Annotated in this window: 52 protein-coding genes and 2 riboswitches; of the genes, 27 read left to right on the forward strand and 25 right to left on the reverse strand. The window is 73.4% G+C overall.

Annotated elements, in window-relative coordinates; all coding sequences use genetic code 11:
• Nucleotides 1–151 precede the first annotated feature (151 nt).
• Together ABD140_RS28185 and ABD140_RS28190 are read right to left on the reverse strand one after the other, a co-directional pair.
• Nucleotides 152–1,393, reverse strand: coding sequence for an LUD domain-containing protein (locus ABD140_RS28185; protein ID WP_344244043.1), 1,242 nt, complete (start codon nt 1,391–1,393; stop codon nt 152–154).
• A 140-nt stretch (nt 1,394–1,533) separates the two neighbouring features.
• Nucleotides 1,534–2,250 carry a (Fe-S)-binding protein gene (locus ABD140_RS28190; protein ID WP_344244045.1) on the reverse strand — a complete coding sequence of 239 codons (717 nt, stop codon included), beginning with the start codon at nt 2,248–2,250 and terminating at the stop codon, nt 1,534–1,536.
• A gap of 178 nt (nt 2,251–2,428) precedes the next feature.
• On the opposite strand from ABD140_RS28190, the gene ABD140_RS28195 reads away from it, so the two are divergent.
• Entirely contained in the window at nt 2,429–2,632 is a 204-nt protein-coding gene (locus ABD140_RS28195) for a DUF5999 family protein (protein WP_344244149.1), read from the forward strand.
• Nucleotides 2,633–2,698: 66 nt separating this feature from the next.
• On the opposite strand, the gene ABD140_RS28200 is transcribed toward ABD140_RS28195, so the two are convergent.
• Nucleotides 2,699–3,292: an alpha/beta hydrolase family protein gene (locus ABD140_RS28200; protein WP_344244046.1), complete on the reverse strand. Its 594-nt coding sequence runs from the start codon at nt 3,290–3,292 to the stop codon at nt 2,699–2,701.
• Between the two features lie 110 nt (nt 3,293–3,402).
• Nucleotides 3,403–4,455, reverse strand: a complete 1,053-nt coding sequence (locus ABD140_RS28205; protein ID WP_344244047.1) for an enoyl-CoA hydratase/isomerase family protein — start codon at nt 4,453–4,455, stop codon at nt 3,403–3,405.
• A 65-nt stretch (nt 4,456–4,520) separates the two neighbouring features.
• On the opposite strand from ABD140_RS28205, the gene ABD140_RS28210 reads away from it, so the two are divergent.
• Nucleotides 4,521–5,744, forward strand: coding sequence for a CoA transferase (locus ABD140_RS28210; RefSeq protein WP_344244048.1), 1,224 nt, complete (start codon nt 4,521–4,523; stop codon nt 5,742–5,744).
• A gap of 61 nt (nt 5,745–5,805) precedes the next feature.
• Nucleotides 5,806–6,432 carry a PaaI family thioesterase gene (locus ABD140_RS28215; protein WP_344244049.1) on the forward strand — a complete coding sequence of 209 codons (627 nt, stop codon included), beginning with the start codon at nt 5,806–5,808 and terminating at the stop codon, nt 6,430–6,432.
• Nucleotides 6,433–6,438: 6 nt separating this feature from the next.
• Here the strand turns inward: ABD140_RS28215 and ABD140_RS28220 are convergent, their stop codons facing one another.
• Together ABD140_RS28220 and ABD140_RS28225 are read right to left on the reverse strand one after the other, a co-directional pair.
• Nucleotides 6,439–7,422 carry a phosphotriesterase family protein gene (locus ABD140_RS28220; RefSeq protein WP_344244050.1) on the reverse strand — a complete coding sequence of 328 codons (984 nt, stop codon included), beginning with the start codon at nt 7,420–7,422 and terminating at the stop codon, nt 6,439–6,441.
• Nucleotides 7,423–7,542: 120 nt separating this feature from the next.
• Complete coding sequence (locus ABD140_RS28225) at nt 7,543–8,166, reverse strand: TetR/AcrR family transcriptional regulator (RefSeq protein ID WP_344244051.1); 624 nt, start codon at nt 8,164–8,166, stop codon at nt 7,543–7,545.
• 102 nt (nt 8,167–8,268) lie between these two features.
• On the opposite strand from ABD140_RS28225, the gene ABD140_RS28230 reads away from it, so the two are divergent.
• Nucleotides 8,269–9,153 (forward strand): hypothetical protein, encoded by an 885-nt coding sequence (locus ABD140_RS28230; RefSeq protein ID WP_344244052.1) that lies wholly within the window; start codon nt 8,269–8,271, stop codon nt 9,151–9,153.
• Complete coding sequence (locus ABD140_RS28235; protein WP_344244053.1) at nt 9,150–10,412, forward strand: methyltransferase; 1,263 nt, start codon at nt 9,150–9,152, stop codon at nt 10,410–10,412. Before ABD140_RS28230 ends, ABD140_RS28235 begins: the two co-directional genes overlap by 4 nt.
• 7 nt (nt 10,413–10,419) lie before the next feature.
• Here ABD140_RS28235 and ABD140_RS28240 read toward each other — a convergent pair whose 3' ends face one another.
• Nucleotides 10,420–10,773, reverse strand: coding sequence for a group I truncated hemoglobin (locus ABD140_RS28240; RefSeq protein ID WP_344244054.1), 354 nt, complete (start codon nt 10,771–10,773; stop codon nt 10,420–10,422).
• A gap of 111 nt (nt 10,774–10,884) precedes the next feature.
• On the opposite strand from ABD140_RS28240, the gene ABD140_RS28245 reads away from it, so the two are divergent.
• The 3 genes from ABD140_RS28245 to ABD140_RS28255 all read left to right on the forward strand — a co-directional run bounded on the left by ABD140_RS28245 (nt 10,885) and on the right by ABD140_RS28255 (nt 13,832).
• Nucleotides 10,885–11,790 carry an exonuclease domain-containing protein gene (locus tag ABD140_RS28245; protein ID WP_344244055.1) on the forward strand — a complete coding sequence of 302 codons (906 nt, stop codon included), beginning with the start codon at nt 10,885–10,887 and terminating at the stop codon, nt 11,788–11,790.
• A gap of 78 nt (nt 11,791–11,868) precedes the next feature.
• The gene (locus tag ABD140_RS28250) at nt 11,869–13,173 is read left to right on the forward strand and encodes a sensor histidine kinase (RefSeq protein WP_344244056.1); all 1,305 of its coding nucleotides are present in this window, start codon (nt 11,869–11,871) and stop codon (nt 13,171–13,173) included.
• Nucleotides 13,143–13,832 carry a response regulator transcription factor gene (locus ABD140_RS28255; RefSeq protein ID WP_344244057.1) on the forward strand — a complete coding sequence of 230 codons (690 nt, stop codon included), beginning with the start codon at nt 13,143–13,145 and terminating at the stop codon, nt 13,830–13,832. The genes ABD140_RS28250 and ABD140_RS28255 overlap by 31 nt, the downstream gene beginning before the upstream one ends.
• Here ABD140_RS28255 and ABD140_RS28260 read toward each other — a convergent pair.
• Both ABD140_RS28260 and ABD140_RS28265 read right to left on the reverse strand, forming a co-directional pair.
• Nucleotides 13,790–14,686 carry a CPBP family intramembrane glutamic endopeptidase gene (locus tag ABD140_RS28260; RefSeq protein ID WP_344244058.1) on the reverse strand — a complete coding sequence of 299 codons (897 nt, stop codon included), beginning with the start codon at nt 14,684–14,686 and terminating at the stop codon, nt 13,790–13,792. The genes ABD140_RS28255 and ABD140_RS28260 overlap by 43 nt on opposite strands.
• Before the next feature lie 139 nt (nt 14,687–14,825).
• Nucleotides 14,826–15,638 (reverse strand): FadR/GntR family transcriptional regulator, encoded by an 813-nt coding sequence (locus tag ABD140_RS28265; RefSeq protein WP_344244059.1) that lies wholly within the window; start codon nt 15,636–15,638, stop codon nt 14,826–14,828.
• A gap of 247 nt (nt 15,639–15,885) precedes the next feature.
• Between ABD140_RS28265 and ABD140_RS28270 the strand changes: the two genes are divergently transcribed.
• The 12 genes from ABD140_RS28270 to ABD140_RS28325 all read left to right on the forward strand — a co-directional run bounded on the left by ABD140_RS28270 (nt 15,886) and on the right by ABD140_RS28325 (nt 28,036).
• On the forward strand, nt 15,886–17,538 hold the full coding sequence (locus ABD140_RS28270; RefSeq protein WP_344244060.1) for a class I adenylate-forming enzyme family protein: 1,653 nt from the start codon (nt 15,886–15,888) through the stop codon (nt 17,536–17,538).
• Nucleotides 17,535–18,320, forward strand: coding sequence for a class II aldolase/adducin family protein (locus tag ABD140_RS28275; RefSeq protein ID WP_344244061.1), 786 nt, complete (start codon nt 17,535–17,537; stop codon nt 18,318–18,320). The genes ABD140_RS28270 and ABD140_RS28275 overlap by 4 nt, the downstream gene beginning before the upstream one ends.
• Before the next feature lie 124 nt (nt 18,321–18,444).
• The gene (locus ABD140_RS28280) at nt 18,445–19,611 is read left to right on the forward strand and encodes an alpha-hydroxy acid oxidase (protein ID WP_344244062.1); all 1,167 of its coding nucleotides are present in this window, start codon (nt 18,445–18,447) and stop codon (nt 19,609–19,611) included.
• The gene (locus tag ABD140_RS28285; protein ID WP_344244063.1) at nt 19,608–20,609 is read left to right on the forward strand and encodes a D-2-hydroxyacid dehydrogenase; all 1,002 of its coding nucleotides are present in this window, start codon (nt 19,608–19,610) and stop codon (nt 20,607–20,609) included. The genes ABD140_RS28280 and ABD140_RS28285 overlap by 4 nt, the downstream gene beginning before the upstream one ends.
• A 25-nt stretch (nt 20,610–20,634) precedes the next feature.
• Nucleotides 20,635–21,150, forward strand: coding sequence for a DUF7700 domain-containing protein (locus tag ABD140_RS28290; protein ID WP_344244064.1), 516 nt, complete (start codon nt 20,635–20,637; stop codon nt 21,148–21,150).
• 290 nt (nt 21,151–21,440) lie between these two features.
• The gene (locus ABD140_RS28295) at nt 21,441–22,325 is read left to right on the forward strand and encodes a VOC family protein (RefSeq protein ID WP_344244065.1); all 885 of its coding nucleotides are present in this window, start codon (nt 21,441–21,443) and stop codon (nt 22,323–22,325) included.
• A 73-nt stretch (nt 22,326–22,398) separates the two neighbouring features.
• On the forward strand, nt 22,399–23,574 hold the full coding sequence (locus tag ABD140_RS28300; protein ID WP_344244066.1) for an acyl-CoA dehydrogenase family protein: 1,176 nt from the start codon (nt 22,399–22,401) through the stop codon (nt 23,572–23,574).
• Between the two features lie 145 nt (nt 23,575–23,719).
• On the forward strand, nt 23,720–24,706 hold the full coding sequence (locus ABD140_RS28305; protein ID WP_344244067.1) for a sugar ABC transporter substrate-binding protein: 987 nt from the start codon (nt 23,720–23,722) through the stop codon (nt 24,704–24,706).
• Nucleotides 24,707–24,715: 9 nt separating this feature from the next.
• Complete coding sequence (locus ABD140_RS28310; RefSeq protein WP_344244068.1) at nt 24,716–25,744, forward strand: ABC transporter permease; 1,029 nt, start codon at nt 24,716–24,718, stop codon at nt 25,742–25,744.
• On the forward strand, nt 25,741–26,199 hold the full coding sequence (locus ABD140_RS28315; RefSeq protein ID WP_344244070.1) for an ATP-binding cassette domain-containing protein: 459 nt from the start codon (nt 25,741–25,743) through the stop codon (nt 26,197–26,199). The genes ABD140_RS28310 and ABD140_RS28315 overlap by 4 nt, the downstream gene beginning before the upstream one ends.
• Nucleotides 26,127–27,164, forward strand: coding sequence for a sugar ABC transporter ATP-binding protein (locus ABD140_RS28320; RefSeq protein WP_344244071.1), 1,038 nt, complete (start codon nt 26,127–26,129; stop codon nt 27,162–27,164). The genes ABD140_RS28315 and ABD140_RS28320 overlap by 73 nt, the downstream gene beginning before the upstream one ends.
• A gap of 11 nt (nt 27,165–27,175) precedes the next feature.
• Nucleotides 27,176–28,036, forward strand: coding sequence for an alpha/beta fold hydrolase (locus ABD140_RS28325; protein ID WP_344244072.1), 861 nt, complete (start codon nt 27,176–27,178; stop codon nt 28,034–28,036).
• A gap of 166 nt (nt 28,037–28,202) precedes the next feature.
• On the opposite strand, the gene ABD140_RS28330 is transcribed toward ABD140_RS28325, so the two are convergent.
• The 3 genes from ABD140_RS28330 to gcvP form a co-directional block, all read right to left on the reverse strand.
• The gene (locus ABD140_RS28330) at nt 28,203–28,760 is read right to left on the reverse strand and encodes a flavin reductase family protein (protein ID WP_344244073.1); all 558 of its coding nucleotides are present in this window, start codon (nt 28,758–28,760) and stop codon (nt 28,203–28,205) included.
• Nucleotides 28,761–28,839: 79 nt separating this feature from the next.
• On the reverse strand, nt 28,840–29,622 hold the full coding sequence (locus tag ABD140_RS28335; protein ID WP_344244074.1) for a tetratricopeptide repeat protein: 783 nt from the start codon (nt 29,620–29,622) through the stop codon (nt 28,840–28,842).
• Nucleotides 29,623–29,732: 110 nt separating this feature from the next.
• On the reverse strand, nt 29,733–32,594 hold the full coding sequence (gene gcvP, locus ABD140_RS28340) for an aminomethyl-transferring glycine dehydrogenase (RefSeq protein ID WP_344244075.1): 2,862 nt from the start codon (nt 32,592–32,594) through the stop codon (nt 29,733–29,735).
• A 120-nt stretch (nt 32,595–32,714) separates the two neighbouring features.
• A riboswitch (glycine riboswitch) is annotated at nt 32,715–32,802 on the reverse strand.
• Nucleotides 32,803–32,898, reverse strand: a riboswitch (glycine riboswitch).
• 169 nt (nt 32,899–33,067) lie between these two features.
• Between gcvP and ABD140_RS28345 the strand changes: the two genes are divergently transcribed.
• Nucleotides 33,068–35,476 (forward strand): flippase-like domain-containing protein, encoded by a 2,409-nt coding sequence (locus ABD140_RS28345; protein WP_344244076.1) that lies wholly within the window; start codon nt 33,068–33,070, stop codon nt 35,474–35,476.
• A 64-nt stretch (nt 35,477–35,540) separates the two neighbouring features.
• Here ABD140_RS28345 and ABD140_RS28350 read toward each other — a convergent pair whose 3' ends face one another.
• From ABD140_RS28350 to ABD140_RS28380, 7 genes are all read right to left on the reverse strand, one after another.
• Nucleotides 35,541–36,140 carry a MerR family transcriptional regulator gene (locus ABD140_RS28350; protein ID WP_344244077.1) on the reverse strand — a complete coding sequence of 200 codons (600 nt, stop codon included), beginning with the start codon at nt 36,138–36,140 and terminating at the stop codon, nt 35,541–35,543.
• Between the two features lie 252 nt (nt 36,141–36,392).
• A complete protein-coding gene (locus tag ABD140_RS28355) occupies nt 36,393–36,863 on the reverse strand; it encodes a bifunctional nuclease family protein (protein WP_344244078.1) in 471 nt (156 codons plus the stop codon).
• 54 nt (nt 36,864–36,917) lie between these two features.
• The gene (gene ftsR, locus ABD140_RS28360; RefSeq protein ID WP_344244079.1) at nt 36,918–37,586 is read right to left on the reverse strand and encodes a transcriptional regulator FtsR; all 669 of its coding nucleotides are present in this window, start codon (nt 37,584–37,586) and stop codon (nt 36,918–36,920) included.
• Entirely contained in the window at nt 37,583–38,107 is a 525-nt protein-coding gene (locus ABD140_RS28365; RefSeq protein WP_344244080.1) for an FHA domain-containing protein, read from the reverse strand. The genes ftsR and ABD140_RS28365 overlap by 4 nt, the downstream gene beginning before the upstream one ends.
• Nucleotides 38,108–38,377: 270 nt before the next feature.
• Complete coding sequence (locus ABD140_RS28370; RefSeq protein WP_344244081.1) at nt 38,378–40,876, reverse strand: sugar phosphate nucleotidyltransferase; 2,499 nt, start codon at nt 40,874–40,876, stop codon at nt 38,378–38,380.
• On the reverse strand, nt 40,873–41,478 hold the full coding sequence (clsA, locus tag ABD140_RS28375) for a cardiolipin synthase ClsA (protein ID WP_344244082.1): 606 nt from the start codon (nt 41,476–41,478) through the stop codon (nt 40,873–40,875). The genes ABD140_RS28370 and clsA overlap by 4 nt, the downstream gene beginning before the upstream one ends.
• A gap of 100 nt (nt 41,479–41,578) precedes the next feature.
• A complete protein-coding gene (locus ABD140_RS28380) occupies nt 41,579–42,154 on the reverse strand; it encodes a hypothetical protein (protein WP_344244083.1) in 576 nt (191 codons plus the stop codon).
• Nucleotides 42,155–42,297: 143 nt separating this feature from the next.
• Between ABD140_RS28380 and ppk2 the strand changes: the two genes are divergently transcribed.
• Nucleotides 42,298–43,092 (forward strand): polyphosphate kinase 2, encoded by a 795-nt coding sequence (gene ppk2 / locus ABD140_RS28385; RefSeq protein WP_344244084.1) that lies wholly within the window; start codon nt 42,298–42,300, stop codon nt 43,090–43,092.
• Between the two features lie 4 nt (nt 43,093–43,096).
• On the opposite strand, the gene ABD140_RS28390 is transcribed toward ppk2, so the two are convergent.
• Nucleotides 43,097–44,743: a SulP family inorganic anion transporter gene (locus tag ABD140_RS28390; RefSeq protein ID WP_344244085.1), complete on the reverse strand. Its 1,647-nt coding sequence runs from the start codon at nt 44,741–44,743 to the stop codon at nt 43,097–43,099.
• A gap of 85 nt (nt 44,744–44,828) precedes the next feature.
• Between ABD140_RS28390 and ABD140_RS28395 the strand changes: the two genes are divergently transcribed.
• Both ABD140_RS28395 and ABD140_RS28400 read left to right on the forward strand, forming a co-directional pair.
• Nucleotides 44,829–46,217 (forward strand): MFS transporter, encoded by a 1,389-nt coding sequence (locus ABD140_RS28395; protein ID WP_344244086.1) that lies wholly within the window; start codon nt 44,829–44,831, stop codon nt 46,215–46,217.
• Entirely contained in the window at nt 46,214–46,768 is a 555-nt protein-coding gene (locus ABD140_RS28400; protein ID WP_344244087.1) for a TetR/AcrR family transcriptional regulator, read from the forward strand. The genes ABD140_RS28395 and ABD140_RS28400 overlap by 4 nt, the downstream gene beginning before the upstream one ends.
• Nucleotides 46,769–46,796: 28 nt before the next feature.
• Here the strand turns inward: ABD140_RS28400 and ABD140_RS28405 are convergent, their stop codons facing one another.
• The 3 genes from ABD140_RS28405 to ABD140_RS28415 all read right to left on the reverse strand — a co-directional run bounded on the left by ABD140_RS28405 (nt 46,797) and on the right by ABD140_RS28415 (nt 49,758).
• Nucleotides 46,797–48,074: a lysine N(6)-hydroxylase/L-ornithine N(5)-oxygenase family protein gene (locus ABD140_RS28405; RefSeq protein WP_344244088.1), complete on the reverse strand. Its 1,278-nt coding sequence runs from the start codon at nt 48,072–48,074 to the stop codon at nt 46,797–46,799.
• 87 nt (nt 48,075–48,161) lie between these two features.
• The gene (locus tag ABD140_RS28410; protein WP_344244089.1) at nt 48,162–49,013 is read right to left on the reverse strand and encodes an SDR family oxidoreductase; all 852 of its coding nucleotides are present in this window, start codon (nt 49,011–49,013) and stop codon (nt 48,162–48,164) included.
• A gap of 58 nt (nt 49,014–49,071) precedes the next feature.
• On the reverse strand, nt 49,072–49,758 hold the full coding sequence (locus tag ABD140_RS28415; protein ID WP_344244090.1) for a MerR family transcriptional regulator: 687 nt from the start codon (nt 49,756–49,758) through the stop codon (nt 49,072–49,074).
• Nucleotides 49,759–49,798: 40 nt separating this feature from the next.
• On the opposite strand from ABD140_RS28415, the gene ABD140_RS28420 reads away from it, so the two are divergent.
• Nucleotides 49,799–51,100 (forward strand): TIGR04013 family B12-binding domain/radical SAM domain-containing protein, encoded by a 1,302-nt coding sequence (locus tag ABD140_RS28420; RefSeq protein ID WP_344244091.1) that lies wholly within the window; start codon nt 49,799–49,801, stop codon nt 51,098–51,100.
• A 10-nt stretch (nt 51,101–51,110) separates the two neighbouring features.
• Here the strand turns inward: ABD140_RS28420 and ABD140_RS28425 are convergent, their stop codons facing one another.
• Nucleotides 51,111–51,755, reverse strand: coding sequence for a TetR/AcrR family transcriptional regulator (locus ABD140_RS28425; RefSeq protein ID WP_344244092.1), 645 nt, complete (start codon nt 51,753–51,755; stop codon nt 51,111–51,113).
• Nucleotides 51,756–51,915: 160 nt separating this feature from the next.
• On the opposite strand from ABD140_RS28425, the gene ABD140_RS28430 reads away from it, so the two are divergent.
• Nucleotides 51,916–53,448 carry a long-chain-fatty-acid--CoA ligase gene (locus tag ABD140_RS28430; protein ID WP_344244093.1) on the forward strand — a complete coding sequence of 511 codons (1,533 nt, stop codon included), beginning with the start codon at nt 51,916–51,918 and terminating at the stop codon, nt 53,446–53,448.
• A gap of 27 nt (nt 53,449–53,475) precedes the next feature.
• On the opposite strand, the gene ABD140_RS28435 is transcribed toward ABD140_RS28430, so the two are convergent.
• On the reverse strand, nt 53,476–54,276 hold the full coding sequence (locus ABD140_RS28435) for a maleylpyruvate isomerase family mycothiol-dependent enzyme (protein ID WP_344244094.1): 801 nt from the start codon (nt 54,274–54,276) through the stop codon (nt 53,476–53,478).
• Nucleotides 54,277–54,407: 131 nt separating this feature from the next.
• Here ABD140_RS28435 and ABD140_RS28440 point away from each other — a divergent pair, with 131 nt between their 5' ends.
• A complete protein-coding gene (locus ABD140_RS28440; protein WP_344244095.1) occupies nt 54,408–55,481 on the forward strand; it encodes a calcium:cation antiporter in 1,074 nt (357 codons plus the stop codon).
• Nucleotides 55,482–55,490: the final 9 nt, after the last annotated feature.

The raw sequence follows: 55,490 nt of genomic DNA on the forward strand, positions 1-55,490 counted from the left end.
GCGGCCCGCTCGGCGAACAGGTCCGCCAGCTCGCCCGGCCCGGGCCCGGCGCCGGCCGGACGGCAGGGGCGGCCGGCCGGCTCGGGGAACCCGGCGCCCCGGTCCGCGCCCAGCGCCTCGCGGACGCGGTGCAGGATCTCCTCGCGCGCGTTCACCGGCGCGCCCTCCACCAGTCGCGGAAGGCGCGGCCGGGCAGGACGGGCAGGTCCCGGGCGTCGGTCCAGCGGCCCAGCAGGAGCGGCAGGACGGGCATCCCGCGCAGCAGGCCCCCGGGCAGCAGGCCGCCCCAGCGGGTGAGCCCGGCCAGCGTCCGCTCGTACCGCCGCCGGTCGCCCATCGTCCAGGCCGCGGCGCGCATCAGGGCCAGCTCCGGCGTGGGCACCGGGCGGCGGCGCCGGGACTCCACGACCCGGGCCCGCAGGTGCACCAGGACGCCGGGGATGTCGATGCGGACGGGGCAGACGTCCGCGCACGCCCCGCACAGGGTGGAGGCGAACGGCAGCGACGCCTCGTGCGCGCCCTCGATCCCGCGCAGCTGGGGGGTGAGGATCGCGCCGATGGGGCCGGGCAGCTCCCCGTAGGGGGCGTCGCCGACCCGCCCGTAGACCGGGCACACCCGCAGGCAGGCCGAGCAGCCCACGCAGCGCAGCGCCGTGCGGCCCGTCCCGTCCGCCAGCGCGGCGGCGCGCCCGTCGTCCAGCAGCACCAGGTGGAACTCCCGAGGCCCGTCGCCGGGGGTGACGCCCGTCCACATGGCGGCGTACGGGCTCATGCGCTCCCCCGCCGAGCGGGGCAGGAGCCGCAGCAGCACCTCCAGGTCGCGCAGGTGCGGCACGACCTGCTCGATGCCCGCCACGGTGATCAGCGTCCGGGGCAGGGTGAGGCACACGCGCGCGTCCTCGTCCGGCTCGAACGCCACCACCGTGCCGGTCTCGGCCACCAGGAAGCGCGCGCCCGAGACCGCGACGTCCGCCTCCAGGAGGCGTTCGCGCGCCGACTCCCCGATCCGGTGCAGGACGGCTCCCGCGTCGGCGAGCGCACCGGCCGCGTCGATCCGGCGGGTGAGCGGCGAGGGGAGCTCCACGGCGCCGCCCCGCCCGGCGGCCGACGCCAGGCGGGTGACGATCCGGCGGGCCTCGGCGGCGTCCCGCGCCCAGTGCACCGTCCCGCCCGCCGCGACCACGGCCGCCTCCAGCGTCTCCAGCAGGGTGTCGAGATGGTGCAGGGCGCTGTCGCGCAGCGCCTCGCCCGCCAGGCGCAGCTCCTCCCAGTCGGGCAGCTCCGCCACCATCTCGGCCCTGCGCGCGCGGGAGACGTCCGCCCCGGGGGCGGGCGCGGCCAGCGCCGTCCGCGCGGCGTCGGCGAACCGCACGGGACGGGACGGCGCCGTCATCCCCGCCTCCGCGGGAGACGCCCCCCGGCCCCCCGCGGGGAGGCCGATCGATCCTCGCTTCGCCGCGGTCGGCCCCGTCCCTCCGGGGGACGACCCCCGGGCCCCCGCGGGGAGACCGGCCGATCCTCGCTTCGCTGCGGTCACCTGGCCTCCGCCTCCTCGCCCGGACCCGTCGCCGCCAGGATCTGGGCGAGGTGCACGGCGCGGACGCCCGCGCGCAGCCGCGAGAGCATGCCGCCGATGTGGGCCAGGCAGGAGTCGTCCACGGCGCACACCACCTCGGCTCCGGTGCCGCGCACGTGCCGTACCTTGTCGGCGCCCAGCGCGACCGCGGTGTCGGCGTTCTTCAGCGCGAACGCCCCGCCGAACCCGCAGCACTCACCGGCGTCCGGGAGGTCGGCGAGCTCCAGGTCGCGGACCGCGCGCAGCAGCCGCAGCGGCCTGTCGCCCAGGGCGCAGGCGCGCAGCGAGTGGCAGGTGGGCTGGTAGGCGACCCGGTGCGGGTAGCGGGCGCCGACGTCCGTCACGCCCAGCACGTCCACGAGGAACTCGGTGAGCTCGTAGACGGGCGGCGCCCCGCCGCCCGTCAGCCGCGGATGCGCCGTCCGCACCGCCGCCGCGCAGGACGCCGAGGGCGTCACGATCGTCTCGTGGCCGCCGAACACCTCGGCGAACCGCGCCGCCAGGCCCGCGGCCTCCCGGTGGTAGCCGGTGCTCCAGTGCACCTGCCCGCAGCAGGTCTGCCCGGGCTCGAAGACCACCTCGTGGCCGAGACGCTCCAGCAACCGCACGACCGCCCTGCCCGTCCGCGGGTACAGGGCGTCGTTGACACAGCTGACGAACAACGCGACGCGCACTCGTGCCCTTCCTCGTGGGGAACGCCATCGTAGGTCGCGGTGGTGCCGCCTCCAGGGAAAGGTCGTCACAACAGTCCCATCGGACTATGTCCATGAAAGGCCGAACCGTTGCACACTGGTACACGTCCAACGTGACACAAGACACAAACCCGCGAGAGTGAGAACCGGAGGCACGCCGATGTGCCCGCACCAGCCGTCCTGCCCTTCGTCCGACGACCCCGACCGCGACGCCGCCCGCACTCTGGCCAACCACCCCGAACAGGGCTGGAGCCTGCTGTGCAACGGCGTGGTGGTGTTCGACGACACCGGTGAGCTGCTGCCCGACGGCGGGATCATCGCGCCGCACCGCCCGACGGACGTGCACGCCACCTCCGCGGCCTGAGCCCGCGGATCAGGCCCGGCCAGACCTGACTAGTCAGTTCGGGTGATCTTCTCTCACCCGGTCCCGTCAGCCCCGCCAGCGCCGGAGCCACGGCTCCACGGCGACGCCCACCCGGGCGGGGTCCCTGGCCAGGTCGTGCCGTTCGCCGGGCAGCGCCACCACCGCGGCGGCGTCCGGCGCCGCGGGCATCCCGAAGGGGTCGCGGTCGCCGTTGACCACCACGACCGGCACGCCCGCCCCGCGCAGCTCGGCGGCCCTGCTCTTCTCCGGCCTGCCCGGGGGGTGCAGCGGGAACGCCAGCGCCAGGACCCCGGTCGCGCCCAGGGACGCCGCCGTCCGGCACGCCACCCGTGCCCCGTTGCTGCGCCCGCCCTGCACCAGCGGGAGGTGCGGATGACGCTCACGCAGCGCCTGGACGATCTCCGTCCAGGCCGCGTCCTGCTTGGCGGCCGCGCCCGGCGCCCGCCTGCCCGCCAGCCGGAACGGCTGCGTCACCCGCGCCACCGCCGCGCCCAGCTCCAGCGCCACCGCCCGCACCGCCAGCAGGTCGGGCGCGTCCACGCTCCCGTTCGACCCGTGCGTCAGCACCACCAGCAGCCGCGGGTCCGCCACCTCGTCGACCACGACGGCCGCGGGCCCCGCCGCGGTCTCGATCTCCATGCGGCCATGGTCCCAGCCCCCGGCGTCCGTGGCCCACCCGGGTCCGCTCCGGCGCGCCGCCCCGCGCCGGGCCCGTGCTCCGGCCGCGTGCCCGCGCCGCGGGCCGCCCCTCAGGCCAGGCGGTCGACCAGGCCCCAGGACAGGGCGGTGGGGGCGTCGAGCTCCACGGCGGTGAGGGCCAGGTAGAGGGTGCGCCAGCGGCCGATGCGGCGCGGGAGGCTGACGGTGCCGCCCGCGCCGGGGATCAGGCCCATGGCGATCTCCGGGAGGCGGAAGGTGGCGGCGGGGTCGGCGATCAGGGTGCCCGCGAAGGCGGGCAGTTCGACGCCGGCGCCGACGCACCGGCCGTGGACGCGGACGGTGAGGCGGTCGCGCAGCCGGTGCAGGGGCAGGGCCGCGCCCCCCCGGGTGCGCACGAGGTGGGCGGTGACCAGATCGGGGGTGGTGCCGAACTCGGCCAGGTCGCCTCCGGCGCAGAAGACCGGGCCCGCGCCGTCCAGCAGGACGCGGCGGACCGAAGGATCGGACTCGGCGACCGCGAGGCCCTCCACCAGGGCGTCGCGCAGGAGGCGGCCGTAGGCGTTGCGGCGTTCGGGGCGGTTGAGCGTCAGGCGCAGGGTGTCGCCCTCGCGGGCCGCCAGCACGGGCTCGGCGACCTCCGGCGGGGGCGCGACGCTGCCGCGCCCGGCCAGCCAGGAGGCGAACTCCGGGCCCGCCAGCAGGGTGGAGTAGGCGAAGGACTCCACGTCCAGCGCCTCGGCGACGGGCAGCGCGGCCGAAGCGCGCAGCACCCCGCCCAGGACGAAGGAGGCGCGGGGGTCGGCGGAGACGCCCTCCCCCAGCCCGGCCAGGGCCGCCTCCGGGTCGGCGACGCCGACGTAGGTGCGGGGCGCGGTGCGGCCGGACCGGATCAGGGTGAGGTCGAGGTGGGCAGCCAGGGCGCGGGCCGCCTCCGTCAGGCCGCGGCCCGCGTGGACGCCGACCAGCAGCCGGTCGTGGGAGCCGGCCCGCTCGACGGCCCGGGAGAGGACCGGCGCGGAGGGCGCCGAGGAGAGGTCGATCCCCATCAGGGGGTCGGCCGGCGCCGCGTCGGGACCGAGGAGGGGGGCGTGCGCGGCGCCGTCGGCCAGGTCGGCGACCGACAGCAGGAGAGGGCCGTTCATCTGTGCTCCGCCTTCGATGATCTTCCTGCTCCGCGAGTGTATCGTCGGGCCATGCGGAGCAGCCGATGACGGTGGCGGTCTGGGCGCGCAGCGGTGTGATGGCGCTGACCGGCCGCCCGGGAGGGCCGCCGCTCGTCCCGCCGGGGAGCGCCGCCGCGCGGGCCGCCGAGCTGGCGGGGCTGCTGGCGGAGTCCACCGCGCGGACCGGCCGCCCGGTGCGGGTGGACGGGCCGCGGCTGCTCGCGGAGCGCGCCGCCTATACCGGACATTCCCGGCAGGGCGCGGTCTCGGCGGGGGGAAGCTGCCGGCTGCTGCCGACCGCCGACGGCTGGGCGGCGGTCTCCTGCGCCCGGCCCGGCGATCCCGACCTGCTGGCCGCGCTGGCCTTCGCCGAGCCCGGCGAGGAGCCGTGGCCGGCGCTCGCCCGCTGGCTGGCGGCGCATCCGGGAGCGGAGCTGGCCGAGCGCGCCGCGCTGCTGGGCGTGGCGGCCGGGCCGGTCCGCCGTCCGTCCGCGCCGCAAGTGCCCTCCCCCGCCGCGCCGCGCCCGCTCGAAGGCGCGCTGGTCGTCGACTTCAGCGCTCTGTGGGCGGGTCCGCTGTGCGCCCATCTGCTGGGGCTGGCCGGAGCCCGGGTCGTGAAGGTCGAGACGCCGTCCCGGCCCGACGGGGCGCGCCGGGGGAACCGCGCCTTCTACGACCTGCTGCACTCCGGCCACCGCTCGGTGGTCCTCGACCCTGACACGCCGTCCGGGCGCCGGGCGCTGGCGGAGCTGACGGTCGCCGCCGACATCGTCATCGAGGCCTCCCGCCCGCGCGCGCTGGCCCGGTGGGGCCTGGACGCCGCGGCGGCGGTGGAGGCGGGCAAGACGTGGGTGTCCATCACCTCCCACGGCCGGACCGCCGACCGCGTCGGTTTCGGCGACGACGTGGCCGCCTGCGCCGGAGCCGTCGCCTGGGATGAGCGGGGCCCGGTGTTCTGCGGGGACGCGCTGGCCGACCCGCTGACGGGCCTGACCGCCGCGGTCCTGGCCGCCACCGCGCCCGCCGGCGGGGGCGGCGTGCTGTGGGAGGTGTCGATGACCGACGTCGTCGCCGCGACCCTCGACGCGCGACCTTCCGGGCCCGGCCCGGTCGCACGGCCCGTCCCCGGCGGCTGGGCCGTGGACACCGAACGGGGTCCCGTCCCCGTCGCGGCTCCCGCACGGCGGGGCGGGCCGGTGCCCCCCGCCCCGGAGAGCGGCGCCGACACCGAGGCGGTCCTGCGGGAACGGGGAATCCCCCTTCCCTGAAGGGAGAGATCCGGCGGACCCGGTATACGCCGCGGTCCGCCGGATCGGATATGAATTCCCCATGACTGACACCCTCGACAGGGGGGTCGCCGGCGACCCGAACTGGAACCTCGTCCCGCTGCCCGCCGACCGCGGCGGGCCGGACCTCCCCCGGCTGGCCGAGGCCGTGCGCGAGTTCCACGACCTGATGACCGGCGCGGACGCGCCCCCCGAGCTCGTCAAGGAGATGCTCCGCCAGGTCGAGCTCTTCAACACCGAGCTGCGCGGCCACCAGGTGCCCGAACACGAGCAGATCGTCGGCCGCATCGACGTGCCGGGCCGGGCCCAGACGCTGATCCCCGTCCTCCACATCGACTCCAAGGAGCCCGACTCCCTCGGCGGCCGCGTCCGGTTCGGGCGCTACTACCTGGGCCGCAACGGCGCCGTCTACGGCGGCGCCATCCCCCTGCTCTTCGACTCCCTCCTGGGCCGCGTCTCCAACGGAGGGGGCCGCAACCCCGCCCGCACGGCCTACCTGCACGTGGACTACCGGTCGGTCACCCCGATCGACGCCGACCTCCGCTTCGAGGCGCACCTCGTGCGGGAGGAGGGCCGCAAGCGCTTCATCAAGGGCTCGCTGCACCACGGCGACACCCTCTGCGCCGAGGCCGAGGGCCTCTTCATCACCCTCCGGGCCGGCCAGCGCTGATCCGGGTCAGGACCCGCCCAGGAGGCGGCGGGGGTTGTCGATGAGCATCGCGGTGACCTGCTCCTCGGTCACGCCCTTCTCCCGCAGGTAGGGCAGGACGTCCTGCTCGATGTGCAGGTAGTTCCACTGCGGCAGGAAGGGCATGACCTCGGGGTCGATCCAGTCGATGTAGCAGGCCGCGTCGTGGGAGAGGACCATGCTCCCCGCGTGGCCGCGGCGGCACATCTCCACGACGGTGTCGGCGCGCGCCTCGAAGGTGGTGTCGAGGTGGAGGCCGAAGCGGTCCATGCCGAGCAGGAACCCGGCGCCGGCGAGCTCGGCGAGGTGGTCGCAGTCGGTGGTGTCGCCGCTGTGGCCCAGCACGACCCGCCGGGGGTCGACGCCCTCCTCGTCGCACAGCAGGCGCCGGACGTCCAGGCCGGTGCGGCTGCCGGGGTGGGTGTGCACGGTGACGGGCGCGCCGGTCCGCCGGTGGGCCTCGGCGACGGCGCGCATCACCCGCGCCACGCCGGAGGTCATGCCCTCCCGGTCGATGGCGCACTTGAGCATCCCGGCCTTCACGCCCGTGCCGGCGATGCCCTCGGTGATGTCGCGGACGAACAGGTCGGCCATCGGGTCGGGCAGGTCGGTGCCCAGCGCCGCGTTCAGGCCGTGCCCCCGGTAGCGGAAGAAGGCGGGCACGTCGTTGTAGGTGTACACGCCGGTGGCGACGACGATGTTCAGCTCGGGCACCTGCTCGGCGACCCGCTGGATGCGCGGGATGTGGCGGCCCAGCCCCACCACGGTCGGGTCGATGATGGTGCGGACCCCGTGCGCGGCCAGTTCCCGCAACCGCTTCACCGCGTCGGCGATCCGCTCGTCCTCACTCCCCCACTCGTCGGGGTAGTTCTCCTGCATCTCGCCGGTGAGGACGAAGATGTGCTCGTGGACGTACGTGCGTCCCAGCTCCGCGTCGTCGACGGGGCCGAGGACGGTGTTCACCCGGGTCATCGTGCGGGGCTCTCCTTGAGGCTCGCGGCGGGCCCGCGCGCGAACCGCGCGGGTTGCCGTTCTACCACCGCGGGGCCGGATGCGCCGGTGCCGCTTCCGGCCGGGCGCGGGTCTTGACGGCTAGGTCCGCCGGGTGCGGCGCAGGGGCAGCTTCATGGTGAGGAGCCGGGCGCGCGGGGCGACCCGGGCGGCGAGGCCGAAGAGCGCCTCGGTGCGGGTGCGGTCGGCGTCCAGGTGGGTGAAGAGGTTGACGCCCAGGTAGAAGGTGATGGCGGCGTAGGCCAGGTCGCGCGGCGGCATGAGGGAGGCCAGCGGGGAGCCGCCGATGACGCGGTCGAGGGTCTGCTCGACGAAGTCGATCCAGGGCTCGGCGCGCGCGACGATCTCCTCGCGCAGCTCGGGGCGCGCGATGCTGGCCCCGACCAGCTCGGTGAACAGGGTGATGTGGCCGCCTTCGAGGTCGGTGCGGTAGATGGCGGTGGCCGCTTCGACGAGCTCCTCCAGGGTCTTCGCCCTGGCGGCGGCCTCGCGGTGCGCGGCCATGCGCTGCTGCGAGGAATGGTCGAGGGCGGCCAGCAGCAGGGGGTCGACGCCGCCGAAGTGGTAGAAGACCAGCGCCGAGTTGCAGCCCGCGGCCTTGGCGATGGTGCGGGCGCTGGTCCCCGCGTAGCCCTCGGTCCGCAGTGTGTGCGCCGCGGCCTCCACAAGGCGTTCCCTGGTCTCTTCGCTGCTCTGCCTGCTCACGTTCCTCCGGCCCCGGCTTGACGGCTCCCCACCTCTTCATCATACGGTTTAATCACTCGATTAAACCGCACGGTTAAATCGACCGATGAAGAGGAGCCCCCCATGGAGACCGATCCGAGGCGTGAACGCGGCGCCCGCAGGACGCTGCTGGGCGTCCTGGCCGCGCTGTTCGCCGCGATGCTCGTCAAGGAGGTCCTGGAGGCGGGGCGGCTGGAGCAGACCGCCCTGTTCTACGTGGGCGTCCCGGCGCTCATCGCGCTCACCGTCGTGTCCGCGGCGCGCCCGCGCAGCACGCTCGGGACGATCATGGCGACGATCACCGTGGGACTGGCGCTGGCGGGGCCGCTGCTCGACGAGGGCGTCGTCTGCCTGGTCGTCGCGGCTCCGCTGTTCTACCTGTGCGGGGGGATCGTCGGCCTGCTCGCGGACCGCTCCCGGCGCGGCAAGGGGATGCAGGCGCTGGTCGTCGTCCCGCTGCTGCTCGGGTTCGAGGGCGTGGCGGACGCACTGCCGCGTGATGGGGAGGTGACGGCCGTCCGGACCGCGCCTGCGGGGACGGACCTGGCGGAGGAGCTCGCCGCGGCGCCGGACTTCGGGCCGGTGCGCTCCCGCTTCCTGCGCCTGAAGTTCCCCCGGCCGGTGCGGGCGGAGGGCGGGGGCCTCGAGCCCGGCGCGACCCGGCACATCGTCTTCGACCCCCGCCGGTCGCTGGGGATCGGCGCCCGGCCGACCCCGAGGTCGATGGACCTCACGGTGGTGCGGAGCGAGCCCGGCCGCGCGGTCTTCGCCATCACGCAGGACACCACGCTGGCGCGCTGGCTGCGGCTCACCGAAGCGGAGTTCCGCTGGAACGAAAACCGGCTGAGCGTCACCTTGCGCTACTCCAGGACGTTCGATCCCGCCTGGTACTTCGGCCCCGTCCAGCGCTACGGCATGCGAGAGGCCGCCGCCTACCTCGCCGAGACCTTCACCGGCCCCGCGGCGTGAACGATCCCGCGCTGATCCGCGCCGCGGCCCTGTTCGTCCCGCTCCTCGCGGCCGTGGCGCTGCTCCGCCACCGGCCGCCCGATAGACGGGAGACGGCGGCGCTCATCCTCGGCGTCTCCTGGAACGTGCTGGCGCTGTCGGCGGTCAATGCCCTGGCGCTGCGTGCCGGGTGGTGGACGTTCGCCGCCAAGGGAGGGACGGTCGCGGGAGTGCCGGTCGACCTGCTCCTGGGGTGGGCCGTGCTGTGGGGAGGCGTCGCGGTGCTGGCGCTGCGCCGAGGCCTTCCGCTACCGCTGGTGACGGGGTTCGCCGTGTGGATCGACCTGGCGGTGATGCCGCTGGGCGAACCCGTCCTGGTGCTGGCGGAGTCCTGGCTCACCGGGGAGGCGGTGGCGGTGGCCGTGTCCCTGCTGCCGGGCCTCCTGCTGGCGCGCTGGACGCTCGGGGAACGCCGCCTCATGGCCCGGGTCGTGCTCCAGGCGGTACTGGCCATCGGCCTCATGGTCGCCCTGCCGGTCGCCTTGAGCCGGGTGCCGGAGCGGCCGGGAGAGGCACTCGGCACGGTGGCCCAGCTGCTGCTCGTCCCCGCGGCGCTGACCACGGCCGCCGTCCGGGAGTTCGCCTGCTCCGGCGGGGGCACTCCCCTGCCCTATGATCCGCCGGCCCGCCTGGTGACGACGGGACCCTACGCCTACGTCCGCAATCCGATGCAGCTGGGCATGACGCTCACGTACCTGCTCCTTGCCCTCCTGGACCCGGTCTTCCTCCTGGGCGCGGTCGTCGCCGTCTCCTACGGGCTGGGCCTGGCGGCCTGGCACGAAGACGCCCAGCTGCGCGACCTGCACGGCCCGGCCTGGGAGCGGTACCGCTCCCAGGTCAGGCCGTGGTTCCCGCGCCGCCGCCCCCACCCCGGCACGCCGCCCGCCGTCTTGTGGATCGCGGGCGGCTGCGACCGCTGCCATCCGGTCGCCGCCTGGGTCGGCCGCCGCTCCCCCGTCGCGCTGGCCGTCCGGGACGCCGAGGACCATCCCTCGGGCCTGCGCCGCATGACCTACGAGCGGGCCGACGGGCGCCGCGCCGAGGGCGTCGCGGCCTGGGCGCACGCCGCCGGCCACCTCTCCCTCGGCTGGGCGCTGCTCGGCTGGATCCTGCTCCTGCCCGGCCTCCGCGGCTTCGCCCAGCTGTGCGCGGACGCCTTCGGCGCGGGCCCGTCCCTGGAGCCGGCGCGGCGGGCGCGGAGCGGTCCGGCCGGCGGGTGAGGCGTTCTCAGGCGGAGACGATGTCGGCGCGGAGGGGGGCGAGGGCCGCGGCGATCTCGCCGATCGTCTCCTCGGGCACGCCCAGGGAGGCCAGGGTCGCGGCGAGGTGGGCGACGACGGCGTCGAAGTGCTCGTCCCCGATGCCGAGGTGCGCGTGGCTCGAGGCGAGGTCCCGGCCCTTGTACAGCTCGGGGCCGCCGAGCGCGGCGGCGATGAACGCCCGCTGGTGGGATTTCAGGCGGGCCACGTCGGTGCCGGTGAAGAAGCCCTCCAGCTTCGGGTCCGCCAGGACGCGCACGTAGAAGTCGTCCACCGCGGCGCCGACCGCGGCGGCGCCGCCGATCGCGTCGTAGATGCTCATCTCGTCTCCCTGCCTTCGGAGCGGTTCGGTACCCCAGGACAATAGGAAACATTCGTTATCAAGAACAGGGCCCCCGGAGAAAAGTCGGGGCGGATGGCTACCATCGGACACGTGGATGATCGACTGGTGTCCCTCGCCGGGGACTACGCACAGGACTGGGCGCTGGTCGACGTGGAGACGTCGGGACTGCGCCCCGGGCGCGACAGGGTCCTCTCGCTCGCGGTGATGACGGTCGACCGCAACTGGCGGGAGATCAAGCGCTACACCACGCTGCTGGATCCCGGCGTCGATCCCGGGCCGGTGCACATCCACGGGCTGACGCCCGAGCGGCTGCGCGGGGCGCCGACCTTCGACAAGGTGGCCTCGCGGGTCGCCGAGATGCTGCACGGGCGGGTCATGGTCGCGCACAACGCCCCGTTCGACTACGACTTCCTGGCCGGGGAGTTCGCCCGCGCCGCGGTCGTCATGCCGGTTCAGCGGCGGTTGTGCACGCTCGCCCTCAACCGAAGACTCGTCCCGCCGACCCCCGACCTCCAGCTCACCACCCTCGTCGACTACTACGGCGTGACCCGGTACCAAGCGCACGACGCGCTCGGCGACACGCTGATGCTCTCCGGCGTGCTGCGCCGCTCGCTGGAGGCGGCCTCCCGGCTCGGCGTGGAGCTGCCGTTCACCGTGTGCCCGCCGCGGAACACCTCCCGCTATCCGGTGAGCGTCCCCAAGGCGCGCTGCCCCTACCGCAACCCCGGCAAGCTGACGTCGGGGCTCGTCCAGGGCATGAAGGTCGCCTTCACCGGCGACACCGAGCTCCCCCGGCTGGAGCTGGCCACCCGCGCCGCCGCCGCGGGCCTGAACGTCATGGGCAACGTCAGCCGCCACACCAGCGTCCTGGTCGCGGGCGAGCCCTCCCCCGGCACGGGCAAGGCGGCGAAGGCGCAGGCGGCCGGGGTCCCGGTCATCGACGAGCCCACCTTCCTCCGGCTGCTCGAAGAGGTCCGTCCCGGCGAGCCCGCCTGACTCCGGGGGCCGCTCGGACCACCAGAGGTAGGGACAGCCCTACCGTCGCGGGCGCCCGCAAGCGTTAATCTGCCTTGAATGTCCGTATCCCTACCGCAGACTCCCTGGGAGGCGTGCTCCCGGCCGGGCCTCCTGCTCGGGTCGTGGCCCTGGCGGTCGGCCGCCCACCTGCTCTCCAGCGCGCTCCTGGCAGCCCCTTTCACGGCGTCGGCGCTGTTCGCGGGGGTGGAGGCGGTGCACGGACGAGGCGTCCCGCTCCTCGCGGCGGCCGTCCTGTTCGCCGCGGCCGGGCCGCTGCTCGCGGTACCGCTGGCGCGGTGGGAACGCCGGCGGCTGCGGCTGGTGGACCTCCGGCCGATCCGCTCCGGGCATCGGGTGCCGCGCGACGCGGGCCTGCGGCGCCGGCTGCGCGCCCGCTACGGCGAGGCCGCGACCTGGCGAGAGCTGGGGTACCTGGGGCTGCTGGCCGTGGCCGCTCCGGCGGGGGTCGCCGTACCCCTGCTCGTCCTGCTCTGGGCTCTCGCGGCACTCGTCGGGCTGGTGATGGTGCTGTCGGGCGAGGCCCCGGTGACCCTGCTCGTGATCGACGTCGAGACGCTCCCGGAGTCCTTCGCCCACGCGCTCGGGGGCGTGGCGGCGCTGTGCTCCCTGCCCTACCTAGTGTCCTTCCTGGCGGGCCTCCACGTGCGCGTCGCGCGGCTCCTCCTCGGCGAGGGCGCCGGCGGGAGGCTGCGGGACGAGCTGGTGGAGGTGGCGCGGTCGCGGGCCCGGCTGGTGGACGCCTTCGAGGCCGAGCGGCGGCGCATCGAACGGGACCTGCACGACGGGGCGCAGCAGAGCCTCCTCGGCCTCACTCTGCAGCTCGGACTGGCCCGCCTCGACCTTCCGCCGGGCTCGCCCGCCGCCGAACGCGTCGCGGCCGCCCACCGGCAGGCCAAGGAGCTGATGGTGGAGCTGCGGGAGCTCGTCGAGGGCATCCACCCCCGCGTCCTCACCGACCGGGGGCTGCCCGGCGCGCTCGGCGAACTCGCCGACAGGTCACCGCTGCGCGTCGCGGTCGACGCCGCGCTCCCCGGGCGCCCGCCCGCCTCCGTGGAGGCGACCGCCTACTTCGTGGCCGCCGAGGCGCTGACCAACGCGGCCAAGCACGGCGGCGGCACCCGGGCCGCCGTGCGGGCGTGGTGGCGGGACGGCCTGCTGACCGTGGAGGTCGAGGACGACGGGCGCGGCGGGGCCGACCCCTCGGCGGGAACGGGACTGACCGGCCTGGCCGACCGGGTGGCCGTGATCGACGGAAGAATGCTGCTGGCCAGCCCCTCCGGCGGGCCGACGACCCTACGCGTGGAGTTTCCTTGCACCCTGGAGCATCCCCTGTCCGAGTAGTCCTCGCCGAGGACGGCGTCCTGCTGCGCGAAGGGCTGGCCGGCCTGCTCGGCCGCTTCGGGTTCGAGGTCGCCGCGGCGGTCGGCGACGCCGAGGAGCTCATGGCCGCCGTCGCGGCGCACGGGCCCGACCTCGTCGTCACCGACATCCGCATGCCCCCGTCCCACACCGACGAGGGCCTGCGGGCCGCCGCCGCCCTGCGCCGGGAACGCCCCGGGCTGGCGGTGGTCGCGCTCAGCCAGTACGTGGAGCTGAGCTACGCCGGCGACCTCCTGGACTCGGCCGACGGGCGCCGCGTCGGCTACCTGCTCAAGGACAGGATCGTGGACGTCGAGGAGTTCGCGGCCACCCTGCGGCAGGTCGTGGAGGGCGGCACCGTCATCGACCCCAAGGTCGTCCGCCAGCTGCTGCGCCGCCGCGACGACCCGCTGTCGGTCCTGTCGCCGCGGGAGCAGGAGGTCCTCGCCCTGATCGCCGAGGGCTGCTCCAACGCGGCCGTCAGCGCCCGGCTGTTCATCTCCGAGGCGACCGTCGGCAAGCACATCGGGAACATCTTCACCAAGCTCGGGCTGCCCGAGGCCGACGACGTCCACCGCCGCGTCCAGGCCGTCCTGGCCTACCTGCGCGCCGGACGCCCCCTGCCGCCCGCCGCGGGCTGACCGGCCGGGCCCGCCTCCAGGCGGCCGGTGGCCGCCAGCCACACCACCACCGCGGCGAGCGCGACGGAGGTGATCCACATGAGCTGGACGGTGTTCGTCCGCGACTCCAGCAGATGCGCCGTCAGCAGCGAGAAGACCATGTTGTTCCCGCAGTGGGCGAGGCTGACGACCCAGATGTTCCCGCTGCGCATCCACAACCAGGCCAGGATGTACTCCTGCAGGATGAAGGAGACCGTCCAGGAGACGAGCCCGAAGGCCACGTTGCCGAACTCGATGTACCCGACGAAGGCCAGCGGGAAGTGCCAGACCGCCCAGATCAGCCCCGTCGCCAGGATCGACAGGTGTGTGCGGCCGGGGAACAGGCGCGGCCGCAGGTAACCGGTCCAGCCGAGCTCCTCGCCTCCGTACAGGGGGGTCAGGAGGAGGAGCGCCAGCGCCAGGATCAGCAGCGTGATCCAGCCCGGGACCCCGGACGCCAACGCGTCGAACTCCGCGAAGGACGGCGCCTCGACCCCCGTGGCCACCGCGACCAGCACGGCCGCGGCCACCAGCGCGAACGGGCCCGCCCAGGCGATCAGGTACCACGGCCGCGACTCGCGCAGCCGCAACGCGAGCCCCGCGTCCGCGAACCCCTCTCCCGTCACCCGGCGCCTGACGATGATCGCCGCCACGGCCGGCGCGAACGCGAAGGGCAACTGGAGCAGCGGGTTGAGGGCGGAGAGCCCGAGGAGGAAGTGGCCGGTCAGCAGCCACGCCCAGGCGGGCACGAAGGCGATCGCGAGGAAGACGGCCACGCCCCGGCCCGGCGCGGCCCCCGTCCGGGGGAGGGAATCGTTGAAGATCGGAGAGGTCATGCGCAAGATTCCACTCCCGCGCGCCCCCTCCCCACGAGACGGCAGAGGCCCATCCGCGGGTAGTGCCAGCCCTACCTCTCCGGGCCGGGCACGACGGGATCCGCGGGCGCCTACGGGGCCGGCCGGGCGGCGGCCCGCCTCACAGGGCCGTGCGCTCGATGAAGCGGGCGCGCACCGGAGTGGGGGACACCGCGCCCTGGTCCTCGTCGTTGCCCGGATAGGTCTGCGAGATTTCCAGGTGGCAGGACGCGGTACGGCGGGCGCCCTCCTCGTCGCCCTCGGCGATCTGGTCGATCAGCCTGCGGTGCTCCTCCAGCGCCTGCAGCCGCTCCTTGCGCGGGATGTTGGCGCCCTCCCCGTTCTGCGCCGCCCAGTCCGACTCGTGCGAGGACCACACCGACTCCAGCGCCCCGGCGAGGATCGCCAGGGAGTGGTTGCCGCACAGCTCGACGATCGCCTCGTGGAACATCCGGGACAGGGTGGTGACCTCCACGAGGTCGTCGACCACCTTGAGGGAGCGCTCGTGCAGCATCCGCAGCGTCGGCACCACCGCCTCGTTGCGGTCGGGGCGGCGGGCGCACGCGGCGGCGCAGGACGGCTCGACCTCGCGCAGCGCGCCGGCCACGTCGCTGATGGCCACGCGCCGCCCGGCCAGGACCAGCCCGAGGCTGTAGGCGACGTGCTCGGAGGTGGGGCGGTGCACGACGGCCCCGCCGATGGCGCCGCGCCGGACCGTCACCAGCCCCTCGGCCTCCAGGACGCGCATCGCCTCGCGCAGCGTCGGCTTGCTGACGGGGTACTGCGCCCGCAGCACCTCCTCGATGGGCAGCGCCGAGCCGTCGGCCAGGTCGCCGATGAGGATGCGCGTCCGCAGGTCGTCCGCGACCTGTTCGGCCAGCCGGGCGAAGCGAACGGGCGCGGCCCCCTGGGGGCCGTCACCGCGTGTGGACATGTTGTTCCTTCCTGGGCCCGCGAGGGCTCGGACGAATGTGGAGAGGCTACCGGGGCGGCGGTTCCTTCGCCGACGGCACACGACTCCCGAGCGGCAAATGTATAGAACATTTGCCCTTGATGGAACTCTCAGGGCCGACGATCTTGGCACTTTCCCCGGGAACCGAGGTTGACACGGGTCACATAAAACATCTAGAACATTTGACCACAGGGTCCTCGTGGCCCCGGACGAGTGGAGGGACGCCGCAGTGCCCTGGGTCAGCAGTGAAACGGCTCGCGCCTACCGGGAGGCCGGATGGTGGGCCGACGACACCGTCTTGGACGCCGTCCGCCGGAACGCCGCCGCCGAGCCGGACTCCCCCGCCTACACCTGCGACGGGCTCCGGGTCTCCTGGAGCGGGTTCCAGCTGGTCTCCCAGCAGCTGGCGCAGGTGCTGGTGGAGGCCGGCGTGCGGCCGGACGACCGCGTGGCGGTCTGCATGCGCGACTCCATCGAGCTGCACGCCTGCTTCGTCGCGGTCGAGCACGCCGCCGCCACCATCGCGGGGATCGGCGCCCGGGCCGGCCGGCGGGAGATCCGGCACCTGCTGGGCCAGGTCGGGGCCGCCCTCCTGGTCACCGGCCCGGTCCACGACGGCGCCGACGCCGCCGATCTCGTCGCCGGGCTGCGCGCCGAGGGCCTGGACCTGCGCCACCTGGTGGTGTGCCTGGACCCGGACGGCCTCACCGCCGTCCTCGACGGCGTGCCGGTGCGGCCCGGCGAACGGGCGGTCCGCGAGCTGGCCGAGCGCCGGCGCGGCCCCGACGACCTGTATCTGATCAACTCCACCTCGGGCACCACCGGGCTGCCCAAGGCCGTCCTGCACACCCAGAACCGCTGGACCTACTTCCACCGGAAGGCGGTGGCGAACGGCGCCCTCGGCCCCGGCGAGGTGATCCTGGGCGCCGTGCCCGCCCCGTTCGGCTTCGGGCTGTGGACCTCGCACATCACGCCGATCCGGCTCGGCGCGCACACCGTCCTGCTGGACCGCTTCACCCCGCGGGCGGCGCTCGAGGCGATCGAACGCGAGCGCGTCACCATGCTGTGCTGCGTCAGCACGCAGTTCATCATGATGCTGACCGACCCGGACCTGGACCGCCACGACCTGTCGTCCCTGCGCGTGGTCTTCACCGGCGGCGAGACCGTGCCCTACGAGCGCGCCCTGGAGTTCGAGCGCCGCACCGGCGCGGCGATCCTGCAGTTCTACGGCTCCAACGAGACCGGCCTGCTCAGCGGCACCACCCTGGCCGACCCGCCCGAGAGGCGCCTGCGCACCGCGGGCCGCGTCGCCCCCGAGATGCGGGTGCGCCTCTTCGACGGCGACCGCGACGTCACCGGCCAGGGGCGCGGCCAGCCCGCCTGCAAGGGCCCCGCCACCGGCATCGGCTACCTCGACGACGAGGCCGCCAACGAGAAGCTGTTCACCCCCGACGGCTGGATGCTGATGGGCGACATCTGCGAGATCGACGACGAGGGCTACCTGACCGTCGTCGGCCGGCTGTCGGACTTCGTCGTCCGGGGCGGCAAGAACATCAGCCTCCCCGTGGTCGAGAACGACGTCCTGGGCCATCCCGCCGTCGCCCACGCCGCGGCCGTCGGCATGCCCGACCCCGTCTTCGGGGAACGGGTCTGCGTCTACGTCGAACTGCGCCCCGGGGCCTCCCTCACCCTCGACGGCCTCCGCGCCCACCTCGCCGAACGCGGCGTGTCCAAGGAGCTGTACCCCGAGCGCCTCATCGCCTTGGCGGAGCTGCCGCGCTCCTCCGGCGCCAAGGTCGCCAAGGGCGAGCTCCGCGCCGACATCGCCCGCAGGATCGCCGCGGAGGCCGAGCACGCATCCCCCACGACAGGAGAACGATGATGGACAGCACGACCAAGGACGCGCCGCGCCGGGGCGGTCTGGAGGTGTGGTCGCCCTCGGCCATGCCGCCCCTGGGCGCCGACCTCACCGACGAGCAGGCGCTGGCCTGCTCCTTCCGGGTGCTGGCGCGGGAGGGCTTCGCCGAGAACATGGCCGGGCACATCACCTGGCAGCGGCCGGGCGGCACCCGCATGCTGGTCAACCCCTGGGGCCTGTGGTGGGCGGAGCTGACCGCCTCCGACGTCTGCGAGGTCGACGAGGACGCCAACGTCACCGCCGGGCGCTGGGACGTCACCCCCGCGATCCACATCCACACCGAGCTGCACCGGGCGCGCCCCGACGCGCGCGTGGTGGTGCACAACCACCCGTACCACGTGTGCGTGCTGGCGGCGCTGGGCGTCCTGCCCGAGCTGGTCCACCAGACGGGCTCGATGTACCTCGACGAGATGGTCTTCGTGCGGGAGTACGCCGGCGAGGTCGACTCCCCCCGGCTGGCCGCGGAGCTGGCCGGGCAGATCGGCTCGGCCAAGGTCGCCGTCCTGGGCAACCACGGCGTGATCGTGACCGGCACGGACCTGGTGGAGGCGACCTACCGGGCCGCCTCCTTCGACCGGGCGTGCCGGCTGGCCTACGACGTGCTGGTCACCGAGCGCGATCCGCTGCGCATGCCGCGGGGCGCGATGACCGGCATGAAGGCGTCGCTGATCGAGCGCGCCGCCGAGGTCTACTGGCGCGGCGCGGTCCGCTCGCTGATCAGGGACGAGCCCGAGGTGCTCGGCTGACCCCGGCTCTCCCTGTGAATGGGAACCGGGGATCCGATCCCCAGGTTTTTGCATTGAATGAAGCCCTTCTTCCTCCGCGATCCGGAGGTTGAGCACGGCTTCCGAGTTCTGAGAAGAGGTCGCCATGGCCATGAGCAGACGCGAGACGTCGTCCGCCGCGCGGCTGGTCTCGATCGAGGACGCGCGGCGGCGGGCCCGCCGGCGCGTGCCGCTGCCGGTCTTCGACGTGGCCGACGGGGCCGCCGAGGCCGAGGTGACGGCCCGCCGCAACCTGGCGGCCTTCGCCGACGTCCGCTGGTACCACCGTGCCGCCACCGCGGCCGGCGCCCCGGACACCGGCACCACCCTGCTCGGCCGCAGGGTGGCCTTCCCCCTGGTCACCGCGCCGTGCGGGCTGGCTGGAGCGTTCCACCCGGCGGCCGAGCCCGCCGTGGCCAGGGCCGCGGCCCGCGCCGGGGTCCCCGCCGCGATCAGCACCTGCTCCAGCGCGAGCCTGGAGGAGGTCGGCGCGCGGGGCGGCGACGGGGGCAAGTGGTTCCAGCTGTACTTCCTCGGCGGCCGGGACGGGGCCGAGTCCCTGATCGACCGTGCGGCCGGAGCCGGATACGAGGCGCTGGTGGTCACGGTGGACACCCCGGTGTCGGGGCACCGCGAGCGCGACGGCGCCCACGGCGTCTCCCTGCCCATGGACCTGAGCCCGGCCAACCTCGCGCGCCTGGCGCCGGTCGTGGCGCGGCGGCCGGGCTGGCTGTGGCGGCTGGCCCGCGACCGGCACTCCATCGAGATGGGCAACGCCGGGGCGGCGGGCGACATCGCCTCGATCTTCGCCGAGCCGCCGACCTGGGCGGACCTGGGCTGGATCCGGGAGCGCTGGAACGGCCCGCTGGTGGTCAAGGGGCTGATGACCCCGGCCGACGCCCGGCGCGCGGTCGACGCGGGCGCGGACGCCGTCGTCGTCTCCAACCACGGCGGACGGCAGCTCGACGGGCTGCCCGCCTCGCTGGAGGCGCTGCCCGCCGTCGTCGAGGCGGTCGGCGACCGGGCCGAGGTGCTGCTGGACGGCGGCGTCAGACGCGGGTCGGACATCGCCAAGGCGCTCGCCCTGGGCGCCCGCGCGGTCCTGGCCGGCCGCGCCCACCTCTACGGCCTGGCCGCGGCCGGGGAACCCGGAGTCGACCGGGTCCTGGAGCTGCTGGCCGGGGAGCTGCGGCGCACGATGACGCTGCTGGGGTGCGCCTCCGTGGCCGACCTCGGACCGCACCTCCTCGACCCCTCCGGGGAGGGGCGATGAACGCTGCGATCACCGGTGCCGCGCTGCTGTACCCGGGAAGGCTGCACGCCGACGGGGCGGAGGGCCCGGCCCTGGAGAGGCTGCGCGCCCGGCATCCGGGCGTGGAGTTCCACCGCGCCCCCTACGACGCCGAAGCCGCGCTGGCCGCCGGGTCCGCGCCGTCCGGGCTCACAGCGGAGGTCGTCGCGGCGCTCGGGCGGGCCGAGGCCGTCCTCTGCCTCGACCTGCCCGAACCGGTCCTGAAGCTGGCACCCCGGCTGCGCTGGGTCCAGAGCGCGGCCACGGGCGTGGAGCGGCTGCCGCTCGCCGCCCTGCGGGCCGCCGGGGTCGTGGTCAGCAACGCCGCGGGCACCGCCGCGCCCGAGATAGCCGAGTTCGTCCTGGCCCGCATCCTGGAGGACCGCAAACGGCTGCCCGAACTGGCGGCCCTGGCCGCCGAACGGGCCTGGCGGCCGGTCTACGGCGCCGGGCTGAGCGGGGTCCCCCTGGGCCTCGTCGGGTTCGGCGCCATCAACCGGCGCGTCGCCCGGCTGGCGGCGGCGTTCGGGATGGAGGTCCACGTCTGCCGCAGACGGGGCGGGCCGCCGCCCGAAGGCGTGCGCCGGGTCCATCCCCTCCCGGAACTGAACACCATGCTGGCGCGCTGCGAGATCGTCGTGGCGGCCCTCCCCGAGACCCCGGAGACCATCGGCATCCTCGGCCGCGAGGCCCTGGCCGCGCTGCCGCGCGGGGCGCTGCTGCTCAACGTGGGGCGGGGCTCGGCGGTGGACGAGCCCGCGCTGCTCGACGCGCTCGCGCGCGGGAGCCTGCGGGCCGCCCTCGACGTCGCCGCCCGCGAGCCGCTGCCGCCCGGCGACCCCCTGTGGGACGCGCCGGGCGTGCGGATCTCCGCCCACTGCTCCAGCGTCCCGAGCGCCGGCGTCGAGCGGGTGCTCGAGCTCTTCGGCGACGGCCTCAGCCGGTGGGAGGCCGGCGAGGCGCCGACCCACCAGATATGACCCACCCCCACGGAACGGAGCGACCATGCAACCCAGTGGCATCGAGGCCTACGTCCTCGGCCGCAGCTACGACGTCATGCCCATCCCCATGGACCCCGAGGCGTGCGTCGAGGTCCCTGCGGGACCGATCACCTTCGTGGTCGAGGCGCGGGTGCTGACCGACGAGGCGATCAACCAGAACGCGGTCGAGCGCGGCAGGCCGGACGCCACCTACGACACCGGCATCCACGACGGCGGCGCCTCGGTGCACGTGGTGGAGACCGCGACCGGGCTGGAGCACCTGCGGTTCGACTGCTTCGACAACGAACCGCACTACCACTACATCCGCAACGACGAGCAGGCCAACGTCCTGGTGCGCTTCGACGACTTCGCCGAGGGCGACCCGCACCGGTGGACGGTCGAGCGGCTGCGGCACCGGCTGCCGCACATGCTGGAGTACGCGGGCGCCTCCGAGCTGGCCGAGCAGGTCCGCGGCGCCGACCTCGAAGCGGCCGTCGCCCAGGTGGAGCAGCTGCTTCTGCGGGCCGGATCCGCGGCCTGAGCCGGTTTCCGGCCGCCTCCCGGTCGGCTCCCGAGGGATGCCGACCGGGTGGCCGCTCTGCTCTGGAACGCTCCACTCCACCGACCGTCTGAGCAGTAAAAACAAAAAATCGAATCTTCTAGAAGTTATTGACGTATTTGGTGCTCGAGACCTAGTGTCATGCCTCATCCCGAACTGTGGCCTCCGCCACAGAGGCCCCGCGGACGGACCCGTCCCGGATGCGCACCCGGGCGGAACACATCCGGGCAGAGCACCCCGTTCCACCCCCGAAGACCTGGAGGAGAACCGCCGTGAAAATCCACTCGCTGGGCTACCTCGTGATCCAGTCCACCGACCCGGCGGCCTGGCGCGACTTCGGCACCCGGATCCTGGGCCTGATGCCGGGCCGCCACGACGACGAGGGCACCCTGTGGCTGCGCGCCGACGAGCGCTGCCAGCGGCTGGTCATCGAGGGCGGTGAGGCCGACGAGGTCGCGGCGATCGGCTGGGAGCTGCGCAACGACCTGGTCCTGGAGGACCTGCTCGCCGAGTTCGACGCCGCCGGCGTGGCCTACGAGCGCGTCGAGGGCCTGGCCGCACGGCGCGGCGTGGCCGACCTCGTCCGCGTCACCGACCCGGCCGGCTACGTGCTGGAGTTCTACTGGGGCATGCAGGTCGAGCCGGCCCCGTTCGTCTCCCCCGCCGGGGTCTCGGGCTTTCGCACCGGCTCGGCGGGCCTGGGCCACGTCGTGCTCGCCGCCCACCCCTTCGCCGAGACCAACGCCTTCTACCGCCGCCGCCTGGGCTTCGGCCTGACCGACTTCGCGGACATGGGCGGCACCCCGGGCCACTTCCTGCACACCAACGAGCGCCACCACAGCCTCGCCCTCATCGGCGTCGACAGAAGCGCCTGGTTCGTCAAGGGCGGCCTGGTCCACCTCATGGTCGAGATGAAGACGATCACCGACGTCGGCATGGCGCACGCCCGGGCCGCCGCGGCGGGGTGCGAGTTCTTCGAGACCCTCGGCGAGCACGCCAACGACCGGATGTTCTCCTTCTACGTCGACTCCCCCGCCGGCTTCCCGATCGAGGTGGGCGCCGGAGCCGTCGAGATCGACCCGGACACCTGGACCTCGGTCGACATCCCCTTCCCCGACATGTGGGGCCACCAGGTCCTCGGCGTCCCCGAGCAGTGAGGGGCCGGCCCGCCCCGCCCCTCTCCCCCGCCGGCCGTCCGGCCGGCCCCCCAGCACAGACAAGGAGTCCACGATGTCCCACCCGGTGATCGAGCGCATCGAGAAGATCTCTCCCGAGGTGACCGCCCTGGCCGAGGAGGCCGAGCGGCTGGGCCGCCTGCCCGAGGAGTCGGTGCGCCTGCTCAAGGGCACCGGCATGACCCGGATGCTGCAGCCCAGGGAGTGGGGCGGCGAAGAGGCGCACCCGGCCGACTACATCGAGGCCGTCATGGCCGCCGGAGCCATGGGCTGCTCCTCGGCGGGCTGGGTCGGCGGCGTCGTCGGCCTGCACCCCTGGGAGGTCGGGGTCATGGACCCGCGCGTCCAGGAAGAGGTCTGGGGCGAGGACCGGGACACCTGGATCGCCTCCCCCTACGTGGCGCTCGGCCGCGCCAGGAAGGTCGACGGCGGCTACGTCTTCAACGGCCGCTGGACCTTCTCCTCGGGCAGCGACCACGCGGGCTGGGTGCACCTGGGCGGCCTGATCCTGGACGACAAGGGCGAGCCGGTCCCCGGCGACCACCACTTCCTGATCCCGCGCGGCGACTTCCAGATCGTCGAGGACTCCTGGGACGTCGTCGGCCTGAAGGGCACCGGCTCCAACGACATCGTCGTCGAGGACGCCTTCGTGCCGGAGTACCGGGTGCTGCAGTACTCCACCGTGGTGGACGGCACCGCCGCCGCGGCGGTCGGCAGGGGCGACAACCCGCTCTACGCCATGCCGTGGTTCTCCCTCTTCGGCAACGCGGTCACCGCCACCGTCATCGGCATCTGCGAGGGCGCGCTCGCCGCGACGCTGGACTACCAGCGCGAACGCGCCAACGTGTTCGGCACCAGGATCACCCAGGACCCCTACACCCTGCCGTCCATCGCCGAGGCGGCCTCGGAGATCCGCGCCAGCCGGGTGCAGGTCCTGGACAACGTCAACCGGATCTACGACGTGCTGGCCAAAGGCCAGGTGCCCTCGCTGGCGCTGCGGGCCGAGGCCCGCCGCGACCAGATCCGCAGCAGCTGGCGGGCCGTCGAGGCCGTCGACTCCCTCTTCTCCCGCACCGGCGGCAACGCCATCCGCGCCGACAAGCCGCTGCAGCGGCTGTGGCGCGACGCCCACGCCGGGCTCAACCACGCGGTCAACATGCCCGGTCCCTCCTACCAGGTCGCCGCGCTGTCCTTGATGGGTTTCGAGCCCGCGCCCGGCTCGCTGCTCTGACGCCCGGCGGACGACCGCCACCCCGCACGAACACCAGTGACACGGCCGGCGAGGCCGGCCGTGCTCTTCAACGCGCCTTCCGCACCACAGAGCCGGCCTGGGGGCGGCCGCTCCTTCCCACCCCGCAGTCCCACCTGGAGTACGCATGTCCGCATTCCGCGACCGCCGCCCCTTCCGGGCCGTGCTCGGCGGCGTCGCCGCCCTGGCCTTCGGTCTGTCACTGTCCGCCTGCGGCGGCTCCGACGAGGGCGCCGTCCGCATGGCGCTGTCCAACGGCTACGGCCCCAGCGGCCCCGTCGACGACTTCATCGCCGGCCTGTCCTGCTACGCCGAGCGCAACGGCCTGGGCAAGCCGCTGGTCACCCACGCCGACGGCGACGTCAACACCCAGCTCAACGACATGGACAGCATGATCGCCCGCGCGAACCAGGTCGACGGGGTCTTCGTCATCCCGGTCGACCCCGGCGCCCTCAAGCCCGCCTACGACCGGGCCGACAAGGCCGGCATCTCGGTCGTCGACCCCCTCTCTCCTGACAACAGCGGCAAGTTCCTCACCGACGCCTCCGCCCACGTGGCGCCCGACGACCTGGGCGTGCCGCAGATGATCGTGGACCACCTGACCGGGGAGTACGCGGACGCGAAGAACATCGTCGTCCTCGGCCCGCAGCCCGGCCAGGCGATGTCCGACACCCGCTCGGCCAACTTCAAGAAGGCCGCCGAGCAGGCCGGCCTGAAGGTGGTGGGCGAGATCCACCTGGAGAACATCACCACCGAGGAGGCCCAGCAGAAGATGGAGGACTTCCTCACCCAGCACCCCGAGACCCAGGCCGTCTTCTCCCAGAACGGCGCGATGGCGCGCGGCGCCGCACTCGCCGGCAAGAGCCAGGGCAAGGACCTGGTCATCACCTCGCTCGACAACGACGAGGCGACGCTCAACGCCGTCAAGGGCGGCGACATCGCCGCGGCGTTCGGCGCCGACCTCTTCTCCGTCGCGTTCAAGGCGTCCCGGCAGGTCGAGGCGATACAGCGCGGCGAGAAGGCGGAGTACCTCACGGTGCCCTACCAGAAGTACACCAAGGACGACGCCGGGATGACCGCCTCCGACGCCCGCTGCGGCGAGTACCAGGAGTAGGGGAGCGCGATGAAACTGGCGATCTCGAGCCCGGCGGGGAACCCCCAGGTCCCCCCGGCCGGGCCGGACCCGGCCTCCCGGCTGCGGACCCTGCTCCAGAGCGCGCCGCCGTGGACCGGCATCGGCGTCCTGGTCGTGGTGATGTTCGTCGGGATGTCGATCGGCAACGAGTACTTCCTGAACTACGCCAACCTCAACAACGTGCTGCGCGGCGCGGTGGTGCCGCTGCTGCTGGCCCTGGGCACCACCTTCGTCATCACCACCGGGATGATCGACCTGTCGCTGGGCTCCCTGCTGGCGCTCGACACCGTCCTCATGCTCGGGTTCATGAACGCCGGGCTTCCGGTGCCGGTGGCGGTCCTGGCCACCCTGGCGGCGTCCGCCCTGCTCGCCGGCCTGGTCAACGGCCTCCTGATCGCCAGGTTCCAGCTGTTCTTCATGGTCGTCACCCTGGGCACGATGTCGATCTTCCGGTCCGTGGCGCAGCTGGGCACGGACGGCACCTCGGTGCAGCTCTACGACCGGGCGGGCTTCGACTTCGTGCTCTGGCTCGGCGACGGGTCCGTCGGCCCGGTCTCCGTCCCGGTCGTGCTGGCCGCGATCCTGCTGGCGGCGTCCGTCCTGCTGATGAGGTTCACCACCTTCGGGCGCAACCTGCTGGCGGTCGGCGGCAACGCCGGCGCCGCGCGCCTGGCGGGCGTCCCGGTGGAGCGGGTGCAGATCCTGGCGTTCGCCCTCAACGGGCTGTTCATCGGCGTCGCGGCGGTGGTGATGGCCGGGCGCATCCAGGCGGCCTCCCCCAGCATCGGCATCGGCATGGAGCTGTCGGTCATCGCGGCGGTCCTGCTCGGCGGCTCCTCGTTCATGGGCGGCAACAGCACCTTCCTGGGCACCCTGATCGGCGTGGTGTTCGTCTCGCTGCTCGACAACGCGCTGAACCTCCTGCAGGTCCAGACGTTCTGGCAGGGGGTCGTCACCGGCGCGGTGCTCATCGTCGCCGTCGGCATCGACCGGCTCCGGGCCAGGAGCAGGACATGACGGCCGGCCGGCTCGCCATCTCCGGAGTCCGCAAGCAGTACGGCGGCACCGTGGCCCTCGACGGCTTCGCGCTCGATGTCGCGCCCGGGGAGGTCCGGGGCCTCATCGGCGAGAACGGCTCGGGCAAGAGCACCGCGATGAAGGTCCTCTCCGGCGAGGTCGCCCCGGACCTCGGCGAGGTCCGGGCCGGCGGGACGCCCCTGCCCGCGCTCGACCCGGCCTCCCGACTGAAGGCCGGTGTCGGCGTCGTCATGCAGGACCCGCACCTGTGCGACGACCTGACGGTGGCGGAGAACCTCGCGCTGGGCCGGCTCGGCCGGCGGGGCCTGGTGCGCTGGCGGAAGGTCCGCGAGGACGCGACCTGTCCCAGGACGACAAGCACATGGTCGAGGTCGCCCGGGTCCTGGCGTGGGACTGCGGTGTCATCGGGTTCGACGAGACCACGGCCTCGCTGACCGAGGACTACGTCGAGCGGCTCTTCACGATCATGCGTGAGCTCAGAGAGGGCGGCGCCGCCCAGGTGTTCATCAGCCACCGGCTCAACGAGATCATGGAGATCTGCGACTCGGTGACGGTGCTGCGCGACGGGCGGCTGGTCGGCACGGTCGCCACGGCCGAGACCAGCGAGGCCGAGCTGATCGCGATGATGGTAGGCCGCTCGGTGGCCGACCGCTACCGGCGCTCCCCCGCCTCCCTCGGCCCGACGGTCCTGCGGGCCCGCGGCCTGCGTCCGCGTCCGCTGCCGGACGCCTTCGACCTGGACCTGCGCGCCGGGGAGGTCGTCGGTATCGGCGGCCTGGTCGGCAGCGGCCGGTCGGAGGTGCTCGAGGCCCTCTACGGCACGATCGGGCGCGCCGGAGAGGTCGAGGTGAACGGCGCGTCCGTCCGCCCCGGGGACCCGCGCCGCGCCATCGCCGCGGGCATGGGCCTGGTCCCCGAGGACCGGCGGGCCCGGGGCGTGGCCATGGAGCAGTCGGTGCGCGCCAACGCCACCATGGTGCTGGACGGGGCGCGCCCGCTGTGGGCGCCGACCAGCAGAGCCGTGCAGGCCGAAGTGCTCTCGGTGCTGTACGACCAGATGAAGCTCAAGGCCGCGGACGACGAGATCCCGGTGCGCACCCTGTCGGGCGGCAACCAGCAGAAGATCGTGCTGGGTCGCTGGTTGTGGCACCGCCCGGCGGTCCTGCTGCTGGACGAGCCCACCCGGGGCATCGACGTGGGCGCCAAACGCGAGATCTACGCCCTGATCGAGAGGCTGGCCGAGGAGGGGACGGCGATCCTGCTGGTCTCCTCCGAACTGCCGGAGCTGACCGGCCTGTGCGACCGCATCCTCATGATGCGCGAGGGCAGGGTCGTCGGGGAGTTCGGCCGGGGCGCCACCGACATGGAGCTCATGACAGCGGCCGCAGGCCACCAGTGAGAGGAGAGGACATGCCCTCAGCGGGCTACGGATACCAGGAGACCTCCCGGACCGCGACGGTCGGCGGGCAGCGGATCCACTACAACGAGGCCGGCGAGGGGCCGGTCGCGATCCTTCTGCACGGCGCGGGCCCCGGCGTCTCGGGGTGGGCCAACTTCGCGGACAACCTCCCGGTCTTCGCCGGGTCCTTCCGCACCCTCATCGTCGACCAGCCCGGTTTCGGCGCCAGCGAGACGGCCGCGTACGAGGGCGACTTCTTCAGCCACAGCGCCGCCACGGTCGTCGGGCTGATGGACGAGCTGGGCATCGAGAAGGCTCATATCGTGGGCAACTCGCTGGGCGGCGGTGTCGGCACCCGCATGGCGCTCGACCACCCCGGCCGGGTGGACCGCCTGGCGCTGATGGGCCCCGGGGGCATGACCGCCCGGCTGTTCACGCCCGAGCCGACCCTGGGGCACACTCGCCTGTACGACTTCAACGCCGCTCCCAGCCGGGAGAAGCTCGCGGTCTTCATGCGCGGGATGGTCCACGACGCCTCCTTCGTGACCGAAGAGATGATCGACGACCGGTTCGAGCGCTCGCAGCGGCCCGGGGCGGCCGAGGCGTTCGAGCGGTTCCGCACCAGCTTCCTGACCCCCGAGGGCTCCCGCAGGATGCAGCTGTGGCGGGAGGCCGCCGCGATCGAGCACGAGACCCTCCTGCTGTGGGGGCGCGAGGATCTGGTGAACCCCTACGACGGCGGGCTGTTCGCGTTCTCCCTCATGCCCAACGTCAGCCTGCACGTCATGTCGCGCTGCGGCCACTGGGCGCAGGTGGAGCGGGCCCGGGAGTTCAACCGCGTGGTGATCGGCTTCCTCCGCGACGACGGGTGACCCCGCGCGGCGAAGCCCCCGGTCCGCTCACGGTGAGCGGACCGGGGGCTTCGTCATGAGTGTCAGGGCGTGTCCGGCGCGGCCTTCTCAGCCGGTTCCCGAGGGGGCCCGGCCCTCGAGGGGCCGGGCGGGCGGATCGGGACGGCGGTCGGATGGAGGAGCGGGCTCAGACCCGGTCATCACCCCATCCCCACACATCGGGGATGCGCCAGTCCTGCTCGTCCTGGACGCCGAACCCGCCGCGGAAGAAGATCATCGGTCGGCCGTCGCCGGGCGTCTCCAGCTCCAGCACCCTGCCGATCACCACGTCGTGGTCACCGGCCGCGGTCACCTGGTGCACCTCGGCGTGGACGCGCATGAGGACACCGGGCAGGGAGGGGGTGCCCCAGCGGGACGCCTCCCAGTCCAGGCCCTCGTACTTGGCTCCCCTGCTGGAGCCGAAACGGGCGCAGAGGTCCTGCTGCTCCTCGCCGAGCACGTTCACCGTGAAGCGGCCGGCCGCCCGGATCCGCGGCCAGGCGCGTCCCTTGTGGTCGGCGCAGAAGAGCACCAGCGGGGGCTCGAGGGAGACGGAGGCGAAGGACTGGCAGGCGAAGCCCGCCGGCTCGCCCTCGTGCAGCCCGGTGACGACGGTGACGCCGCTGGCGAAGCTTCCCATCGCCCGGCGCATTTCCAGCGGGGTGGGCTCGACGGCCTCCGGCGCGGGATGAATCTGAACACTCATGAAAGAATAATAATGCCCATAGTCACACTAATTACAGCCTTCCTCTACAGAAGGCTAGAAAATAGACAAAGCGCAGTAATTAACCCGTGGACTGCGCGCGGTTCAGGCGGGCGGCGACCTGTTCGGCCAGCAGCGGATCGGCCAGGCCCCGCTGCCAGATGTGCGCCGCCTCCTCGTCGCGGCCGCGCAGGGGGAGGGTGCGGGCGAGCAGCTCGACGGCGAGCGGGGCGACGTCCGGGGCGTCCGTGGCGTCCACCGCGGCGCGGAACGCGCCGATCGCCTGCTCCAGGTGGGTCAGGCCCATCGCCACCGCCAGCCGGGCGTAGGCGTAGCCCTCGGGGGGCGCGGCGCGCAGGGCGGCGGCGAGGATCTGCTGGGCGCGGGCCGTCTGGCCCTGCTCCAGCAGCCGCTGGGCCAGGTCGTGGGCGGCGACGGGGGCGTGCTGCTCGTCGCCGGTGGCGATGACCTTCTGCCACCAGCCCGCCGCGGTCTCGGTGTCGCCGTCGTCGTCGGCGAGCTGGGCCAGCGCCAGGCAGGCGGCGGGCAGGTAGGCCGGGTGCGCCGAGGAGACCACCAGGCGCCAGGCCTGCTCGGCGGCCGGGCGGTCCCCGGCCCGCTCGCAGGAGACCGCCAGGTGGTAGGCGGCGCGCGGGCCGTACTCGGGGTCGCCGGTCTCGATGGCCGTCCAGTCCGCGTCGCGGGCCGCGGCGTGCTCACCGAGCTCCTCCAGCACCACCGCCAGTCCCAGCGCGGCCTGCGCGCGTCCGGACGGATCGGGTTCGTCCAGCGCCGCGGCGAAGAGTTCCGCGGCGGCGGACAGATCACCGGTCTCCGCCAGCAGGCGGGCCTGAGCCAGGGTCATGGCGGAGCTGCCTCCTTCGAGAAGTGCTCACGCGACCCTACTGAAAAGGACCGCGCCGTCGGAGAGACGACACGGCCCTTTCCTGATCAATAGCCTCAAGCTCGGACCGATCAGTCCTCGAAGGCCTCCGGCGGCGGGCAGGAGCAGACGAGGTTGCGGTCGCCGAAGGCCTGGTCGATGCGGCGGACCGGCGGCCAGTACTTGTTCTCCCGCAGGGAGGCCACGGGGTAGGCGGCCTCCTGGCGGGTGTAGCCGTGCTTCCAGTCGTCGGCCGTCAGCGTCTCGGCGGTGTGCGGGGCGTTGCGCAGGGGGTTGTCCTGGGCGTCCCACTCGCCGGAGGCGACACGGCCGATCTCCGCGCGGATCGCGATCATGGCGTCGCAGAAGCGGTCGAGCTCGGCCAGGTCCTCGCTCTCGGTCGGCTCGATCATCAGCGTGCCGGCCACCGGGAAGGACAGGGTCGGGGCGTGGAAGCCGTAGTCGATGAGGCGCTTGGCGACGTCCTCGGCGGTGACCCCGGTCTCCTTGGTGATCTTCCTCAGGTCGGCGATGCACTCGTGCGCCACGAGGCCGTTGCGGCCGGTGTAGAGCACCGGGTAGTGCGGGGCGAGCCGGCGCGCCACGTAGTTGGCGGCCAGGACCGCCACCTGGGTGGCGCGCAGCAGCCCGTCGTGGCCCATGAGCGCGATGTAGGTCCACGGGATGGGCAGGATGCCCGCCGAGCCCCACGGGGCCGCCGAGATCGGGCCGACGCCGGTGTCGGGGCCGGCCTCGGGTCGCAGCGGGTGGTTGGGCAGGAACGGCGCCAGGTGCGCGCCGACCGCGACCGGGCCGACGCCCGGACCGCCGCCGCCGTGCGGGATGCAGAACGTCTTGTGCAGGTTGAGGTGGGAGACGTCGGCGCCGAACTCGCCGGGCCGGGCCAGGCCGACCAGCGCGTTGAGGTTGGCGCCGTCCACGTACACCTGGCCGCCCGCGGCGTGCACCGCGGCGCAGACCTCGGTGATCGACTCCTCGTACACGCCGTGCGTCGAGGGGTAGGTCACCATGATCACCGACAGGTCGGCGGCGTTCTTGTCGATCTTGGCGCGCAGGTCGGCCATGTCGATGTTCCCGGCGTCGTCGCACTTGACGACGACCACCCGCATCCCGGCCATGACGGCGCTGGCGGCGTTGGTGCCGTGCGCCGACGACGGGATGAGGCAGACGTCGCGGTGCTCCTCGCCGCGGGAGGCATGGTAGGCGCGCACCGCCAGCAGCCCCGCCAGCTCGCCCTGCGACCCGGCGTTCGGCTGCACCGACACCCTGGCGTAACCGGTGATCTCCGCCAGCCAGGCCTCCAGCTCGCCGATCAGCTCGACGTACCCGGCGGCCTGCTCGACCGGCGCGAACGGGTGGATGTTCGCGAACTCCGGCCAGGTGATCGGCTCCATCTCGGTGGTGGCGTTGAGCTTCATCGTGCACGAGCCCAGCGGGATCATCGACCGGTCCAGGGCGATGTCCTTGTCCTGGAGGCGGCGCAGGTAGCGCAGCATCGCCGTCTCGGACCGGTGGGCGTGGAAGACCGGGTGGGACAGGAAGGTGCTGGTGCGGCGCAGCTCCTCCGGCAGCTCCTCCACCGGCTCGGCCAGCGCGACCGCGCGGCGGAACCCGCGCTGCTCGATCGCCTCCAGCAGCGTCTGCAGGTGCTCCTCGGTGGTGGTCTCGTCGAACGCCACCGCGATCGTCCGGTCGTCCACGAGGCGGATGTTGAAACCGGCGCGCCGCGCGGCCTCCACCGCGGCGGGGGCGTGGCCGGGGACGCGGATGGTGAGGGTGTCGAAGTAGTGCTCGTGCACGACCTCGAAGCCCTCGACCTCCTGGGCCTCGATGGAGGCGGCGAACGTCGCGGCCATCCGGTGCGCGCGGCGCGCGATCTCCGTCAGCCCCTCGGGGCCGTGGTAGACGGCGTACATCGAGGCCATGACGGCCAGCAGCACCTGCGCCGTGCAGATGTTGGAGGTCGCCTTCTCCCGCCGGATGTGCTGTTCGCGGGTCTGCAGCGCCAGCCGGTACGCCTGGTTCCCGTCGGCGTCGACCGACACCCCCACCAGGCGGCCGGGGAGCTGGCGCTCCAGGCCCTCCCGGACGGCCATGTAGCCGGCGTGCGGGCCGCCGAAGCCGTAGGGCACGCCGAACCGCTGGGCCGAGCCCACCACGATGTCGGCCCCGATCTCGCCGGGCGGGGTCAGCAGGGTCAGCGCCAGCAGGTCGGCGGCCACGACGAACTGCGCGTCGCGGGCGTGCGCCGCCTCGGCCACCGGACGCAGGTCGCGGACCCTGCCGGACGCGCCGGGGTACTGGGCCAGCACGCCGAAGACGTCTCCCTCGGGGAGGCCCGCGTCCAGGTCGGCCACGACCACCGGGATGCCCAGCGGCAGCGCCCGCGCCCGCACGACCTCGACCGTCTGGGGCAGCGCGTCGGCGTCCACCACGAACACGCCGGGCTCCTTGCGGCGGGTGGCCCGCAGCGCCAGCGCCATCGCCTCGGCGGCCGCCGTGCCCTCGTCCAGCATGGAGGCGTTGGCCACGGGGATCCCGGTCAGGTCCGAGACCACCGTCTGGAAGTTCAGCAGCGCCTCGAGCCGGCCCTGGGAGATCTCCGGCTGGTAGGGCGTGTAGGCGGTGTACCAGCCCGGGTTCTCCAGCACGTTGCGCAGGATCACGCCCGGGGTGATCGTGCCGTGGTAGCCCAGGCCGATCAGCGAGGTGAGCACGGTGTTGCGGGAGGCCAGCTCGCGCAGCCGCGCCAGCGCGGCGGTCTCGCTCAGCGCGGGCGGCAGGTCCAGCGGGCGGCCGGTGCGGATCGCGGCGGGCACCGCGGCCTCGCTCAGTGCGTCGAGATCGGCGAAGCCGACGGCGGCGAGCATCCTGGCCTGGTCGTCGGCGGACGGCCCGATATGCCGGTCGGAGAAGTCGAACTGCGCGGTCATGGACGAGCCTCCTGGAACACGAAAGGGTTGAGGAGGGGTCGTGAGACCCCGTTCCACCGGGGGCGACCCCCGGACCCCCGCAGAGGAACGAACGATCCTCGCTTCGCTGCGGTCGTTCGTTCCTCCCCCTCTGTCATGGGGACCTGAGAGCTTCACCCGGTGGGCTTGCACCTTCGGTGGGGCCCTGTGGCCCGCTTTCCAGAGGCGCCTCGCCCACACGGTCCTTTTGCCTGAGAGGTTCCGGGGAGGTTGCTCCTTCGGCGCTCCACGCCGGCTTGCGCGGAGTCTCTCCCGCACGGGGTCGACAGCACGATCAGTCTATCCGGTGGGCCATCGGCCTCCCGCGGACGGGCCCGACAGGGAAAGATCGGGTTGTTCCGCCACGCACGGAACAACCGCCGGATGCTTGATCACACGGTGTCATGGTGGGGCTAATCTTTGGGGACGACCGGAACCGGGAGGACGGTGTAAGCGTGACGAGCACTCAGGGCGGCGCTGCCCTGGAGCCGATGCCGTCCTCGTCCGGGGCGGTGGTGGTGGAGGAGCCCTCCCTCCCGAACCGGATCCGCAACCCCGCCACCCTGGTACGGGCGCTGGCGTGCCTGGCCGGGCTGGGACTGCTCCTGCTGCTGACCTCCCTGGCCACCCAGACGACCACCGGCCTGGAGACCGACATCAGCCGCGGCACCGAGCAGGCGCCGCACTTCCTGCTGAGCCTGGCCGGGCTCACCTCCAGCTTCGGCGTGCTGGCCGTGCCGGTGGTGTTCGCCCTGGACCGCATCGCGCGCCGGGACGGCATGCGGGTGATGTTCGGGCTGTTCGCCGCGATCGCCGGCCTGGGCGTGGACTACGCGGTGGAGGCCTGGGTCGCCGCCAACGGGCCCAGCGAGCTCACCGGCGTGCTGGGGCCCGCGGGCTCCGACACCGTCTCGCTGCAGTCCGACCTCACCCCCGTGATCGCCTACATCACCGCGGTGCGCCTGGGGGGGCGGCCCCGCTGGCAGGCGGTCATGTGGGGCACCATCGCCCTGGCCGCCCTGGCCTCCCTGGTGGCGGGCCGCTCCACCGCCCTGGGCCTGGTCGCCACCTACCTCATCGGCCGCCTCGTGGGCTATCTGACGCTCTACGGCCTGGGCACCCCCAACCCGCGGCCCCCGGGCAGCGCGGTGGCCGGCGTGCTGCGCCGGTTCGGGATGCGGCCGACCCGCATCGTGCGCACCGACGACGGCACCCTGGACCACCGCAGCTACCTGGTGGAGCTGCCCGAGCGGCGGCTGGACGTCACCCTCCTGGACCGCGACCAGCAGGCGGCCGGCCTGTTCTACCGGATCTGGCGCGGGCTGCGGCTGCGGGCCAACCAGCCGCGCCGCGCCGTGCGCTCGCTGCGCCGCTCCCTGGAACAGGAGTCGCTGGCCTCCTACGCCGCGTCCACCGCGGGTGCCCGCACCCCGCGGCTGCTGGCCACCTCCGAGGTCGGCACCGAGGCCGCGCTGCTGGCCTACGAGCACCTGGCGGGAGTGCCGCTGGCCGACCTGCCCGACGAGGAGCTCACCGACGGGCTCGCCATGGACCTGTGGCGGCAGCTGGAGGTGCTGCACCACCACCGGATCGCCCACCGCAGCCTCGACGACACCGCGATCGTGATCTGTGAGGGCGAGCCCTGGCTGGTGGGGTTCGGGCGGGGCGAGACCGCCGCGGGCGACCTGCTGCTGCGCCTGGACCACGCCCAGCTGCTCACCACGCTGGCGCTGCGGGGCGGCGCGGCGCGCGCGGTGAAGGAGGCCGCCGCGGTCATCGGGCCCGGCGCGCTGGGCGCGGTCGTCCCGCTGCTGCAGAAGGTCGCCCTCTCCCGCGACACCCGCACCGCGCTGCGCCGCGACAAGCACCTGCTGAGCGCCCTGCGCGAGGAGATCCTCAAGTTCACCCCGGAGACCGAGGTCGCGCCGGTCCGGCTCGAGCGCTTCCGGCCGCGCACCATCATCAGCATCGTCGCCGGGACGGTGGGCGTCTACTTCCTGCTCTCCCAGCTGAGCAACGTGGACCTGGGCGAGCTGGTGACGCAGTCCGACTGGCGCTGGGCGGGGCTGGCGGCGGTGGCGGCCGCCCTGTCCTTCGTGGCGGCGGCGATGATGGTCATCGGGTTCGTGCCCGAGCACATCCCGCTGGGCCGCACCATCCTGGCCCAGCTCGCCGCCTCGTTCGTCAAGCTCGTCGCGCCCGCGGCGGTCACCGGCGTGGCCATCAACACCCGGTACCTGCAGCGGATGGGCGTGCGCCCCGGGCCCGCCGTGGCCAGCGTGGGCGCCTCCCAGCTGGTCGGCCTGGGCGTGCACATCCTGCTGCTGCTCGTCCTGGGCTTCCTCACCGGCTCGGGCGGGGTGGGCACCGACTTCACCCCGTCCCGCACCGTGGTGCTGGGGCTGCTGGCGGTCGCGACCGTGGCGGTGGTCGCGGCGGCGATCGGGCCCCTGCGGCGGCTGGTGGTCGGCCGGGTGCGGCAGCTGTTCGCCGGAGTGGTCCCCCGGCTGCTGGACGTGGTCCAGGACCCCCGCAAGGTCGCCACCGGCCTCGGCGGCACCCTGCTGCTGACGGTGTCGTTCGTCTTGTGCCTGGACTTCTCCATCCGGGCGTTCGGCGGCTCGCTGGGCTGGACGGCCGTCGCGGTGGTCTTCCTCACCGGCAACGCGCTGGGATCGGCCGCCCCCACCCCGGGCGGCCTCGGCGCGGTCGAGACGACGCTGACGCTGGGCCTGACGGTGGCGGGGCTGCCGGCGGGGACGGCGACCTCCGCGGTGCTGCTGTTCCGGCTGCTGACGTTCTGGCTGCCGGTGCTGCCGGGCTGGGCCGCCTTCACCTACCTCCAGCGGCGCGACGCCCTCTGAGGCCCTCCCGGAACGCTCAGAAGGTCCGTGCGGTCCGCGGAGAGGGCGGCTCTCCCCGGGCCGTTCAGCCGGTCTTGCGGGCGCGGCGGCGGGCGGACAGCTCGTCCCGGCCCGTCCTGGGCTCAAGGTAGGGGTCGGCGTTCTCCGCGGGGAGGTTCGCCAGACTGCCCTCGACCTCCTGCCAGACCCGGCCCAGGGCTATGCCGAAGACGCCCTGGCCGCCCTGGAGCAGGTCGACGACCTCGTCGGCGCTGGTGCACTCGTAGACGCTGACGCCGTCGCTCATCAGGGTGATGGTGGCCAGGTGCTCCACTCCCCTGTCGCGCAGGTGGGTGACCGCGGTGCGGATCTGCTGGAGCGAGACACCGGCGTCCAGCAGCCGCTTGACGACCTTCAGCACCAGGATGTCGCGGAACCCGTACAGGCGCTGGCTGCCCGAGCCGTGCGCCGGGCGGATGCTCGGCTCGACCAGCCCGGTGCGGGCCCAGTAGTCGAGCTGGCGGTAGGTGATCCCGGCCGCCGCGCACGCCGTGGGGCCGCGGTAGCCGGCGTTCGGGTTCGGCATGGCCACCGCGTTGTCGAAAAGCAGGCCTTGCTCGCCGGCCTGCCGAGAGGCGAGCCGGCGCTCACGGTCCACCTTGTCCTCGCCGCTGCTCACCGCCACGCGGACCTCCGGCTTCTGTCAGCTCCCAGGTCTCCGGCAAGGGGGTTTGCCGGAATTTCCCCACGAGTGCTCCACCAGCACGGTAGGTGCCGGTCAGGGCAGGGTCAACGTTCACCGTCGGCGCGTCGCAGAGCGGATGTATCCGGCTTCACATGCGCAAACGGCTCACTTGTCAGCTCCCCCTCCACCCCTACCCCCGCGCTGCGGGGGCGGAAACGGACGGGACCCGGTGGGATCGGCCGAACCCGCAGGTCAGGCGTCCCGTTCGAAGTCCTCGGGAGAGACCGTGTCGAGGAACTCGCGGAATTTCTCCACTTCGTCTTCCTGTTCGTCCGGGATCGCCACCCCGGCCTCGTCCAGGACCTCCTCGCTGACGAAAATACTCGAACCGGTGCGCAGCGCCAGCGCTATCGAGTCCGACGGCCGTGCGCTGACCTCGGCGCCGTTGGAGAACACCAGGTCGGCGAAGAAGATCCCCTCGCGCAGCGCGGTGATGTTCACCGTGTGCAGGGAGGCCCCCAGCGCCTCGATGACCTCCTTGAACAGGTCATGGGTGAGCGGCCGGGCCGGCAGCATGCCCTGCTGGGCATAGGCGATGGCGGTCGCCTCCACCGCGCCGATCCAGATGGGCAGGTAACGATCGCCCTCGAGTTCCTTCAGCAGGACGATCGGCTGGTTGGAGGGCATCTCGACCCTGACGCCGACGACCTCCATCTGCTTCACAGCGGCTCCTCGCCTCGCGACGGTCCTCAAGACCCAAACTACACCTTGAGGCGGCTAACCACCCAAGCTGTCCTTGAGACCCGCCGAGACCAGGGCGGTGTGCAGCGCCAGGGTGAGCCCGCTCAGCTCGCGGGCGGTCCTGCCCGCCGCCTCGTGCGCCCCCGGCGCGCGGCGCTTGAGCAAGGGCGCGATGGTCTGCTCGATCAGGGCCAGCTCCCGCTCGGCCGCCGCCTTGATCGCCCGCAGGTGCCGCGCCTCGAAACCGTATCCGGCCAGCCGGACCGCGGTCCTGGCCACGGTCAGGGCGTCGGAGTCGTAGTGCGCGCCGGCGCGGCGCACCAGCCCGTAGGCCTCCAGCTCCTCCAGCCGGTCCTCGGAGATCCCGGCGCCGTCCAGCAGCTGGCGCCGGGTCAGCGCCACCTCGGCGGCGGGCGGGGAGCCGGCGTCGGCGGCGACCAGGGTGCGCGGCGGCCGGCTGTCGAGCTGCTCCTTGATCACCCGCAGCGGCAGGTACCTGTCGCGCTGGGCGGCCAGGATGTAGCGCAGCCGCTCCACGTCCACGGAGGTGAACTTCCGGTAGCCCGAGGGGGTGCGCTCGGGCTCGATGAGGCCTTCGGCCTCCAGGAAGCGGATCTTGGAGTGGGTGATGTCGGGGAACTCGCCCTGCAGGGTGGCCAGGACGTCCCCGATGGTCATGTACGCCCGGGCGGCTTGCGCGCTCACCCGTGCTGGGGGTTGGTGAGGAACACGACGCGGAACTTGCCGATCTGCACCTCGTCGCCGCCGTTGAGCGCCGCGTGGTCGATCCGCTCCCGGTTGACGTAGGTGCCGTTCAGGCTGCCCACGTCCCGGACGGTGAAGCCCGTCCCGTGCCGGGCGAACTCGGCGTGCCGCCGCGAGACGGTGACGTCGTCGAGGAAGATGTCGCTCTCGGGGTGGCGCCCGGCCGAGGTGCGGTCCTTGTCGAGCAGGAACCGGCTGCCGGCGTTGGGGCCGCGCCGCACCACCAGCAGGGCGGTGCCCGGGGGCAGCGTCTCCACGCTCAGCTGGTCGGAGGCCTCCTCGGAGGACTCGGGGATCTCCAGCCCGTCGGTCAGTCCGCTGATCGAGATGGTCGAGGTTGACTCACCGGGGGTCTCCGGAACCGGCTGGGCGTTGCGGACCAGCGGAGTGCCGCAATTGGAGCAGAAGCGGGCGCCATCGGGATTGGCGTGACCGCACTGCGTGCAGTAGACGCTCGGCATCGATCGGCTCGGCCTCCTACCATCGGCGCGCCCCCGGGACACGCCTCCGCTCTACTTGACTCCGGTCTGGACAACGCTACCGGCCGTATGTCCGGCGGTCTATGCCGCCGCGCGGAACGGGCCCGCCGGAAAGGCTGTCAGGAAGACCGTACCGCGCTGACGGCACCACCCGTGCGCGGAAGATCGATTCATCATGACCGAATCGCCGGAACCGGGGGTGACATCGGGGCATTTCGGACACCCCGATGTCACCCTGAGGTGGGGACCGCCTCAGGCCCCCGCCGCCTCCACGACCGCCGCCCACTCCTCCAGGAGCGCCGCGGCGGCGTCGTGGTCGGGCCCCTCGGCCCACAGGTGGGTCACCGCGTCGGCCGGATCCGGCAGGACCAGCGCCCAGCGCCCGTCCTTCTCCACCACCCGCACCCCGTCGGTGGTGTCGACGGTGCGGTCGGCGGCCGCCTCCACCACGTGCCGCATGACGCTGCCCTTGGCCGCCCACGGGGTCGGCACCGACCGCTTGAGCAGATGGGCCTGCGGGATGCGCTCCTCGATCTGGGAGAGGGTCAGGCGGGTGCGCGCCACCAGCCCGATCAGCCGGACGAACGCCGCGACGCCGTCCACGGTGTGGCTGAACTCGGGGAAGATGAACCCGCCGCGCCCGTCCCCGGCGAAGACCACTTCAGGGTCGGCCGCCGCCCTGGTCAGCACGTCCTGGGACGTGGAGGTCCACATCACCCGCACCCCGTGCCCGCGGCAGACCTCCTCGGCGACCCGGGTGGTGGTGACCGGCAGCGCCACCGTGCCCCCGCGCAGCTCGGCGGCGACCAGGTCGAGCAGGACCAGCAGCGCGCGGTCGTCGGAGATGCGCTCGCCGTTCTCGTCGACCAGCGAGATCCGCTCCCCCACCGGGTCGAACCGCACGCCGAACGCGGCCCTGGAGGAGGAGACCAGCTCTCCCAGCAGTGCCAGGTCGCGGGAGCGCTCGGCCGGGGTCTCGGTGGGGTTGACCTCGTCGAGCCGGTTGTTGCGGGTGAGCACCTCCACCCCGACCCGGCCCAGCAGCCAGGGCAGCACGTTGGAGGTGACGCCGCCGGCGCAGTCCGCGACGATCTTGAGCTCGGCCTCCCGGATGCCGGACATGTCCATCCGGGCCAGCAGGTCGCGGCTGTAGGACTCCACGGTCCGCTGGGGGTAGCTCAGCTCGGCGATCTCCCCCGGGAAGGCCCTGCGGTACTCCTGGCGGCCGAAGACCCGCTCGAGCTTGCGCTGGGCCGCCTGGGAGAGGTCGGCGCCGGTGTCGTCGAGGAAGAGGATGTCCACGCCCTGCGGGTCGCCGGGCGTGGTGCGGATCACGATGCCGCCCGCGCAGTCCTCGCGGGCGGTCTCGAACCTGGCGAGCGGCAGCGCGCACGCCTCCAGGTCCTCGACGTTGATGGCGCTGGCGGTGAGGGCGGCGATGGCCGCGCGCTTGAGGGTGCGCGCGGCGCGGGAGGCGTCGCGGGCGGTGACGACCGTGGCGCCCTTCTTCAGCGTGGTGGCGTACGCGCTGGTCAGCCGGACCACCAGCTCCGGGGTGATCTCCACGTTGATCAGCCCGGAGACGCCGCGGGGGCCGAAGAGGTTGCGCTGGCCGCGCGACTCCCAGATCACCGAGGTGTTGACCACGGCCCCGGCCTCGATGGTCTTGAAGGGGTAGACCTTCACCCCGTTGGAGACGTAGGCCTCGGCCTCGATGACGCACTCGTCGCCGACGACCGCGTTCTCCTCGATCCTGGCGCCGGCCATGACGTCGGTGTTCTTGCCCACCACGCAGCCGCGGAGGTGCGTGGAGGGGCCGACGTAGACGTTGTCGTGGACCACGGCGCGGTGCAGGAAGGCGCCCTCCTTGACGACCACGTTGCTGCCCAGGACGGTGTACTCGCGCAGCTCCGCGCCCGCCTCGACCTTGGCGTAGTCGCCGACGTACAGGGGGCCCTTGAGGACGGCGGAGGAGTCGACCTCGGCGCCCTCGGCGACCCACACGCCCGGGGACAGCTCGAAGCCGTCGATCTCCAGGTCGACCCTGCCCGAGAGCATGTCGGCCTGGGCCTTGAGGTAGCTCTCGTGGGTGCCGACGTCCTCCCAGTAGCAGTCGGCGACGTACCCGTACAGCGGGGCGCCCTCGGCCAGCAGGGCGGGGAAGACGTCGGAGGACCAGTCGACGCTCTCGCCGGGGGCGACGCGCTCCAGGACCTCGGGCTCCATGACGTAGATGCCGGTGTTGACGGTGTCGGAGAACACCTGGCCCCAGGTGGGCTTCTCCAGGAAGCGCTGGATGCGGCCCTGCTCGTCGACGATGATGATGCCGAACTCCAGCGGGTTGGGCACCCGCTTGAGCCCGATGGTGACCAGCGCGCCGTTCTCCTTGTGGAAGCGCACCATGTCGGTCAGGTCCAGGTCGGTCAGGGCGTCGCCGGAGATGACCAGGAAGCGGTCGTCGCGCAGGGCGTCCTCGGCGTTCTTGACGCTTCCGGCGGTGCCCAGGGGCACCTCCTCGGTGGCGTACTGCAGACTCATGCCCAGCTCTTCGCCGTCGCCGAAGTAGTTGCGGATCAGCGAGGCGAGGAACTGGACGGTGACGACGGTCTCGGTGAAGCCGTGCCTCTTCAAAAGGCGGAGCACGTGCTCCATGATCGGGCGGTTGATGACGGGCAGCAGAGGCTTGGGCTGGTTGGCGGTCATGGGACGCAGTCGCGTCCCCTCGCCTCCTGCCATCACGACGGCCTTCATGGCGCGGATGCGACTCCCTCGTTCTCGGCGCCCCCGGGGGGCAGGGCTCGGATGAGTTGTCGTGCCTGAACGGTGTAGAGGACCGCGGCCCACCAGTACAGGGCCGCGCCCCACAGGGCGAACGCCCACCCGACGACGCGGGCGGCGGTGGCGACGCCGCCGTCGTGGGAACCCCACAGCAGCAGCGGGAAGGCATAGAGGAGGTTCATCGTGGCGGCCTTGCCCACGAAGTGCACGGGCAGGCCGTTCCAGCCATATCGCTTCAGCAGGCCCAGCAGGCCCGCCATGTAGACCTCCCTGCCGACGAGCAGGGCGGTGAGCCACCAGGGGACGATCTCGCGGGCGGTCAGCCCCACCAGGGTGGCCAGGATGTAGAGGCGGTCCGCCGCGGGGTCGAGCAGCGTGCCGAGCCGGCTGGTCTGGTCCAGCATCCGGGCGAGCTTGCCGTCCGCCCAGTCCGACAGGCCCGCCAGCATCAGCAGGCCGATCGCCCAGCCGTCGTGGCCAGCGAGGACCAGCCAGAAGAAGAGCGGCACCCCCAGGAGCCTCGCGAGGCTCAGGGCGTTCGGCACCGTCCAGATCCGGTCCTTCGTCTCTGCCAAAGCGGCTTCCACCTCCTGGGGGTTGACCTTACCTGCCAGGAGATCTCAACTCCCTCGGTGGATCGCTCCACCGGAAAGTAACGCTCCGCTATGGCGCAGCTCACATTTTTCCGGACAGATCCCGCTGGTTTCGGCGGCCCTTTCGCCACACCGCCGCCGCGGGGGCCGTCCGGCCGGTCGCGGCCGCCGCGCCCCGGTCCGGCCGGCCGCGGCCGTCCAGCACCAGGACGCCCATGGTCAGCAGGCCCAGCAGGCTGGCGCACAGCAGGTAGCCGTAGGAGACGAGCTCCACGGACACGGGGAGGCCGACGATCACGCCGCTCTGGGGCGGCGCCGCGACGGCCGCGGCCAGCGACGCCAGGCCGGTGGTCAGCAGGCCGACCAGTCCCGGCCCCTGCCGCCTCCGCCAGCGCCGGGGGTCGTCCGCGGCGGCCGCGCCGCGGACCCCGCTCCAGCCGAGGAGCGCGGCGTTGCCCAGCCCCGCCACGGACATCAGCGGGTACAGGAGGGCGACCGCGGCCACGTCCCCCGGCGACATGCGCGACAGGCCGACCCCGCCGCCGGGGCGCCCGAAGAGCGCCTGCGGAAAAACGATCAATCCGTGCACGCTCATCAGGAGCACCAGGACGGAGCCCGTGCACAGCAGCAGGCTCACCGCCAGCCGCAAGGACTTCATCGATCCCCCCTCCCTTTGTCCAAAAGGCTAGCAATTGCCCCCCAATAGCCCCCAAAAGATTCCAGTAAAAGCAGGATAAAGATTATCGAAACACACTAAACGGTAAATTCTCGCGAGGCTCCGGAGTCACCCATAATGATCGGATGGCGAAGAAACTGACACGCGAGGTGTACGAGCGGGCGATCCTGGACCTCCAGGCCGAGCTGGTGAAGCTGCAGGAATGGGTGAAGGCCGAGGGGCAGCGGCTGGTCGTGGTGTTCGAGGGCCGGGACGCCGCGGGCAAGGGCGGGGCCATCAAGCGCGTCACCGAGTACCTCAACCCCCGGACGGCGCGGATCGCGGCGCTGCCCAAGCCCACCGAGCGCGAGCGCACCCAGTGGTACTTCCAGCGCTACGTCGCCGAGCTGCCGGCCGCCGGGGAGATCGTCCTGTTCGACCGCAGCTGGTACAACCGGGCGGGGGTCGAGCACGTGATGGGCTTCTGCACCCCGGAGGAGTACGAGCGCTTCCTTCACCAGTGCCCGGTCTTCGAGCGGCTCCTGGTCGAGGACGGCGTGCTCCTGCGCAAGTACTGGTTCTCGGTGGGCGACGCCGAGCAGGAGCGCCGGTTCCGGGCCCGGCTCGCCGATCCCATGCGGCGCTGGAAGCTCTCGCCCATGGACCTGGAGTCCCTCACCCGCTGGGAGGACTACTCGCGGGCCAAGGACCGGATGATGGCGCACACCGACCTCCCCGAGGCCCCCTGGTACGAGGTCGACGCCGACGACAAGCGGCGCGCCCGCGTCAACATGATCGGCCACCTGCTGTCGACGATCCCCTACCGCGAGGTGGACTCCCCGCGGCTCCGGCTGCCCGAGCGGCCGCCGTCCACCGGCTACGCGCGCCCGCCCCGGCACGCCTCCCACCTGGTGCCCGACCTCGCCGCCGAGCTCCGCTGAGCGCTCAGGACGTCCGCTCCGCGAAGGCCTGGAGGGCCGTGGGCAGGGTGGGGAAGATGAGGTCCTCGTCCAGGACCTCCAGCAGCCCGAACCGGCGCAGGTCGTTCCGCAGGTCCTGCTTGACGCGCGCGAGCGCGAACGTGACGCCGCGGCGGGTCAGCTCCGCGCGCACCTCCTCCAGCACGGCCAGCGCGGTGCTGTCCGCCTCGACGATCGCCTCGGCGTTGAGCACGAACCAGCGCAGCCCCTCGGCGTGCGCGTCGGCCGCGGCCAGGGCGCGGCGGCGGAAGTCCTCGGCGTTGGCGAAGAACAGCGGGGAGTCGTACCTGTAGACGACCAGCCCGGGGACGACCCGGGCGTCGGGGTAGTCCTCGATGTCGTGCATCCCCTCCAGCCCCGGCACGTGCCCCTGGACGGCGTCGTGCGGGCGGGCGACGCGCGCCATCATGTTCAGCACCGACAGCCCGACCGCGATGAGGATGCCGTACAGGACGTCCAGCAGCAGGACGCCGAACGTCGCCGAGAGCGCCAGCAGGAACTCGGTGCGGCGGAAGGACAGGAGCCTGCGGAACCCCTCCAGGTCCACCAGGCGCAGCGCCGCGTAGACCACCAGCGCGCCCAGCGCCGCGGCGGGGAAGAGCGCCAGCAGCGGGTTGAGGACGAGCAGGACGGCCAGGACGCAGCCGAGCGTCACCAGCGAGAACAGCTGGGTGCGCGCGCCCGCCGCGGCGGCCAGCGCGGTGCGGCTGCCGCTGCTGCTGACCGGGAAGCCCTGGAAGAGGCCGGTGCCGAGGTTGGCCGCGCCCAGCGCGAGCAGTTCGGCGTTGCCGTCGGCGCGGGGGCCGCCGGGGCGCTCGAACGCGCGGGCGGTGAGCGTCATGTCGGTGAAGCCGACGACGAGGATGCCCAGCGCCGCCGGGACCAGCACCTCCAGGTCGGCGAACTCCGGCAGGGCGGGCAGCGGCAGCCCCTCGGGGATGTCCCCCACGACCTCCAGGCCGTAGCGGTCGAGGCCGAAGGCCGCGACGGCGGCGGTGGCCAGCAGCACCACCAGCAGCGGGCCCGGCCAGGCCGGCCGCCACCGGCCCAGGACGAGCAGGAACAGCAGGCAGGCGACGGCCAGGAGCAGCGTGCCGGGCCGCCACTGGCCGATCCCCCGCAGGAAGGAGGCGGCCTCGGCGATCACTCCCGTCCCCTCGACCGGCACCCCGGTGGTGCGCTCCAGCTGGCCGACGATCATCAGCACCGCCACCCCGGCGAGGTAGCCGACGAGGATGGGGTGCGAGAGCAGGTCGGCGACGGCGCCCAGGCGCAGCAGCCGGGCCAGGAGCGCGAACAGGCCGACCAGCGCCGCCAGGGCGGCGGCGAGCCCGGCGTGCCGGGCGGGGTCGCCGCCGGAGAGCGGCCCGACGACCACGGCGGTCATCAGCGCGGTCGTCGCCTCGGGCCCGACCGACAGCCGTTCGGAGGAGCCGAGCAGCGCGTAGGCGACGAGGGCGGGCAGCATGGCCCACAGCCCGGCGACCGGGGGCAGCCCGGCGACCGCGGCGTAGGCCATGACCTGCGGCACCAAGTAGGCGGTCACCGTGAGCCCGCCCAGCACGTCGCCGCGTATCCACTCTTTCCGGTAACCCCGCCACCATCGCGACATCCGTCGATGATGCCAGCCCGCGCCTGCGGCACGTCCCCGTCCCCCGCCGCGCCCCGGTGGTGAACAAACGTTTACCCTGGGCAGGGTGAACAGACGTGCACCCTCCCTCGTCACCGCCGTCCTCGCCTCCTGCGGCATCGTCGTGGCACTGATGCAGACGATCATCCTTCCCTTGCTGCCGATGCTCCCCGGGCTGACCGGGTCCTCGCTGGAGGACGCCGGCTGGACGGTGACGGTGACGCTGCTGACCGGCGCGATCTGCACGCCCCTGCTGGGCCGGGCCGGGGACATGTACGGCAAGCGCCGCTTCCTGATGTGGTCGCTGGCCGCGGTGGCCGCCGGTTCGCTGCTGTGCGCGGTCTCCACCTGGCTCCCGGCGATGATCGCCGGGCGCGCCCTGCAGGGCATGGGCCTGGCGGTCATGCCGCTGGGCATCAGCATCCTGCGCGACGAGCTGCCCCCCGAACGGGTGCCGGCCGCGGCGGGGCTGATCAGCTCGACCATCGGCATCGGCGCCGCGATGGGCCTGCCGGCCGCCGCGTTCGTCATGGAGTACGCCGGCTGGCAGGTGATGTTCTGGGTGAGCGCGGCGGTCGGCCTGCTGGCGCTCGCCCTCGTGCGCTGGATCGTTCCCGAGTCGCCGGTGCGCTCGCCCGGCAGGTTCGACGTGACGGGGTCGGCCGGACTCACCTTCTTCCTCCTGTGCCTGCTGCTGGTCATCAGCAAGGGCGGGACGTGGGGGTACACCGCGCCGGCCACCCTCGCGCTGGCCGCCTGCGGCCTGGTCGCCGCGGTCGCCTGGGTCCGCCACGAGCTGCGGACGCCCGAGCCCCTGGTGGACCTGCGCTCGGCCGTCCGCCCCGCCGCGCTCTCGGCGCACCTGGCCGCGCTGTTCGTCGGCTTCGCCTTCTACGTCAACACGCTCTCCACCGCGCAGCTCGTCCGGGAGCCGGCCAGCACCGGCTACGGGCTCGAGCTGTCGATCATGGCGACCGGCCTGTGCCTGCTGCCCGGCGGCCTGTGCCTGGCGCTGCTGTCCCCGGTCTCGGCGCGGATCTCGGTGCGGTGGGGGCCGTCGAGGACGATCGCCCTCGCGTCGGGGCTGCTGGCGGTAGGCTATGTGGTCCGCTTCTTCACCAGCCACGAACTCTGGACCATCATCTTGGGAGCCACCGTCGTCGCCATGGGCGCGGGCCTGGCCTACGCCGCCCTCCCCGTGCTGATCATGCGGGCGGTGCCGATCGGCGAGACCGCCGCCGCCAACGGGCAGAACGTGCTGATGCGCTCGATCGGGCAGGCCGCCTCCAGCGCGGTGGCCGCCGCCGTCCTGGCCCACCACACCGCGGGCGGGCGGCCGACGCTCGAGGCCTACCTGCTGGTCTTCCTCATCGCCGCGGCCGTGTCGCTGGCGGCCCTGGCCACCGCGCTGGCCGTGCCGCGCCGCGCGCCCGAACCGGCCGCCGCGCCGGCATGACCGACTCCGGCCGGGCCGCCATCCTCCTGGCGGCGCGCCGCGCCTTCGCGCTGCGGCCCTACGCGGCGGTCACCCTGCGCGGCATCGCGGCGGAGGCGGGGGTGAGCGCGGCACTGATCGTCAAGCACTTCGGCGGCAAGGAGCAGCTCTTCGACGCGGTCGCCGACTTCGGCCCCGACGTCGAGCTGCTGCTGTCGGCGCCGGGGGAGCGGCTCGGCCGCCACCTGGTGGAGACCGTGCTCCTCGCCCGGCGGGCCGGGGCGCCGCCGCCGCTGCTGCGCGTCATCTTCGGGATCGGGGCCGGCGACGAGCGCGCCCTGCTGGCCGAGCGCTTCCGCGAGCAGGTCACCGCACGGCTGGCCGCGCTGCTGGAGGGCGCGGACGCCCGGCTGCGCGCCGAGCTCGCCGTCGCCCAGGTCCTGGGTCTGAGCACCGTGCTCGTCATCCACCGCCACGGCGCGGCGGCCGCCGCCGACGTGGCGCGGATCGCGGCGCTGTACGCGCCCGGCGTCCAGCGCCTCATCGACGGCTCGGACAACGGGGACGGATGACCCGCGCCGGCCGCCCGCCCCCGGGTCTTCAGGCGGTCACCAGGGCCGCGCTCCGGGTGAGGGACTGCACGATCTCGCCCGCGCGCACCGCGGTGTTGGACAGCAGGGTCGAGCTGAGCCCGTGCGTCCACTCCGTCGCGCCCTGCAGGTAGATGCCGCAGCGGACCTCGGGCCCGGTGGCGATGCGGTAGTCGCGGTCGACGTCGGGCCCGCCGTCCGGCAGCCGCACGCAGTGCCCGGCCAGCTCGCCGAGCATCGCCAGCGGGTCGCGGCTGCGGTAGCCGGTGGCGCACACCAGGGCGTCGGCCTCCAGGACGGTGCGCTCCCCGGTGGGCAGGTGCTCGACCTGGGCGCGCACGCCCGCCTCGTGGGCGGTCAGGCCGGTCAGGCGGGAGACGTTGAGGATGCGCAGCCGCTCGACCCCCTGGACCTTCTCCTGGTAGACGCGCCGGTACAGCTCGTCGATGAGCTCGAGGTCGACCACCGAGTAGTTGGTGGAGCCGTGGTACTCCAGCAGCATCCGCTTCACGTCCTCGGGCGCGTGGTGGAACTCGTCCACGGCGGCGGGGTCGAAGATGCGGTTGGCGAAGGAGCTGTCGTCGGCCGGGGTGTAGCCGTACTTGGCGAACACCGCGCACACCTCGGCGCCGGTGAAGCGCTGGTGCAGGTGGTCGACGACCTCGGCGCCGCTCTGCCCCGCGCCCAGCACCAGCAGCCGGCGCGGGGAGTCCAGCTCGGGCAGCCGCCGCAGCAGCTCGTGGCTGTGCCAGACCCGCGCGCCGGGCTCGACGCCCTCCGGCAGGGCGGGCTCCAGGCCGGTGGCGATGACGAGGTTGCGGGCGCGGCGGGTGGTGACCGCCTCCCCCTGGCGGACCACCACATCGCACGCCACGACCACGCCGTCCTCGGTCACGGGGCGGACCGCGACCACCTCCGAGCCGTACTCCACCTGGTCGGTGAAGCGGTCCGCCGCCCATTCCAGGTAGTCGTGGAACTCCAGCCGGGAGGGGAACATCGTCTTGTGGTTGATGAAGTCGACCAGCCTCCCGCGCTCCTTCAGATAGTTGAGGAACGAGTACTCCGAGGACGGGTTGCGCATCGTCGCCAGGTCCTTGAGGAAGGAGACCTGCATCGTCGTGCCCTCGATGAGCATCCCGCGGTGCCAGCCGAACTCGCTCTGCCTTTCGAGGAAGACCGCGTCGAGCCCCGCGCCCTGCTCGCGCAGCGCTATGGCCAGGGCGAGGTTGGAGGGACCGAACCCGATCCCCACCAGATCGTGGACGTGCTCTGCTGCGGTACTGGACATGGGGCGCCCCTTCATGGACCTGCCGAAGAACTTAGGTAAGCCTTACGAAGGTAAGCCTTACCTACATTCCCCGTCCAGTAGGCGCGATCATTCTTCGGTGTTGGCCGCACCACCCGCGCCCACGAGACGGGTGTCCGCGCCCGCCGCCTTCCACCTCTCCTCGAACCCTTCCAGCAGCTTGACGGACTTCATCGTGACGACGGTCGGGACGAGGGGGCGCGCGACCCGCAAGGCGGGTAGCCACCACTGGCCATATACCTGCGGGCGGCGGCGCAGCAGGCCGGCGACGAGGCGGTCGACGGTCGGCTCCAGCGCGTAGGTCTTGCCGCCGGGGTAGGGCATCTTCGCGCGCATGTCGCGCAGCACGACGTCCTGGTCGGCGCCGCGCACCATGTCGGTGTCGGTCCAGCTCAGGTAGCCCACGCCCACGCCCACGCCGTGGACGGCGACCTCGGCGCGCAGCGAGTGCGCGAACGCCTCCACGCCGGACTTGCTGGCGCAGTAGGCGGCCATCATCGGCACCGAGATCAGCGCGGCCAGCGAGGCGATCTGGAAGAAGTAGCCCTTGGACTCGCGCAGGGCGGGCAGGAAGGCGCGGGCGGTGCTGGCGCTGCCCAGGAGGTTGACCTGGATCACCCGGTTGAAGGTGGCAGGGTCGGAGAACTCCACCGGTCCGCCGGTGGCGACGCCGGCGTTGGCCACCACGATGTCAATCCGCCCGAAGTGCTCCTTCACCTCGGCCGCCACCACGGCCAGCGCGGCGTCGTCGGTGACGTCCACCGTCCAGAAGGCGGCGCCGGAGCCGCATTCCTTCGCCACCCGCGCCAGCTCCTCGGGCTCCAGGCCCAGCAGCGCCACCTTGATCCCGCGCCGCGCCAGCTTCTTGGCCATGAGCTCGCCCAGCCCCCGGGCCGCTCCGGTCACCACCGCTACCGTCATCACCGCTCCTGATGTTTCCAGTTCCAACTGGGACAGTCGAGAGCGTAGACGATATGTCTCATCCGGGACCAGACCTGCGCTCCAGTTCCGCCCGGATCCGCCGGTCCATCGCGCGCCCGAAGTGCTCGTCGGCGACCGCGCGCACCACCGGCTTCAACCGGCTCACCGTCGCCGGGAGGTCGCCGGAGTCCACCAGGTGGGTGCGCGCCAGCTGGAAGACCGCGAAGGCCATGCGGTCGAAGGCGGCCTCCAGCTCCCAGCTCACCGCCAGCACCGACCGCAGCGGGACGCCCGCCCGCACCAGCTCCACCGTGGCCTCCAGCAGCCGGGTGCTGGAGAGCACGTACCTGCCGTCCTCGACCCGGACGTAGCCCAGCTCCACCGCCTCGGCCAGCAGCTCCGGGGTGAACTGCCGCCCGAAAAGGCCGTCCAGCTCCTCGGCCGTCAGCGCGGCGGGCCGCCCCTCGGCCCACGGCTCCCCGGCCGCGGCGGCCAGGCCGAGCAGCTCGGTCACCTCGCGCCCCTCGTCGGCGGCGGCCAGCAGCTCCTCGATGCCGTCCAGCCGGTACCCGCGTTCCAGCAGCCGGGCGATCAGCCGCAGCCGCTCCAGGTGCGCCCGGGAGTACCAGCCCACCCTGCCCTGCCTGCGCGGCGGCGGCAGCAGCCGCCGCTCCTGGTAGTACCGGAGGGTGCGAACCGGCACCCCGGCCTCCCGTGCCAGTTCCTCGATGCGGTACTCGTCCACGCGGCGACCTTAGCCGGTCTCCGCCGGTACGCTGCCGTGCGTGAGTCACGAAGTCAGCGTGGTGGTGCGCTACCGCAAGGCGGTCACCTACGGGGTGCACGCACTGCTCGCGGCGCTGCAGGCGTCGGGCGTCGAGTGCGAGCTGCGCCACGGCACGAGCCCCGAGGAGACCGCGGCCCAGATCACCGCGAGCGGCGGCGACCGGGTGCTGGTGCTGTGGTCGTTCTACTCGCCCGACGCCGAGGCCATGGCCGCCGAGCTGGCGGCGGTGCGCGCGCTGGCGGACGGGCCGCACGTGCTGCACATCGCCGGCGGCGTGCACGCCACCGCCGAGCCCCAGCACGTCCTGGACTCCGGCTGGGACCTGGCCGGCATCGGCGAGGGCGAGTCGACGATCGTCGCGCTGGTGACCGCGCTGCGCGAGGACGCCGAGCTGACGACGGTGCCCGGACTGGCCGTGCGCGACCACGACGGGGTGGCGCTGCGCACCCGTCCCGCGCCGCAGCTCCCCCTGGACGCCCACCGCTCCTTCCCCTCCGGCGCGCGCCGGCACGTCGGGCCGATCGAGCTGACGCGCGGCTGCCGCTACACGTGCCGCTTCTGCCAGACGCCCTTCATGTTCGGCGGCCAGTTCCGGCACCGGTCGGTGGCGAGCGTCGTGGAGCACGTCCGGGGCATGCGTGAGGAGTTCGGGCTGCGGGACGTCCGGTTCATCACCCCGACCTCGCTCTCCTACGGCGCGCCGGGCCCCGACGCGGACCTGGACGCCGTCGAGGAGCTGCTGGCGAGCGTCCAGGCGGAGCTGCCCGGCGACGGGCGGATCTTCTTCGGCAGCTTCCCGTCCGAGGTGCGGCCCGAGCACGTCACGCCCGAGGCGATGGCGATGCTCAGGAGGTACGTGGCCAACGACAACATCATCATCGGCGCCCAGTCCGGATCGGACAGGATCCTGGCCGCCTCGGGCCGCGGCCACGGCGCGGGCCCGGTGCGCGACGCCGTGCGCATCGCCGTCGAGCACGGCTTCCGCCCGAACGTCGACTTCATGTTCGGCATGCCCGGCGAGGACGAGGCCGACCAGGACGCCTCGCTGCGCCTGGCCGACGACCTCGTCGAGCTCGGCGCCCGCATCCACACCCACACGTTCATGCCGCTGCCCGGCACCCCGTGGCGCGACGCCGATCCCGCCTTCATCCCGGTCGAGACCATGCGCCGCCTCGACCGCCTCGCCCAGCGGGGCGAGGCCTACGGCCACTGGCGCCGCCAGGCCGAGCACTCCACCCGCCTCGCCGAGACCGCCAAGGCCTACCCCCGCCGGACCCGGCGCCGGCGCACCGACGGCTGAGGCCGACGCCTCACAGGCCGGCGAAGCGGATCTCCAGGCCGTCGAGGAGGGCCAGGAGCCCGGTCTCGAAGGCCGTCGCGTCGATCTCCTGCTGGCGGTCGGCCAGGAGGTGCGCCTGGCCGAGGTGGGGGTACTCGCCGGCGTAGACGGCGGCGTCGTCGGGGAAGCCGCCGGCGAAGGAGCCCAGGGCGGAGCCGATGACGAAGAAGCGCATGAGGGCGCCGACGCCGGTGGCCTCGCGGCGCGGCCAGCCGGCGTCCACCAGGCCGCCGAAGACGGCGTCGGCCACGCGCAGCATGACGCGGCGGTGGCGGCCGGGGCCGCGGGCCAGGACGGGCACGATGTTGGGGTGGGCGGCCAGGGCGGCGCGGTAGGAGTGCGCCCAGGCGTACAGGGCCTCGCGCCAGCCGGGATCGCCGCCGGGGCGCAGGCCCTGGAACATCGACAGGTCCACCTCGGCGAGCACGGTGTCGGTGACGGCGTCGAGCAGTTCGTCCTTGGTGGCCACGTGGTTGTACAGGGAGGGGCCGCTGACGCCGAGCTCCGCGGCGAGCCGCCGGGTGGAGACGGCCTCCAGGCCCTCGGCGTCCAGCAGGGCCAGCGCCGCCCCGGTGATGCGTTCGCGGCTGAGCAGCGGCTGTCGGGGCCGGGCCAAGATCTCTCCCTCTTCGCAGCGTCGGAAGCGCTCATTCTGGCAGCACCACGCAACCTTGCAGCGCTAGTTTCTTTGTTCTACCATCGGCGGCACCTGTGACTTGCACCGCTAGTTTTCTGCGGGGCCCCCTCCCCCACCTCGACGGAAGGAGCGCGCCGAGATGAGCGCGACGCTTTCCCTGGCCAGCGTCCTGGCCGAATCCGCCCGCCGCCGCCCTCGGCAGACCGCGCTGGTCCAGGGCGACCTGCGGCTGACCTACGCCGAGGTGTGGGCGCGCGCCCGCGCCCAGGCCGCCGCCCTGGTGCGGCTGGGCGTGCGGCCCGGCGACCGGGTGGCGCTGCTGTGCCCCAACACCGCGGAGTTCCCCCTGGCCTACTACGCCGTCCTCGCCGCCGGGGGCGTCGTGGTGCCCGTGCACCTGCTGCTCACCGCGCCCGAGATGGAGCACGTGCTGCGCGACGGCGAGGCGGCGGTGCTGCTGTGCCACCCGCTGTTCGCCGAGGTCGCCGCGCAGGCCGCGGAGGCCGCGGGGGTGCGGGTGTGCTCGCTGGGCCGCGGCCCGCTGCCCGGCAGCGACGGCAGCCTGCCCGACCTCGCCGAGACCGTCGAGCCGCTGCGGACCTTCGTCGGGCGCGCGCCGGAGGACCCCGCCGTGGTCTTCTACACCAGCGGCACGACCGGGCGGCCCAAGGGCGCGGTGCTCAGCCACCTCAACCTGGTCATGAACGCCACGATCAACGCCTTCGACTCCCACCCCGTGCGGCCCGGCCAGGTCGCCCTGGGCGCGCTCCCGCTGTTCCACATCTTCGGGCAGACGGTCAGCCTCAACTCCACCTGGCGCGCGCTGGGGACGCTGGTGCTGCTGCCGCGCTTCGACCCCGCCCAGGCGATCGAGCTGATGGCCGCCGAGGACGTGACGATCTTCCACGGGGTGCCGACGATGTACTTCGGGCTGGTGGAGGCGGCCGAGGACGCCGCGCGGCTGCCGGAGCTGGAGCTGTGCATCTCCGGCGGCGCGGCGCTGCCCAGGACGATCCTGGAGTCGTTCGAGGCCGCCTTCGGCACCCCGGTGTACGAGGGGTACGGGCTGTCGGAGACCTCGCCCACCGCCGCGGTCAACCAGCCGCTCTTCGGCACGCGCGCGGGCACCGTCGGGCACGCCATCTGGGGCGTGGAGGTGGAGATCGCCGCGCCCGACCGGCCCGATGAGATCGAGCTGCTGCCGCCCGGGTCGCTCGGCGAGATCGTCGTCCGCGGCCACAACGTCTTCAGCGGCTACCTGGGCAACCCCGACGCGACGGCCGCGGCCCTGGTGGACGGCTGGTTCCGCACCGGCGACCTGGGCACCAAGGACTCCGAGGGGTTCGTCACCATCGTCGACCGGCTCAAGGACATGATCATCCGCAGCGGGTTCAACGTCTATCCCACCGAGGTGGAGGAGGCGCTGCTGGCCCACCCGCAGATCGCCGAGGTCGCCGTCATCGGCCTGCCCGACCCGGTGACCGGCGAGGAGGTCTGCGCGGTCGTCGTCCCGGCGCCCGGCGCCCTGCCCGACGCCGAGGAGGTCGTCGCCTTCGCGCGGGAGCGGCTCGGCCGGCACAAGTACCCGCGCCGCGTCGAGTTCGCCGCCGAGTTGCCCCTGGGCCCCAGCCACAAGGTGCTCAAGCGCGAGCTGCGCCGCCGCTACCTCTGACCGCCCCGCCCCGTCACGGGGCCGGGGTCACGGGGTCACGGCCATGTTCGCCAGGATGCGCCCGGCCAGCTCCCGGTCGCCCTCGACGACGACCTTGACCTCGTCCGGCCCGCGCCGGCCCGCCGCCAGCAGCACGTAGGCCTCCCAGTCGAGCCCTATGCGCACCGTGGGCTCCGCGGGCGGGTCGGCCGACACGCCCCGCCCGGCCTCGTCCACCACGACCCCCGCGGTGTGCTCGCGGGCGCCGGTGATCTCGAAGACCACCGACTGCCCCGGCCTCGCCCCCGCCCTCCTGGCGACGACGAAGGGCAGGCCGGGGCGCATCACCGTCCACGTCGCGGCTCCGGCGGGCGCGTCCAGCCCGCCGGGGCGCCCCGTCGCGCGGCGGATGTCCTGCTCGTGGATCCAGCAGTCGAAGGCGCGGAACATCATCAGCCGGGTGTAATCGCCCGGCCGCCCGTCCGGCTGGGGCGCCTCCGCCGCCGGGTCGACCTCCGCCAGCATCGCCAGCCGCCGCTCCAGGACCACCTTCAGCTGGTCCAGCACCCGGGCGCCCTGCAGCGGGCGCCGCACGTCCACCCCCAGCTCCACCATCCGCCCCAGCTCGTTCTGCACGTGCGGCAGGTCGGGCAGGTCGTGGGCGGGCAGCGGGTCGCCCAGGAAGAGCTCCTCGGCGCCGACCAGATGCGACACCATGTCCTTGACCGTCCAGCCGGGGCAGTCCGTCGGCAGGTCCCACTCGGCCTCGGTGAACTCCTCGGCCAGGCCGATGACGGCCCGCACGGTCTGCTCGAACGCAGCCGTGTTCTCCTCGAATGCGGATCGCATGCCGTCGAACCTGCCATGCCGCGCTCCACTTGCGCAATGGGGTGTTTCATCCAGAGATCGCGATGGGTAGGGCCTGGATCACCCCTCGGTCGTACACCCGCGACGACACGCGAGACGAACGAGGGGGCCGCTTGCGCTGGACCACGGTCACGCCGGTGCTCGCGGCCTGCTCGCTGGCCTTCGTCTGGGGCCGCACCCCCGAGGGGGTCCTCGTCTTCGTCCTGGCCGCGCTGCTGGCCGGGGCGGTGCTCGCCGCCGTCCACCACGCCGAGACCGTCGCCCATCGGATCGGCGAGCCGTTCGGCGCACTGACCCTGGCGGTCGCGGTCACCGTCATCGAGGTCTCGCTGATCATCAGCGTGATGGTCAGCGGCGGGGAGAAGGCGGCGACCCTGGCGCGGGACACCGCCTTCGCCGCCGTCATGATCTGCACCGCCGGCATGGTGGGGCTGTCCCTGCTGTTCGGCACGATCCGCGGCCGCACCGCCTTCTTCAACGCCGAGGGCACCGGGGGCATGCTCGCCACCGTCGCCTCCCTGGTCACCCTGACCCTGGTGCTGCCGTCCTTCACCACCACCCAGCCGGGGCCGCGCTTCGCCCCGTCCCAGCTGGCGTTCGCGGCGGTGGCCTCCCTCGTGCTGTACGTCCTGTTCGTGCTGACCCAGACCGTCCGGCACCGCGACTACTTCCTGCCGGTCGCCCTGGGGGGCGGGACCCTGAGCGAGGCCGACCACGCCGACCCGCCCACGGCCCGCCAGACGCTGACCAGCCTCGTGCTGCTGCTGGTCGCGCTGGTCGCGGTGGTCGGCCTGGCCAAGACCGAGTCGCCGGTCATCGAGACCGCGGTGCGCAAGGCGGGGCTGCCCCACGGCGTCGTCGGCGTCGTCATCGCCCTGCTCGTCCTGCTGCCCGAGACGCTGGCGGCGGTGCGCGCCGCCCGCCGCCAGCTGCTGCAGACCAGCCTGAACCTGGCGCTCGGCTCGGCCACCGCCAGCATCGGGCTGACCATCCCGGCCATCGCGATCGCCTCGGTCTGGGTGGACGTCCCGCTCATCCTGGGCCTGGGCCCCACCCAGCTGGTCCTGCTCGTCCTCACCATGGGCGTCTCGGCCCTCACCGTGATCCCGGGGCACGCCACCCTCCTGCAGGCGGGCCTCCACCTGGCGATCTTCGCCGCCTTCCTCTTCCTCACCGTCTCCCCGTGACCCGGGCCC

This window comes from Actinocorallia libanotica (genome assembly GCF_039525175.1).
Lineage (GTDB): Bacteria > Actinomycetota > Actinomycetes > Streptosporangiales > Streptosporangiaceae > Actinocorallia > Actinocorallia libanotica.

What these genes read in the sequence shown, in the direction of transcription:
- ppk2 (WP_344244084.1), top strand. Translation starts at nt 42,298, where the DNA reads ATGGCGAAGAAACTGACACGCGAGGTGTACGAGCGGGCGATCCTGGAC.
- ABD140_RS28300 (WP_344244066.1), top strand. Translation starts at nt 22,399, where the DNA reads ATGTCCCACCCGGTGATCGAGCGCATCGAGAAGATCTCTCCCGAGGTG.
- ABD140_RS28430 (WP_344244093.1), top strand. Translation starts at nt 51,916, where the DNA reads ATGAGCGCGACGCTTTCCCTGGCCAGCGTCCTGGCCGAATCCGCCCGC.
- ABD140_RS28365 (WP_344244080.1), bottom strand. Translation starts at nt 38,107, where the DNA reads ATGCCGAGCGTCTACTGCACGCAGTGCGGTCACGCCAATCCCGATGGC.
- ABD140_RS28435 (WP_344244094.1), bottom strand. Translation starts at nt 54,276, where the DNA reads ATGCGATCCGCATTCGAGGAGAACACGGCTGCGTTCGAGCAGACCGTG.
- ABD140_RS28230 (WP_344244052.1), top strand. Translation starts at nt 8,269, where the DNA reads ATGGAGACCGATCCGAGGCGTGAACGCGGCGCCCGCAGGACGCTGCTG.
- ABD140_RS28410 (WP_344244089.1), bottom strand. Translation starts at nt 49,013, where the DNA reads ATGACGGTAGCGGTGGTGACCGGAGCGGCCCGGGGGCTGGGCGAGCTC.
- ABD140_RS28290 (WP_344244064.1), top strand. Translation starts at nt 20,635, where the DNA reads ATGCAACCCAGTGGCATCGAGGCCTACGTCCTCGGCCGCAGCTACGAC.
- ABD140_RS28260 (WP_344244058.1), bottom strand. Translation starts at nt 14,686, where the DNA reads ATGACCTCTCCGATCTTCAACGATTCCCTCCCCCGGACGGGGGCCGCG.
- ABD140_RS28275 (WP_344244061.1), top strand. Translation starts at nt 17,535, where the DNA reads ATGATGGACAGCACGACCAAGGACGCGCCGCGCCGGGGCGGTCTGGAG.
- ABD140_RS28320 (WP_344244071.1), top strand. Translation starts at nt 26,127, where the DNA reads ATGGTCGAGGTCGCCCGGGTCCTGGCGTGGGACTGCGGTGTCATCGGG.
- ABD140_RS28205 (WP_344244047.1), bottom strand. Translation starts at nt 4,455, where the DNA reads ATGAACGGCCCTCTCCTGCTGTCGGTCGCCGACCTGGCCGACGGCGCC.
- gcvP (WP_344244075.1), bottom strand. Translation starts at nt 32,594, where the DNA reads ATGACCGCGCAGTTCGACTTCTCCGACCGGCATATCGGGCCGTCCGCC.
- ABD140_RS28390 (WP_344244085.1), bottom strand. Translation starts at nt 44,743, where the DNA reads ATGTCGCGATGGTGGCGGGGTTACCGGAAAGAGTGGATACGCGGCGAC.
- ABD140_RS28185 (WP_344244043.1), bottom strand. Translation starts at nt 1,393, where the DNA reads ATGACGGCGCCGTCCCGTCCCGTGCGGTTCGCCGACGCCGCGCGGACG.
- ABD140_RS28370 (WP_344244081.1), bottom strand. Translation starts at nt 40,876, where the DNA reads ATGAAGGCCGTCGTGATGGCAGGAGGCGAGGGGACGCGACTGCGTCCC.
- ABD140_RS28250 (WP_344244056.1), top strand. Translation starts at nt 11,869, where the DNA reads ATGTCCGTATCCCTACCGCAGACTCCCTGGGAGGCGTGCTCCCGGCCG.
- ABD140_RS28220 (WP_344244050.1), bottom strand. Translation starts at nt 7,422, where the DNA reads ATGACCCGGGTGAACACCGTCCTCGGCCCCGTCGACGACGCGGAGCTG.
- ABD140_RS28330 (WP_344244073.1), bottom strand. Translation starts at nt 28,760, where the DNA reads ATGAGTGTTCAGATTCATCCCGCGCCGGAGGCCGTCGAGCCCACCCCG.
- ABD140_RS28265 (WP_344244059.1), bottom strand. Translation starts at nt 15,638, where the DNA reads ATGTCCACACGCGGTGACGGCCCCCAGGGGGCCGCGCCCGTTCGCTTC.
- ABD140_RS28305 (WP_344244067.1), top strand. Translation starts at nt 23,720, where the DNA reads ATGTCCGCATTCCGCGACCGCCGCCCCTTCCGGGCCGTGCTCGGCGGC.
- ABD140_RS28400 (WP_344244087.1), top strand. Translation starts at nt 46,214, where the DNA reads ATGACCGACTCCGGCCGGGCCGCCATCCTCCTGGCGGCGCGCCGCGCC.
- ABD140_RS28335 (WP_344244074.1), bottom strand. Translation starts at nt 29,622, where the DNA reads ATGACCCTGGCTCAGGCCCGCCTGCTGGCGGAGACCGGTGATCTGTCC.
- ABD140_RS28285 (WP_344244063.1), top strand. Translation starts at nt 19,608, where the DNA reads ATGAACGCTGCGATCACCGGTGCCGCGCTGCTGTACCCGGGAAGGCTG.
- ABD140_RS28240 (WP_344244054.1), bottom strand. Translation starts at nt 10,773, where the DNA reads ATGAGCATCTACGACGCGATCGGCGGCGCCGCCGCGGTCGGCGCCGCG.
- ABD140_RS28325 (WP_344244072.1), top strand. Translation starts at nt 27,176, where the DNA reads ATGCCCTCAGCGGGCTACGGATACCAGGAGACCTCCCGGACCGCGACG.
- ABD140_RS28195 (WP_344244149.1), top strand. Translation starts at nt 2,429, where the DNA reads ATGTGCCCGCACCAGCCGTCCTGCCCTTCGTCCGACGACCCCGACCGC.
- ABD140_RS28210 (WP_344244048.1), top strand. Translation starts at nt 4,521, where the DNA reads ATGACGGTGGCGGTCTGGGCGCGCAGCGGTGTGATGGCGCTGACCGGC.
- ABD140_RS28405 (WP_344244088.1), bottom strand. Translation starts at nt 48,074, where the DNA reads ATGTCCAGTACCGCAGCAGAGCACGTCCACGATCTGGTGGGGATCGGG.
- ABD140_RS28215 (WP_344244049.1), top strand. Translation starts at nt 5,806, where the DNA reads ATGACTGACACCCTCGACAGGGGGGTCGCCGGCGACCCGAACTGGAAC.
- ABD140_RS28280 (WP_344244062.1), top strand. Translation starts at nt 18,445, where the DNA reads ATGGCCATGAGCAGACGCGAGACGTCGTCCGCCGCGCGGCTGGTCTCG.
- ABD140_RS28200 (WP_344244046.1), bottom strand. Translation starts at nt 3,292, where the DNA reads ATGGAGATCGAGACCGCGGCGGGGCCCGCGGCCGTCGTGGTCGACGAG.
- ABD140_RS28310 (WP_344244068.1), top strand. Translation starts at nt 24,716, where the DNA reads ATGAAACTGGCGATCTCGAGCCCGGCGGGGAACCCCCAGGTCCCCCCG.
- ABD140_RS28380 (WP_344244083.1), bottom strand. Translation starts at nt 42,154, where the DNA reads ATGAAGTCCTTGCGGCTGGCGGTGAGCCTGCTGCTGTGCACGGGCTCC.
- ABD140_RS28315 (WP_344244070.1), top strand. Translation starts at nt 25,741, where the DNA reads ATGACGGCCGGCCGGCTCGCCATCTCCGGAGTCCGCAAGCAGTACGGC.